The 57,671-nt window shown below is 69.0% G+C and carries 46 protein-coding genes and 2 pseudogenes (1 of these 48 running past the window's edge); 24 read left to right on the forward strand and 24 right to left on the reverse strand.

The window, feature by feature from the left end; all coding sequences use genetic code 11:
• Window positions 1–129 precede the first annotated feature (129 nt).
• Window positions 130–1,944, forward strand: a complete 1,815-nt coding sequence (locus H7I87_RS18830) for a serine/threonine-protein kinase PknH/PknJ (RefSeq protein ID WP_019731993.1) — start codon at window positions 130–132, stop codon at window positions 1,942–1,944.
• 45 nt (window positions 1,945–1,989) lie between these two features.
• On the opposite strand, the gene abmR is transcribed toward H7I87_RS18830, so the two are convergent.
• Together abmR and H7I87_RS18840 are read right to left on the reverse strand one after the other, a co-directional pair.
• A complete protein-coding gene (abmR, locus tag H7I87_RS18835; protein ID WP_019731994.1) occupies window positions 1,990–2,565 on the reverse strand; it encodes an ATP-binding transcription factor AbmR in 576 nt (191 codons plus the stop codon).
• Between the two features lie 289 nt (window positions 2,566–2,854).
• Window positions 2,855–4,012, reverse strand: coding sequence for an adenylate/guanylate cyclase domain-containing protein (locus H7I87_RS18840; RefSeq protein WP_083071641.1), 1,158 nt, complete (start codon window positions 4,010–4,012; stop codon window positions 2,855–2,857).
• Here H7I87_RS18840 and H7I87_RS18845 point away from each other — a divergent pair.
• Window positions 4,011–4,508, forward strand: a complete 498-nt coding sequence (locus H7I87_RS18845; RefSeq protein WP_023861285.1) for a DNA-deoxyinosine glycosylase — start codon at window positions 4,011–4,013, stop codon at window positions 4,506–4,508. The genes H7I87_RS18840 and H7I87_RS18845 overlap by 2 nt on opposite strands.
• On the opposite strand, the gene H7I87_RS18850 is transcribed toward H7I87_RS18845, so the two are convergent.
• Window positions 4,505–5,890 (reverse strand): amidase, encoded by a 1,386-nt coding sequence (locus H7I87_RS18850; RefSeq protein WP_011724125.1) that lies wholly within the window; start codon window positions 5,888–5,890, stop codon window positions 4,505–4,507. The genes H7I87_RS18845 and H7I87_RS18850 overlap by 4 nt on opposite strands.
• An 82-nt stretch (window positions 5,891–5,972) precedes the next feature.
• Between H7I87_RS18850 and H7I87_RS18855 the strand changes: the two genes are divergently transcribed.
• A complete protein-coding gene (locus H7I87_RS18855; RefSeq protein WP_003875571.1) occupies window positions 5,973–6,407 on the forward strand; it encodes an HIT family protein in 435 nt (144 codons plus the stop codon).
• A gap of 131 nt (window positions 6,408–6,538) precedes the next feature.
• A pseudogene (locus H7I87_RS29025) lies at window positions 6,539–10,452 on the forward strand (diguanylate cyclase domain-containing protein).
• Window positions 10,453–10,465: 13 nt separating this feature from the next.
• On the opposite strand, the gene H7I87_RS18870 reads toward H7I87_RS29025, so the two are convergent.
• From H7I87_RS18870 to H7I87_RS18880, 3 genes are read right to left on the reverse strand one after another with little or no spacing between them, the layout of a single operon-like run.
• Window positions 10,466–11,497, reverse strand: a complete 1,032-nt coding sequence (locus tag H7I87_RS18870; RefSeq protein ID WP_011724121.1) for an LLM class flavin-dependent oxidoreductase — start codon at window positions 11,495–11,497, stop codon at window positions 10,466–10,468.
• Window positions 11,498–11,553: 56 nt separating this feature from the next.
• Window positions 11,554–12,681, reverse strand: a complete 1,128-nt coding sequence (locus H7I87_RS18875) for an FAD-binding protein (protein WP_011724120.1) — start codon at window positions 12,679–12,681, stop codon at window positions 11,554–11,556.
• A gap of 6 nt (window positions 12,682–12,687) precedes the next feature.
• Window positions 12,688–13,515 (reverse strand): uracil-DNA glycosylase, encoded by an 828-nt coding sequence (locus H7I87_RS18880; protein WP_011724119.1) that lies wholly within the window; start codon window positions 13,513–13,515, stop codon window positions 12,688–12,690.
• A gap of 72 nt (window positions 13,516–13,587) precedes the next feature.
• Here H7I87_RS18880 and tap point away from each other — a divergent pair, with 72 nt between their 5' ends.
• The 4 genes from tap to H7I87_RS18900 all read left to right on the forward strand — a co-directional run bounded on the left by tap (window position 13,588) and on the right by H7I87_RS18900 (window position 18,185).
• The gene (gene tap, locus H7I87_RS18885; protein ID WP_023861284.1) at window positions 13,588–14,835 is read left to right on the forward strand and encodes a multidrug efflux MFS transporter Tap; all 1,248 of its coding nucleotides are present in this window, start codon (window positions 13,588–13,590) and stop codon (window positions 14,833–14,835) included.
• A gap of 20 nt (window positions 14,836–14,855) precedes the next feature.
• Entirely contained in the window at window positions 14,856–16,223 is a 1,368-nt protein-coding gene (locus H7I87_RS18890; protein ID WP_023861283.1) for an FAD-binding oxidoreductase, read from the forward strand.
• A 127-nt stretch (window positions 16,224–16,350) separates the two neighbouring features.
• A complete protein-coding gene (locus H7I87_RS18895; RefSeq protein ID WP_031343959.1) occupies window positions 16,351–17,592 on the forward strand; it encodes a cytochrome P450 in 1,242 nt (413 codons plus the stop codon).
• Window positions 17,592–18,185, forward strand: a complete 594-nt coding sequence (locus H7I87_RS18900; RefSeq protein ID WP_023861281.1) for a TetR/AcrR family transcriptional regulator — start codon at window positions 17,592–17,594, stop codon at window positions 18,183–18,185. Before H7I87_RS18895 ends, H7I87_RS18900 begins: the two co-directional genes overlap by 1 nt.
• A gap of 188 nt (window positions 18,186–18,373) precedes the next feature.
• On the opposite strand, the gene H7I87_RS18905 is transcribed toward H7I87_RS18900, so the two are convergent.
• Together H7I87_RS18905 and H7I87_RS18910 are read right to left on the reverse strand one after the other, a co-directional pair.
• Window positions 18,374–19,513: an acyltransferase family protein gene (locus H7I87_RS18905; protein ID WP_023861280.1), complete on the reverse strand. Its 1,140-nt coding sequence runs from the start codon at window positions 19,511–19,513 to the stop codon at window positions 18,374–18,376.
• Window positions 19,510–21,210 (reverse strand): DEAD/DEAH box helicase, encoded by a 1,701-nt coding sequence (locus tag H7I87_RS18910; protein ID WP_023863521.1) that lies wholly within the window; start codon window positions 21,208–21,210, stop codon window positions 19,510–19,512. The genes H7I87_RS18905 and H7I87_RS18910 overlap by 4 nt, the downstream gene beginning before the upstream one ends.
• 99 nt (window positions 21,211–21,309) lie before the next feature.
• On the opposite strand from H7I87_RS18910, the gene H7I87_RS18915 reads away from it, so the two are divergent.
• Window positions 21,310–21,918, forward strand: coding sequence for an LppP/LprE family lipoprotein (locus H7I87_RS18915; RefSeq protein WP_023861279.1), 609 nt, complete (start codon window positions 21,310–21,312; stop codon window positions 21,916–21,918).
• 73 nt (window positions 21,919–21,991) lie between these two features.
• On the opposite strand, the gene H7I87_RS18920 is transcribed toward H7I87_RS18915, so the two are convergent.
• The 6 genes and pseudogenes from H7I87_RS18920 to H7I87_RS18945 form a co-directional block, all read right to left on the reverse strand.
• Window positions 21,992–23,035 carry an NAD(P)H-dependent amine dehydrogenase family protein gene (locus H7I87_RS18920; RefSeq protein ID WP_011724113.1) on the reverse strand — a complete coding sequence of 348 codons (1,044 nt, stop codon included), beginning with the start codon at window positions 23,033–23,035 and terminating at the stop codon, window positions 21,992–21,994.
• Between the two features lie 165 nt (window positions 23,036–23,200).
• Window positions 23,201–24,131 (reverse strand): annotated as a pseudogene (locus tag H7I87_RS18925) (TIGR03564 family F420-dependent LLM class oxidoreductase).
• Between the two features lie 57 nt (window positions 24,132–24,188).
• Window positions 24,189–25,553: a cytochrome P450 gene (locus H7I87_RS18930; RefSeq protein WP_011724112.1), complete on the reverse strand. Its 1,365-nt coding sequence runs from the start codon at window positions 25,551–25,553 to the stop codon at window positions 24,189–24,191.
• Window positions 25,550–25,771 carry a ferredoxin gene (locus H7I87_RS18935; RefSeq protein ID WP_009975626.1) on the reverse strand — a complete coding sequence of 74 codons (222 nt, stop codon included), beginning with the start codon at window positions 25,769–25,771 and terminating at the stop codon, window positions 25,550–25,552. The genes H7I87_RS18930 and H7I87_RS18935 overlap by 4 nt, the downstream gene beginning before the upstream one ends.
• Window positions 25,772–25,821: 50 nt before the next feature.
• The gene (locus H7I87_RS18940; RefSeq protein ID WP_033712058.1) at window positions 25,822–26,565 is read right to left on the reverse strand and encodes an SDR family NAD(P)-dependent oxidoreductase; all 744 of its coding nucleotides are present in this window, start codon (window positions 26,563–26,565) and stop codon (window positions 25,822–25,824) included.
• A 104-nt stretch (window positions 26,566–26,669) separates the two neighbouring features.
• A complete protein-coding gene (locus H7I87_RS18945) occupies window positions 26,670–27,311 on the reverse strand; it encodes a TetR/AcrR family transcriptional regulator (protein ID WP_019733607.1) in 642 nt (213 codons plus the stop codon).
• Between the two features lie 118 nt (window positions 27,312–27,429).
• On the opposite strand from H7I87_RS18945, the gene H7I87_RS18950 reads away from it, so the two are divergent.
• The 6 genes from H7I87_RS18950 to H7I87_RS18975 are packed head-to-tail and all read left to right on the forward strand — an operon-like array spanning window position 27,430 to window position 35,004.
• Complete coding sequence (locus H7I87_RS18950; protein WP_011724109.1) at window positions 27,430–28,266, forward strand: mycofactocin-coupled SDR family oxidoreductase; 837 nt, start codon at window positions 27,430–27,432, stop codon at window positions 28,264–28,266.
• Between the two features lie 37 nt (window positions 28,267–28,303).
• Window positions 28,304–28,915, forward strand: coding sequence for a carboxymuconolactone decarboxylase family protein (locus H7I87_RS18955; RefSeq protein ID WP_011724108.1), 612 nt, complete (start codon window positions 28,304–28,306; stop codon window positions 28,913–28,915).
• A 48-nt stretch (window positions 28,916–28,963) separates the two neighbouring features.
• Window positions 28,964–29,734, forward strand: coding sequence for an SDR family NAD(P)-dependent oxidoreductase (locus H7I87_RS18960; protein ID WP_011724107.1), 771 nt, complete (start codon window positions 28,964–28,966; stop codon window positions 29,732–29,734).
• Between the two features lie 33 nt (window positions 29,735–29,767).
• Window positions 29,768–30,322, forward strand: a complete 555-nt coding sequence (locus H7I87_RS18965; protein ID WP_009975613.1) for a nuclear transport factor 2 family protein — start codon at window positions 29,768–29,770, stop codon at window positions 30,320–30,322.
• A 32-nt stretch (window positions 30,323–30,354) separates the two neighbouring features.
• Window positions 30,355–31,539, forward strand: coding sequence for a cytochrome P450 (locus H7I87_RS18970; RefSeq protein ID WP_011724106.1), 1,185 nt, complete (start codon window positions 30,355–30,357; stop codon window positions 31,537–31,539).
• Between the two features lie 51 nt (window positions 31,540–31,590).
• Window positions 31,591–35,004, forward strand: a complete 3,414-nt coding sequence (locus H7I87_RS18975) for a TM0106 family RecB-like putative nuclease (RefSeq protein ID WP_033726717.1) — start codon at window positions 31,591–31,593, stop codon at window positions 35,002–35,004.
• Window positions 35,005–35,008: 4 nt separating this feature from the next.
• Here the strand turns inward: H7I87_RS18975 and H7I87_RS18980 are convergent, their stop codons facing one another.
• Window positions 35,009–37,033, reverse strand: a complete 2,025-nt coding sequence (locus H7I87_RS18980; protein ID WP_033726715.1) for an MFS transporter — start codon at window positions 37,031–37,033, stop codon at window positions 35,009–35,011.
• Window positions 37,034–37,274: 241 nt separating this feature from the next.
• Between H7I87_RS18980 and H7I87_RS18985 the strand changes: the two genes are divergently transcribed.
• The 4 genes from H7I87_RS18985 (at window position 37,275) to H7I87_RS19000 (ending at window position 43,847) form a co-directional block, all read left to right on the forward strand.
• Window positions 37,275–38,048 carry a hypothetical protein gene (locus tag H7I87_RS18985; RefSeq protein WP_023868588.1) on the forward strand — a complete coding sequence of 258 codons (774 nt, stop codon included), beginning with the start codon at window positions 37,275–37,277 and terminating at the stop codon, window positions 38,046–38,048.
• 174 nt (window positions 38,049–38,222) lie between these two features.
• Window positions 38,223–41,930 (forward strand): multifunctional oxoglutarate decarboxylase/oxoglutarate dehydrogenase thiamine pyrophosphate-binding subunit/dihydrolipoyllysine-residue succinyltransferase subunit, encoded by a 3,708-nt coding sequence (locus tag H7I87_RS18990; RefSeq protein WP_264002829.1) that lies wholly within the window; start codon window positions 38,223–38,225, stop codon window positions 41,928–41,930.
• A gap of 164 nt (window positions 41,931–42,094) precedes the next feature.
• A complete protein-coding gene (locus H7I87_RS18995) occupies window positions 42,095–42,919 on the forward strand; it encodes an SDR family NAD(P)-dependent oxidoreductase (RefSeq protein ID WP_003875543.1) in 825 nt (274 codons plus the stop codon).
• Window positions 42,920–42,995: 76 nt separating this feature from the next.
• Complete coding sequence (locus tag H7I87_RS19000) at window positions 42,996–43,847, forward strand: SDR family NAD(P)-dependent oxidoreductase (RefSeq protein ID WP_003878447.1); 852 nt, start codon at window positions 42,996–42,998, stop codon at window positions 43,845–43,847.
• On the opposite strand, the gene H7I87_RS19005 is transcribed toward H7I87_RS19000, so the two are convergent.
• From H7I87_RS19005 to H7I87_RS19015, 3 genes are read right to left on the reverse strand one after another with little or no spacing between them, the layout of a single operon-like run.
• Window positions 43,844–44,713, reverse strand: a complete 870-nt coding sequence (locus tag H7I87_RS19005) for a glycine betaine ABC transporter substrate-binding protein (RefSeq protein WP_063967047.1) — start codon at window positions 44,711–44,713, stop codon at window positions 43,844–43,846. The genes H7I87_RS19000 and H7I87_RS19005 overlap by 4 nt on opposite strands.
• Window positions 44,710–45,912 carry an NAD(P)-dependent malic enzyme gene (locus tag H7I87_RS19010; protein WP_009975595.1) on the reverse strand — a complete coding sequence of 401 codons (1,203 nt, stop codon included), beginning with the start codon at window positions 45,910–45,912 and terminating at the stop codon, window positions 44,710–44,712. The genes H7I87_RS19005 and H7I87_RS19010 overlap by 4 nt, the downstream gene beginning before the upstream one ends.
• Window positions 45,913–45,964: 52 nt before the next feature.
• Window positions 45,965–46,954 carry a malate dehydrogenase gene (locus tag H7I87_RS19015; RefSeq protein WP_009975594.1) on the reverse strand — a complete coding sequence of 330 codons (990 nt, stop codon included), beginning with the start codon at window positions 46,952–46,954 and terminating at the stop codon, window positions 45,965–45,967.
• A gap of 189 nt (window positions 46,955–47,143) precedes the next feature.
• Here H7I87_RS19015 and corA point away from each other — a divergent pair, with 189 nt between their 5' ends.
• The gene (gene corA, locus H7I87_RS19020) at window positions 47,144–48,244 is read left to right on the forward strand and encodes a magnesium/cobalt transporter CorA (RefSeq protein ID WP_033726712.1); all 1,101 of its coding nucleotides are present in this window, start codon (window positions 47,144–47,146) and stop codon (window positions 48,242–48,244) included.
• A gap of 42 nt (window positions 48,245–48,286) precedes the next feature.
• Here corA and H7I87_RS19025 read toward each other — a convergent pair whose 3' ends face one another.
• The 6 genes from H7I87_RS19025 to H7I87_RS19050 are packed head-to-tail and all read right to left on the reverse strand — an operon-like array spanning window position 48,287 to window position 53,782.
• Entirely contained in the window at window positions 48,287–48,880 is a 594-nt protein-coding gene (locus H7I87_RS19025; RefSeq protein ID WP_023861274.1) for a suppressor of fused domain protein, read from the reverse strand.
• Window positions 48,877–50,055, reverse strand: a complete 1,179-nt coding sequence (locus H7I87_RS19030) for an ABC transporter ATP-binding protein (RefSeq protein ID WP_023861273.1) — start codon at window positions 50,053–50,055, stop codon at window positions 48,877–48,879. Before H7I87_RS19030 ends, H7I87_RS19025 begins: the two co-directional genes overlap by 4 nt.
• 4 nt (window positions 50,056–50,059) lie before the next feature.
• Entirely contained in the window at window positions 50,060–50,899 is an 840-nt protein-coding gene (locus tag H7I87_RS19035; protein WP_031343953.1) for a carbohydrate ABC transporter permease, read from the reverse strand.
• A complete protein-coding gene (locus H7I87_RS19040; protein ID WP_009975585.1) occupies window positions 50,889–51,767 on the reverse strand; it encodes a carbohydrate ABC transporter permease in 879 nt (292 codons plus the stop codon). Before H7I87_RS19040 ends, H7I87_RS19035 begins: the two co-directional genes overlap by 11 nt.
• 53 nt (window positions 51,768–51,820) lie before the next feature.
• Complete coding sequence (locus H7I87_RS19045; protein WP_023861270.1) at window positions 51,821–53,233, reverse strand: extracellular solute-binding protein; 1,413 nt, start codon at window positions 53,231–53,233, stop codon at window positions 51,821–51,823.
• A gap of 24 nt (window positions 53,234–53,257) precedes the next feature.
• Complete coding sequence (locus tag H7I87_RS19050; RefSeq protein WP_003875531.1) at window positions 53,258–53,782, reverse strand: YflT domain-containing protein; 525 nt, start codon at window positions 53,780–53,782, stop codon at window positions 53,258–53,260.
• A 165-nt stretch (window positions 53,783–53,947) separates the two neighbouring features.
• Between H7I87_RS19050 and H7I87_RS19055 the strand changes: the two genes are divergently transcribed.
• The 4 genes from H7I87_RS19055 to H7I87_RS19070 all read left to right on the forward strand — a co-directional run.
• A complete protein-coding gene (locus tag H7I87_RS19055) occupies window positions 53,948–54,532 on the forward strand; it encodes a DUF4190 domain-containing protein (RefSeq protein WP_031347745.1) in 585 nt (194 codons plus the stop codon).
• Between the two features lie 44 nt (window positions 54,533–54,576).
• A complete protein-coding gene (locus H7I87_RS19060) occupies window positions 54,577–55,884 on the forward strand; it encodes a magnesium transporter MgtE N-terminal domain-containing protein (RefSeq protein WP_009975580.1) in 1,308 nt (435 codons plus the stop codon).
• Entirely contained in the window at window positions 55,881–56,423 is a 543-nt protein-coding gene (locus H7I87_RS19065; protein ID WP_011724094.1) for a DUF1003 domain-containing protein, read from the forward strand. The genes H7I87_RS19060 and H7I87_RS19065 overlap by 4 nt, the downstream gene beginning before the upstream one ends.
• Window positions 56,424–56,529: 106 nt before the next feature.
• On the forward strand, window positions 56,530–57,671 hold the 5' portion of the coding sequence (locus H7I87_RS19070) for a lytic transglycosylase domain-containing protein (RefSeq protein WP_033724876.1). It continues 193 nt past the right edge of the window; the window shows 1,142 of its 1,335 coding nt (coding positions 1–1,142); its start codon is at window positions 56,530–56,532; the stop codon falls past the right edge of the window.

Here is a 57,671-nt window from a genome sequence, read left to right on the forward strand (position 1 = left end):
CGGGCGGCCAGTCCTTTCAAGCCGCACCATCAGGCCGGCAAGAGCGATGCAGCCTCACCCGCCCCACCCGGGGTCACAGCACAACGTAACAACACGAAGTAACTGCACCTACGAACTTAAGGATGCGCGATGAGCGACGAGCGGTCCTCGAAGGTGGGCTCGATGTTCGGCCCCTACCACCTGAAACGGCTGCTCGGGCGCGGCGGGATGGGTGAGGTTTACGAAGCCGAGCACACCGTCAAGGAGTGGACGGTGGCGGTCAAACTCCTCAACGAAAGCTTCAGCAGCGACCCGGTGTTTCGCGAGCGGATGAAGCGGGAGGCGCGCACCGCCGGTCGTTTGCAGGAACCGCACGTGGTGCCCGTGCACGACTACGGCGAAATCGACGGCCAGATGTTTCTGGAGATGCGCCTGGTCGAGGGCACCGACCTGGACAGCGTGCTCAAACGCTTCGGCCCACTGCCCCCGCCGCGCGCCGTCGCCATCATCACCCAGATCGCCTCCGCGCTGGATGCCGCCCACGCCGCCGGGGTGATGCACCGCGACGTCAAACCGCAAAACATCCTGGTCACCCGCGACGACTTCGCCTACCTGGTCGACTTCGGCATCGCCAGCGCCACCACCGATGAAAAGCTCACCCAGCTCGGCACGGCGGTCGGGACGTGGAAATACATGGCGCCCGAACGGTTTTCGGACGCCGAGGTCACCTATCGGGCCGACATCTACGCGCTGGCATGCGTGCTGTTCGAGTGCCTGACCGGGTCCGCGCCGTATCGGGCCGACAGCGCCGGGGTGCTGGTCTCGGCGCACGTGATGGACCCCATTCCCGCGCCGAGTGCGCGACGGCCCGGGGTGCCCAAGGCCTTCGACGCGGTGATCGCCCGCGGCATGGCCAAAAAGCCCCAGGATCGCTACGCCAGCGCGGGCGATCTGGCGCTGGCCGCCAAGGAGGCGCTGTCCACCCCCGACCAGGACCGCGCCGCCACCATCCTGCGGCGCAGTCAAGAGGCCGCCCTGCCGGCCGCGGGGCAGCGCGACGCCGGGGCCAGCACGGTGCTGGCGCCACCGCCTGCCGTCAACACCCGGCAGCCCGGTTCCGCTGCGTCACAAGCTGGCCGGGGCTGGACACCGGAGAGCGGCCCGATCCCGGCCGCCGCGCAGCCCGGGCCGCCGTACTACCAGGGCGGCAACGCCAATTGGGCCGCTGCGCCAGCACAATTCGCCGGGCCGCCGCCGTGGGGCCGGCCGCCGCCCAAACGGCGGGTGTGGCCGATCGTCGCCGCGGTCGTCGCCGTGCTCGTCGTCATCGCGGGCGGGGTGGGCGTCTGGCTGGTGATCCGGCCCAAACCGGAGCCCCCGCAGGCCGCACCGCTGACCTCCGACCGGCTCGGTGCCCTGCTGCTCAGCGCGTCCGAGGTCAACGCGGTGATGGGCTCCTCGACGATGGAGCCGGGCAAACCGATCACCGCCACCGACAGCTCGTCGGTGACGGTGTCCGTGCCGGACTGCCAGGGCGCGCTGTACACCACCCAGGATCCGGTGTATGCGGGCAGCGGTTACTCGGCGGTGAACGGACTGGTGTCGTCGGAGCCCGGCGACAACTACGACCACTGGGTCAACCAGGCCGTGGTGCTGTTTCCGTCCGCCGACAAGGCCAAGAGCTTCCTGCAGACCTCGCTGCAGAAGTGGAAAGGATGCGCGGGCCAGACGGTGACCGTGACCAACAAGAGCAAGACCTACCGGTGGACGTTCGCGCAGGTTCAGGGCGCCCCGCCGAAGATCACCCTGATGGACACCCAGGAGGGCGCCGACGGCTGGGAGTGCCAGCGCGCGCTCAGCGTTGCCAACAACGTGATCGTCGACATCAACGCCTGCGGATACCGCATCACCGATCAGGGCGATCAGATCGCCGACAAGATCGTCGCCAAGATCGACAACGAGTAAGCGGTCGCCTGCAGCGAATCCCCTTGGGGTGCAGCGCTTTTCGCGCTACAGGCCGGGGCCCTGCGCGCGCAGGTCGTCGACCGCGGACATGGCGTCGCGCAGTTGAGCCAGCCACTCCTCGGCGTGTTCACCGACCAGCTTCACCGACCACGCCAGCGCGTCGGCGCGGGACCGGGCGACACCGGCGTCGACCAGCGTGTCGAGCACCTGGCGTTCCGGTTGCTTGAGCCGGGTCATCACGGGTACGGCGATGTGGGTGAACAGAATTCGCTCGGTGCCCGTCTTGGAGCCGACCTCGACTCCCCAGGAAACCTTGCGCCCGTAGCGATCCTGGGCTTCGTCGGCGATGCGCATTCGCTCGGAGCGAGTCTCTTCGCGGAATCGCGACGCCCGGCCGGCTGCGCGCGCCTCGCTCGCCTCCTTCTCGGCGTCGGCCGGCGCGGGGAGCTTTCCGATGACGGTGATCTCCTCGCGGTCGACGATCACCGTCGGGTCGCCGTCGAACCACTGTTCCGGGAGACGCCCGGCGAACCATTCCGCGGCGTCGCTGGCGTCGGGCTGCTGGGCCTGCTGCCAGCCGCCGGGGCGGCCGTACCGCCGGTGTGCGTGATGTGCTTTCATGATTACATGATTACACCGTTACAGGTGCAAAGGGAACGGCCGTTCACCGGCAGCGAAAGACGGCCGGTCACGGCCCGGTCACCGCTGCATACCGGGGCCGGTGAACCCGTTGATCTGGGCTGTTCGACGGCGTATTTTGAGTTGCGAAGCAGGCCCGGAAAGCGACCAATTCGAAGCGCCGGAACACGGGGTAGGAATCCGGCCGCGTAGGACACGCGTAAGACGGAGTCAGACGCCCCCTAGAGTCGCGCCGGGCCTGCCCATGTGCGCAGGTTGCCGCGCCGGGCGGTCAGCCGCCGCGGCGGACGCGAAACAGTTTGACCTCGTTCTTGATTCCCTTGAGCCGGCGCGCTCCGGCGAACGAGCCGGAGAACTCGCCGTTGTCGCCGATGACGTCCCAGACCGAATCGGCGACCAGCACCGTGCCCGGCCGGGCCACGGCGGTGACCCGGCTGGCCACGTTGACCGGGCTGCCGAACCAGTCGCCGGCCCGGCTGACCGCGGTCCCGGAGGCCACTCCCGCGCGCAACCGGGGGAACTCGTTGTCGGTGTCGACGGCCTCCACCAGCTTCAGCACCACATCGAGCAACGGCCGCGGCTCGGGGCAGACGAACATCACCGCGTCGCCGATGGTCTTGACGAAGCGGACCGGGGGAACCGTGACGTCCCGGGCGAGGATGGCCAGCCGGTTGGCCAGCTGCCCCAGCTCTTCGGGTGAGACCGCCTCACCGATGCGGGTGAAGCCGACCAGGTCGGCGAACGCGACGGTGATCTGGCGGGCGCCCGGCAGCGGTTTGCCCGCCGCCCGTTCCGCGGCGTTGACCGCCTCGGTCTCCATCATGTGGCGCAGCTGCATGACCAGCATCTGCTGGATCATCGGGCCGAGCAGGGGCGCGATCTGGGTGACCAAAGCCTTTGAGGCCTTGGCGATTTCGAGCTCGGTGGCGCCGGGGCGCATGATCGCCGACAGCGCCGAGTACCGCATCACCTCCGCCGCGCGGGACAAACCCTCGGCGAGCACCTGCGCGACCAGCACCACCTGGTCGGGGTCCAGGCCCACGTCGACGAACCGCTGGGTGAAGGCGGCGGCCTCGCCGTCGGCGCGCATGTGCACGGCGGCGTCGGGATCGTCCACCCGGACCAGGCCGATGGCGCGCTGCACCCGTTGCAGCAACGCCATATCGATGCCGTAGGTCTCGCTGATCTCCCGGGTCGACACGTAGGTGCCGTCGTCGCCGATCAGGTGCCGGGTGGCCAGCAGCAGCGGCGGGTTGGTGGTTCGGATCTCCTCGGCGGTGATGCCCTGTGCGAGCAGCCACCTCACCAGTTCGGCGCGTTCGGTGCGCGCGGTTCCCTGCAGACCGTCGAGCAGATCCTCGATGTCCCGGTCGTCCCCGTCGTGCACGTCGTCAACGTACAACGCGGGCAGGCCATCATGTGAGGTCATGAGCACACCGCTGTTGCGGGGCTTTCCGCCGGTCGTCGACGAGCGGGCCAGGACGCTGATCCTGGGCTCGTTCCCCAGCGCGCGATCGCTGCTGACGGGCCAGTATTACGCCAACCCGCGCAACGCGTTCTGGTCGATCACCGGTGAGCTGTTCGGCTTCGACGCCGCCGCGCCCTACCCACGGCGGCTGGCGCAACTGCGCCGCCACCGAATCGCGCTCTGGGATGTGCTGCACGCGTGCCGCCGGGCCGGCAGCGCCGACTCCGCGATCGAGCCAAACAGCTTGGTGGTCAACGATTTCGGCGAGTTCTTCGCCGAACACCCCGGGATCACCCGGGTGTACTTCAACGGGGCCAAGGCCGCCGAGCTGTACCGTCGGCTGGCCACGGCACCCGATCACGTTTGCTTTCAGCGGCTGCCGTCGACCAGTCCGGCGCACGTGATGGTGCCGGGCGCCAAACTAGCGGCCTGGGCGGTGCTGCGGAATTCCGCTTAGCAGACCGGTGGGCGGCGCAGGGCCCACGGTCGCGCGGCCTCGATCTGCGCCGACAGCGATAACAGGGTCGCCTCGTCGTAGGGCCGCCCGACCAGCTGGACCGACATCGGCAGGCCGTCGGCGTCGAAGTCCCACGGCACCACCGCGGCCGGTTGGCCGGTCAGATTCCAGATCTGTTGGTAGGGAACGCACTGCCCGACCCGCAGCAGTGTGGACACCGCGCCGCGGCGTTGATAGGCGCCCACCCGGGACGGGCCGGCCGCGGTGCCGGGGGTGACCACGACGTCGACGTCGTCGAAGATCGCCTGAATCCGCGCGATCAGCGGGCCCTCGCCGGCCCGGATGGCCGCCATCCGGCGGTCCGAGAAGAACGAGCCCATGCGGGCCATGTTGCGGGTGCGTGCCTCCAGCCGCTCCGGATGGGCCAGCGAGTCGGCGTCGTCGCAGATCCCGCGCAGATAGCGGGGCAGATAGTTGCCCAGGATCGCCGCGGCCGGGTACTCGGGGTCGGCCGTGACGACGTCGTGGCCGAGATCGCGCAGCAACGCACCCGCCTGCTGTACCGCCGCCAGCTCCGGCTTGCCGACCCGCACCGGCAGTGGGGTGGGAACCTTGGTGCTCAACGCGATTCGCAGCCGGCCGGGCTCGCGGGTCGCCGCCGCGACGAACTCCCCCTCCGGACCGGGCACCGTGGAGGTCGCGTCGAGGAACACGGCCGCGTCGATCACCGTCCGCGCGATCGGGCCGTTGACGCTCAGGCCGTACCAGGCATCGTCGTGGGGTTCCAGCGACACCCGATCTCGTTGCGGTTTCAGCCCGAACAGGCCGCACCAGGTCGACGGGATGCGGATCGAGCCGCCGCCGTCGGATCCCAACGCCAGCGGCGCCAGCCCAGCCGCCACCGCCGCGGCGCTGCCGCCGCTGCTGCCACCCGGTGTGCGTCGCGGATCCCAAGGGTTACGCGTCGCGCCGAACGTCAGCGACTCGGTGTAGGGCATCATCATCAGCTCGGGCACATTGGTTTTGCCGATGATGACGGCGCCGGCCGCGCGCAGCCGGCGCACCACCTCGGCGTCGGAGCTGACCGCGGGTCCGTGCCCGCCGCTGCCGAAGGTGGTCACCTCCCCGGCGACGTCGACGTCGTCCTTGATCGCGACCGGCACGCCGAGCAGCGGCAGCCGCTCGCCCGCGTCCAGGCGGGACTGCGCCGCCGCGGCCTCGCGCCGGGCCCGGTCGGCGAGCACCACGCGGTAGCAGCGCAGCTGGCTGTCCAGCCGCGCGATCCGCTCCAGGTACACCTCGAGCAGCTCCGGCGCACTCAGGTCACCGTTGGCCAGCATGCGCGCTTGTGCGGCCGCGCCGGCGAAGGCGAGATCGTTCACCGCCGCAGCGTATCCCGCGGATCGGCCGGGCCGGCGCCGGCGGGGACGAGGCGGTCGCGGGCCAACCAGTACCGTGGGCGACATGTCCTGCGTGTTCTGTGCGATCGTCGCCGGGGAGGCTCCGGCCATCCGGATCTACGAAGACGACGACTACCTGGCGATCCTCGACATCCGCCCGTTCACCCGCGGCCACACGCTGGTGCTGCCGAAGCGGCACAGCGTCGACCTCACCGACACCCCGCCGGAGACGCTGGCCGGGATGGTGACCCTGGGCCAGCGCATCGCCCGGGCCGCCCGCAGCACAGAGCTGGCCGACGCCACCAACATCGCGATCAACGACGGCAGCGCCGCCTTCCAGACGGTCTTCCACATCCACCTGCACGTCCTGCCGCGCCGCAACGGCGACAAGCTGTCGGTGGCCAAGGGAATGCTGCTGCGCCGCGATCCCGACCGCGACGCCACCGGCCAGATCCTGCGCCTGGCGCTGGCCCGCATCGACGCCAATCAGCCGGACTGAGCCCGCCTCGGCCGCCCGCACGCCGCGCCCAACCCTGTCAAAGCCGCACTCCGCGCACGTCGGCAGCGGTTTAATTCCCTGTAACTCGTGGTGAGGTCGATTACCACAGCTAGGGGATGGCTGGAGCGGCGATGAAGCGCTGGGCGGTGAATCCGTGGCGGCGGTCGGGGGTGCCCGCGCGCGTGGGCTGGCTGCTGGCCGGCGGGTACGGCACGGCCGCCCTGCTGGTGCTGCTCTCGTCGGTCCGCGGGTGGCGCGGCCCGTACGGCACCCGGCCGGTCGACGACCTCGTCATGTTCGTGTGCCTGGCCGTCGCGGCGATCTGCGCCGCGCGGGCGGCCCGGGCCGCGTCCGGACGGCGCCGGTACGGCTGGTTGGCGCTGACGACCGCGCTGCTCGGCTGGGCGGTGGGCGAGATCATCTGGGCGGTCTATGACGTCCGCCCCGAATTCGAACACGCCGCCCACCCGGCGGCGGCCGAGATGGTCTTGCTGCTGTTCCCGGTCGGCGCAATGACGTCGTTGGTGCTGCTGTCCCAGCTGTCCCGGCACAGCCCCCGCCGGCTGCTGCTCGACGGCCTCATCGTCGCGACGTCGCTGTTCGTCATCTCCTGGGTGTTCGTCGTCGAGGCGCAGCTGCGCGAACACACCGGCACCCAGGTGGCGACGCTGGCCGAGGTCTTCAACGACATCGTGCTGATGACCACGGCCATCCTGATGCTGTCCCGGGCGCGACCCGGCGACCGGCCCAGCCGCAGCCTGCTGGCCTGTGGCATCGCCACGATCAGCGTCACCGACATCGCGATGGTCTTCTACACCGGCATCGGCAGCTACCACACCGACGACATCGGCGACCTGGCCCGGGTGGCCGGCGTGGGCACCTTGGCGCTGGCCGGGCTGGCCAGCGTGTACGAGCAGCCGGCGCCGGGGTCGCCGGACGAGATCGAGTTCCGGACCCGGCTGTGGCTGCCCTACCTGCCGCTGATCCTGGCCGCCGCGGTGGGGTGGGGGCACGCGGCGGGCAAAGCCATCCACGAACCCATGCTGGCCGCGTTGGGAATCCTGGTGGCCGCCGTGCTGGCGCGGCAGTTCGTGGTCCTGGTCGACAACCAGAATCTGCTGTCGGAGGTCGCGCGGGAGGCCTTCCGCGACAACCTGACCGGCCTGGCCAACCGGGCGCTGTTCGTGCATCGGCTGGAACAGGCCGTCGCGCGCCGGCATCCCGACGGCACGCCCATCGCCGTGCTGTGCCTGGACCTCGACAACTTCAAGGCGGTCAACGACGCCCTGGGCCATCCCGCCGGCGACGAGCTGCTGGTCCGGGTGGCCGAGCGGCTCACCGCGGCGCTGGGCGACAGCGGCACCATCGCCCGGCTCGGCGGCGACGAGTTCGCGGCCGTCATCGAGGCCTCCGTCGACGAATCCCAAGCGGCCGCGCACCGCATCCTCGAGGCGTTCACCGGGGCCATCCTGATCGACGGCATTCCGATCACCGTGCGGCCCAGCATCGGATTCACGGTGTGCACCGGCGCGTCCACCTGCACCGTCGACCAGCTGTTGCGGCACGCCGACCTGGCCATGTATGCGGCCAAACGCGAAGGGGGCCAATGCATTCGCAGCTTCATGCCGGACCTGCCGCTGCCGTACGCGTTCCCGCCGCCGCCCGGCTCGGCCGCACCGACCGCCGTTGCCGCCGTCGCCGCCGGGGGCAACGGCGCCTCCCCGGCGGCGCCGCCCCAGGTGGCAACGGCGGCCACCTCGTCACACTCCCCGCATGACGCCGCCCGTCGGCCCCCCGGGGTATTCGGGCCGCCCTCGGGATGCTGGCCATCGGGGTGGTCGCCTTCAGCGTGTCCAGCGTCGCGCATCCGGACGCCGGGCACGGAATCTTCTCGGCGACGGCGCTGTATTCGGCGCTGAACGCCGTCGCCGCCGGGCTGATCGCGCTGCGCGCCTGCCGGATTCCGGCCGACCGGTGGGCGTGGGCGCTGATCGCCGCCGGCATGGCGTGCTCGGCGGTGGGCGACGTCGTGTACGCGGTGTGGGTGCCCGACGGGCGCTCACCGTCGGTGGCCGACCCGGAGTATCTGGCCTACTACCCGTTCGTCTACGCCGGATTGCTGCTGCTGATGCGGGCCCGGCTCAAGCGGCTGCCGATCGCGGTCCAGCTCGACTCGGTGGTGTGCGCGTTGACGTTGGCCGCGGTGGCCGCGGCGCTGACCGCGGGCCCGCTGCACCAGGCGGCGGTGCACGCACCGAAGACGGTGTGGGTGGGGCTGGCCTACCCGTGGTGCGATCTGATGCTGCTGGCCCTGGCCGCCGGCATGCTGCCGATCTTGGGCTGGCGCAACGAGATTCGCTGGGCGCTGCTGGTGGCGGGGCTGGTTTTGTTCGCGGTCGCCGACGGGGCCTACCTGTTCCAGACGGCGGCCGGATCGTATCGGGTCGGTTCCCTGCTGGACGTGTGCTGGCCCGCGTCGTCGGTGCTCATCGCGATGGCGAGCTGGGCGCCGCCGCCCGCCACGGCGACGCAGGCCCGACGCCGCTTCAGCCCCTATGTCACTCCGGTGGCGTCCACCATTGTGGCGCTGGGAGTGATTGTGCTGGCCTATCATTCGCGTTCGGCCGCCACCCTGGCGGCGTTGAGCCTGGTGGTCGGAGCCGGGCGGTTTTCGCTGACCTTCCGCGACGTGAGCCTGCTGCACAGCCACGACCGGCACGCCATGACCGACGAGCTGACCGCGCTGCCCAACCGGCGCCAGCTGGTGACGGCCCTGCAGGGTTTGCCCGCCTCGGCATCGCCCGGCGCCGGTTCGATGCCGAGCCGGGCAAACCCCCGTCGCGCACTGTTGTTGTTGAGCCTGAGCGACTTTCACGAGATCACCGAATCGATCGGCCGGCAATTCGGCGATGAGCTGCTGTGCCACATCGCGAATCGATTGGCCGGCAGCGTCCGTCGCGACGACCTGCTCGCCCGGGTGGGCGACGACCAGTTCGCCGTGCTGCTGGCCGACGGGGCCAACCTCACCGCCGCGAGCGCTCAGGCGGGCCGGCTGCTCGAGGCGTTGAGCGAACCGATCGCCCTGGATCCGATCACCGTCCAGGTGGACGGCCGCATCGCCATCGCGCTGTGTCCGGATCACTGCGACCATCCCCGGGAGCTGTTGAGCCGCGCCGAAACCGCGCTGGCGCACGCCAAATCGGCGCGAAGCAAGATCGCGGTCTACGACTCCGCGTTCGAGGCCCACCGCGACAACGACACCAACCTCATCGAGGAACTGCGCACCGCGTTGTTCGACACCGACGAGCTGAAACTGCACTACCAGCCCAAGATCGACGGGCGGGACGGCAGCATCCACAGCGTCGAGGCCGTGCTGCGCTGGCAGCATCCCACCCGCGGGACGTTGCTGCCGGAGGAGTTCCTGCCCGTCGCCGAACGCGCCGGGTTGATGCGCAAGATCTCCAACCGCACGCTGAGCATGGCGTTGCAACAGGTCCGCTCCTGGCGCGAAGAGGGTCTGCGCCTCACCGTCGCGGTCAACCTGTCGACCACCAACCTGCTCGACATCGAGCTCGTCGGCACCGTGGAAAGACTGCTCGCCAACTACGACCTGCCCGCGGACGCGCTCATCCTCGAGATCACCGAGAGCGCGCTGGTGGATTCGGTGCGATCCCGCAACACCGTGACCGCGTTGCAGCGCTTGGGAATTCGCATCTCGATCGACGACTACGGCACCGGCTGGTCGTCACTGGCCCGCCTGCAGGAGGTTTCGGTCGACGAGTTGAAGCTGGACCGCATTTTCGTGGCGCGCCTGGCTCACGACGCACGCTCGGTCGCCATCGTGCGGTCCACGGTGGCGCTGGCGGACAACCTGGGCGCCGACCTGGTCGCCGAGGGCGTCGAGAACGAGGACACCCTGGACGCGCTGCGACGCTACGGCTGCAACATCACCCAGGGCTTCGTGCACACCCCGCCGCTGCCGCCCGACGAGCTGCGGGCCTGGATCGCCAGCCATGCGCCGGATCCCAGCCAGTCCCGGGGGTGAGTTCGCCCGGGAGTCAGAACAGCTCCTTGGCTAGCAGCTCCAGTGTCGCGACCCGGGCCGGCGCGGTGGCGGGGTCGGTCCCGCGGCGGGCCGACGCCACCGGATTCACCATCACCTCGTCGACACCGAACCGCTCGGCGAGCGCCCGAACCTGCTCGGCGGCCTCGGCCGGGCCGCCCAACACCGCGCGCCGCAGCCCGCTGTCCACGATGCGCCGCTGCTCGGCGGTGAGCTCGGCGTGTTCGGCATCCTCGACCAGCGGCACCGGCCCGAGCGGCTGCCCGGTGCGAAGCTTCGCCATCATCTGCAGGTTGGGCAGCATCAAAGCCGTTGCCTCGTCCCGGGTTTCGGCCACTACGGCGTTGACCGTCAAAAAGGTGAGCGGCTCGGGCGTCAGCGCGCTGGGCCGGAACCGCGACCGGTAGACCTCCAGCGCCTCCTCGGTTCCCTTGCCGGAGAAGTGATGGGCGAACACGTAGGGCAACCCCTTGGCGGCGGCCAGGTGCGCGGAGTACATCGACGAGCCCAGCAGCCACAGCCGCGGCTCGCCGGCGGCGGCAGGGGTGGCCCTGAGCCGGTAGTCCCCCGAGCGCAGCGGCACCACCACGCCGCGCGCGCTCATCAACGCCGCCACGTCGTCGAGGTAGTCGGGGAAGCGCTGGATGTCCTCGTCGCCGCGGCCGCCGCGCAGCGCGTAGGAGGTGACCGGATCGGAGCCGGGCGCCCGGCCGATGCCGAGGTCGATCCGGCCCGGCGCGGCGGCCTCCAGCAGCGCGAACTGCTCGGCCACCGCCAGCGGCGCATGGTTGGGCAGCATCACCCCGCCCGAGCCGAGCCGCAGCCGGGTGGTCTGCGGGGCCAGGTACGCGAGCAGCACCGGCGGGCTGGTGGCGCCCACCGACGGCATGTTGTGGTGCTCGGCTACCCAGTAGCGGGTGAAACCGAGCCGATCGGCGGCCTGCGCCAGCGCCACGGTGGCGGCCAGCGCGTCGCCGGTGGTCTGGTCGGTGCGCACCGGGACGAGATCGAGGACGGAAAGACGCACGCTGGCGTCAACGCGCCGGCGCCGGCAAACCTTCCCGGCGCGCGGGCACCCGAGGATCAGTAGTCCTTGAGCGTGATCGAGGCGACGATGCGCTCGAACACCTCCTGCGGTATCGGCGCGCCGCCCGGGATGTTGTCCACCACCAGCCATTGGTTGCGCTGGACGTAGTCGGCGAACTCGCGGTGATAGTTGGCGAAACCGGCTTCATGGTCCTCACCGGCCGCCTTCAGCTCGCCGGCCAGGATGTAGGCGCCCAGCAGCGCGACGCTGGTGCCCTGCCCGGACAGCGGCGAGCAGCAGTACCCGGCGTCGCCGACCAGCGCCACCCGGCCGCGCGACCAGCGGTCCATCTTGATCTGCGACATTTCGTCGAAGTAGAAGTCCGGCGCAGTCCGCATGTACTCCAGCAGCTGCGGGCGCACCCATCCCTCGCCGGCCATCCGCCGCTCCAGCTCGGCGAATTGCGCCTCGGTGTCGCGGTAGTCGAGGCGCAGCTCGGCGTCCATGAAGCCCAGCATGGCCCGGGCCTCGGCGTTGTCGCGGGCGCTGTACACCCCGGCCATGGTGGAGTCCCCGTAGTGCCACATCTGCCAGTAGTCCAGGCCCAGGAAATTGGGCACGGTAAAGATCGCCGCGTGCGTGCCTAACCGCTCGATGAACTCGTCTTCCGGCCCGAACACCAGGCGCCGCACGTTGGAGTGCAGGCCGTCCGCGCCGATCACCAGGTCGAAATCGCGCGGGGCGGCGCGCTCGAAGCTGACGCGGACCGCCGCGCCCCGGTCGTCGAGCGCGGTGATGGTGTCGTCGAACAGGTACTCGGCGGTCCATTGGCTTGCGCCGTAAAGCAATTCGACCAAGTCGTCGCGCAACAACTCGATGTCGGGGCCCTCGATCGGCCCGCCGGTGGGGCCAGAAATCGCGGCTTCGGTGTCCCGGGACAGCTCGTTGCCGTCCCGGTCGACGACCGAGGAGCCCCGGATCTGGGTCCTGCGCTTCGCCGCGGCGGCCAGCAGCCCCATGCGCTCCAGCACGCCCAGCGCCGGCCCGCGCACGTCGATGGCCTGACCACCCGGCCGCGGCCCGCGATGGCGCTCTACCACGGTCACCGAATGGCCATGGCGCCCAAGCCAAAAGGCCGCCGCCGTACCGGCCACGCTGGCACCGGACACCAGCACGTCAGACATGACAACTCACTTGATCCCCGCCAGTCCTTTTGCGTCGCGGAAGACGTCGTCGAGCATTGCTGGTGTCAACCTACCGGTGAACATGTTCTGCTGGCTGGGGTGGTAGCAGCCGAGCAGCCGCACACCGGGCGCCAGCTCGGCGACGACGCCGTGCCCGAACCGGGGCTTGCGCGCGGCCGGCACGCCCGGTAGCCGCAGCGCGATCTGCCAGCCGAAGCCGCCCAGGGCCACCACCACCCGGACATGCTCGGAGATCAGCCGCCATTCGGCCTGCAGCCAGGGCCAGCAGGTGTCCCGCTCGACGGGCGTCGGGGCATTGGCCGGCGGGGCACAGTGCACCGGCGCGACGATGCGAATGTGCTTGGTGCGCAACCCATCCGCCGCGTCGACACTGGTCGGCTGGTTCACCAGACCGGCCCGGTACAGCGCCGCGTACAACTGGTCGCCCGAGCGGTCGCCGGTGAACATCCGGCCGGTCCGGTTGGCGCCGTGCGCGGCGGGCGCCAACCCGACGATCAGCAGCCGGGGCCGCGCCGATCCCCAGCTGGGCACCGGCCGGCCCCAATACGGTTGGTCGGCGAAGGCGCGGCGTTTGACCACCGCGACCTCCTCGCGCCACTCGACCAGCCGCGGGCAGGCCCGGCACACGCTGACCAGCGCGTCGAGTTCGGGAATCGCGCCGGCGTGGCGGGCCAACGCGATCACCTGATCGGCATCGGCGGCGACCGGGGTCTGCGGGGTGGCCGGATCCCCCGGCCATCCGCTACCGGCCGGCACCGGCGAGTCGAACGCCTGGCCGGTACGCGGATGCTCGAGCACACCAACATCCTGCATTCGCGGCCGGCCACCAACGAAATTCAGTGGCCGCCGCCCAGGGTATGCGGTTACATTCTCCCCGCGATCCCCATGCCTGACACGAGCCGCGGCCCGGCCCTTTTGATCTTGTTCGCAACGCTGCTTGCGACGGCGGGCACCGGCATATCGATCGTCGCTTTCCCGTGGCTGGCGTTGCAGCACCGGCACAGCGCCACCGACGCGTCGATCGTGGCCGCGGCCATGACCCTGCCCTTGGTGCTCGCCACATTGATCGCGGGCACCGCGGTCGACTTCTTCGGGCGCCGCCGGGTGTCGCTGGTCTGCGATTGGCTGTCCGGTGCGGCGGTTACGGCGGTGCCGCTGACCGCCTGGATCTTCGGCGCCGCGGCCATCGACGTCGCCGAGCTGGCCGTATTGGCCTTCTGCGCGGCCGCTTTCGACCCGGCCGCGATGACGGCGCGCCAGTCCATGCTGCCCGAGGCCGCCGCGCGGGCCGGCTGGTCGCTGGACCGCACCAACAGCAGCTACGAGGCGATGCTGAACCTGGCTTTCATCGTGGGCCCGGGGCTGGGCGGCTTGCTGATCGCCACGCTGGGCGGCATCAACACGATGTGGGTGACGGCGGGTTGTTTCGCCTTGTCCTTCTTGGCAATTGGGGCGCTACGACTCGAAGGTGCGGGCAAACCGCCGCGGGCGACCCGCCCGGTCGGGCTGGTGACCGGCATCGCCGAGGGCGTGCGGTTCGTCTGGAACCTGCGGGTGATGCGCACGCTGGGGCTGATCGACCTGGCCGTGACCGCGCTGTATCTGCCGATGGAAAGCGTGTTGTTCCCCAAGTATTTCGCCGACCAGCACCAGCCGGCCCAGTTGGGTTGGGCGCTGATGGCGCTGGCGCTGGGCGGGGTGGCGGGCGCGCTGGGCTATGCCGTGCTGTCAGCACGGCTGCGGCGGCGGACGGCGGTGCTGACGGCGACGCTCACCTTCGGGGCGACGACGGCCGGTATCGCGGTGCTGCCGCCGTTGCCCGTGATCCTGGGGCTGTGCGCCGTCACCGGCGTGGTGTACGGCCCGATCCAGCCGATCTATAACTTCGTCATGCAGACCCGGGCGCCGCATCACCTGCGGGGCCGGGTGGTCGGGGTGATGGCCGGATTGACCTACGCGGCGGGGCCGCTGGGCCTGCTGGTCGCCGGCCCACTGGCCGACGCCGCCGGCCTGAAGGCCACCTTTTTGACCTTGGCGGTGCCGATCCTGGCGATCGGTGTCGTGGCCTGCGGCCTGCCGTCGCTGCGCGAACTGGACCGGGCACCGCAGTTCGCCGACGACCCGGGTGCGTGAGGCGGGCTTAGGATCGGGCGGTGAGCTCCGAAGCCTTGGCCAGCCTGATCGCCGACCTGCCCGACGGGACTGTGGTCACCGACCCGACGGTGACCGAGGGCTACCGCCAGGACCGCGCGTTCGACCCGTCGGCCGGAAAACCGCTGGCCGTGGTGCGGCCGCGGCGCACCGAGGAGGTGCAGACCGTGCTGCGCTGGGCGAGCGCGCACGGTGTCCCGGTGGTCACCCGCGGCGCGGGCAGCGGCCTGTCCGGCGGTGCGACCGCCCTGGACAACGGCATCGTGCTCTCGACGGAGAAGATGCGCGACATCACCGTCGACCCGGTGACCCGCACGGCGGTCTGCCAGCCGGGGCTGTTCAACGCCGAGGTGAAGAAGGCGGCCGCCGAGCACGGCCTGTGGTATCCGCCGGACCCGTCGTCGTTCGAGATCTGCAGCATCGGCGGCAACATCGCCACCAACGCCGGTGGCCTGTGCTGCGTGAAGTACGGCGTGACCACCGACTACGTGCTGGGCATGCAGGTGGTGCTGGCCGACGGCACCGCCGTTCGGCTCGGCGGGCCGCGGCTCAAGGACGTCGCGGGGCTGTCGTTGACGAAGCTGTTCGTCGGCAGCGAGGGCACCCTGGGCGTCATCACCGAGGTGACGCTGCGGCTGGTGCCCAAGCAGAACACCTCCAGCGTCGTGGTGGCCAGCTTCGCCACGGTCGAGGATGCGGTCGGCGCGGTGCTCGGCGTCACCGGGCGGCTGCGCCCGTCGATGCTGGAGTTCATGGACTCCGTCGCGATCAACGCCGTCGAGGACACCCTGCGGATGGACCTGGACCGCGGCGCGGCCGCGATGCTGGTGGCCGGGTCCGACGAGCGTGGCCGCGCCGGCAGCGAGGACGCCGAGATCATGGCCAAGGTGTTCGCGGAAAACGCTGCGACGGAAGTGTTTTCGACCGACGACCCGGACGAGGGCGAGGCGTTCGTCGTCGCCCGCCGGTTCTGCATTCCGGCCGTGGAGGCCAAGGGGTCGTTGCTGCTCGAAGACGTCGGGGTGCCGCTTCCGGCGCTGGGCCGGCTGGTCACCGGGATCGCGGCCATCGCCGCCGAACGTGACCTGATGATCTCGGTGATCGCCCACGCCGGCGACGGCAACACCCACCCGTTGATCGTCTACGACCCCGCCGATGCCGACATGACCGAGCGTGCACACCTGGCGTTCGGCGAGATCATGGACCTGGCCGTCGGCCTGGGCGGCACCATTACCGGCGAGCACGGCGTCGGCCGGCTGAAGCGGCCCTGGCTGGCCGGCTACCTGGGGCCCGAGGTGATGGACCTCAACCGGCGGATCAAGCAGGCGCTGGACCCGCAGGGCATCTTGAACCCCGGCTCGGCGATCTGAGCTGTTTGTTGCCAAGTTGGCGCCGAGCGTCACGCCAGCGTGGGTTCGCCCGCCGAGCGTCACGCCAGCGTGACGGGAGGCCACGGCGGGGTTGACACAGCGCCCGTAACTGTCGTACGAATGAGACATGACATCGACTGTGTCTCACAACGTGCCGGTGGCGTTCGAGTTGCCCAACGCCGACACCTGGGCCGACCCGTGGCCGATGTACCGCGCGCTGCGTGACCATGACCCGGTGCACCACGTCGTCCCGCCCAAGCGCCCGGAGCACGACTACTACGTGCTGTCCCGGCACGCCGACGTGTGGGCCGCGGCCCGCGACCACGAAACCTTCTCCTCGGCGAAGGGTTTGACGGTCAACTATGACGACCTGGAACTCATTGGGCTGCAAGACAATCCGCCGTTCGTGATGCAGGACCCGCCGGTGCACACCGAGTTTCGCAAGCTGGTGTCGCGCGGCTTCACGCCGCGGCAGGTCGAGGCGGTGGAGCCCAAGGTGCGCGATTTCGTGGTCGAGCGCATCGAGCGGCTGCGCGCGGCCGGCGGCGGGGACATCGTCGCCGAGCTGTTCAAACCGCTGCCGTCGATGGTCGTCGCCCACTATCTCGGTGTGCCCGAGGAAGATCGGGCACAATTCGACGGCTGGACCGAGGCCATCGTGGCGGCCAACACGGCCGACGGCGGTGTCGCCGGCGCGCTGGGCAGTGCGGGCGATGCGGTCACGTCGATGATGGCCTACTTCACCGGGCTGATCGAGCGGCGCCGGACCGACCCCGAGGACGACACCATCTCGCATCTGGTGTCCGCCGGGGTGGGCGCCGACGGCGACATCGCCGGCACCCTGTCGGTGCTGGCCTTCACGTTCACCATGGTCACCGGCGGCAACGACACCACCACCGGAATGCTGGGCGGGTCAATGCCTGTGCTGCACCAGCGGCCCGACCAAAGGCAGCGGCTGGTCGACGAGCCGGAGCTGATCCCCGACGCCGTCGAGGAGCTGCTGCGGCTGACCTCGCCGGTGCAGGGGCTGGCCCGCACCACCACCCGGGACGTGACGATCGGCCGGACCACCATCCCGGCCGGGCGCCGGGTGCTGCTGCTGTACGGGTCGGCCAACCGCGACGAACGCCAGTACGGGCCCGACGCCGGCGAACTCGACGTCGCCCGCTGCCCGCGCAACATCCTCACGTTCAGCCACGGCGCGCACCACTGCCTGGGCGCGGCCGCCGCGCGGATGCAGTCGCGGGTCGCGCTGACCGAGCTGCTGGCCCGCTGCCCCGACTTCGAGGTGGACGAGTCGGGCATCGTGTGGGCCGGCGGCAACTACGTCCGGCGACCGCTGTCGGTGCCGATCCGGGTGAAGTCCTGATGCCCGGCGCGCGCAGGAGCACCGACTGGCTTTCCGGACACCGCAACGAGGCCGCCATCGACCGGATCCTCGACGCGGCCCAGGAGCTCTACACCCAGCGCGATTCGGAATCCATCGGCATGAACGAAATCGCCAGGGCCGCAGGGTGTTCCCGCGCCACACTGTACCGGTACTTCGAGAACCGGGAGGCGCTGCGCACCGCGTATGTGCACCGCGAGGCCAACCGGCTGGGCCGGGCGATCATGGAACAGATCGACGGCATCGACGAGCCCCGCCAGCGGCTGACCGCGAGCATCACCACCACCTTGCGGATGGTCCGCGGCAACCCCGCGCTGGCGTCGTGGTTCGCCGTCACCCGCCCGCCCATCGCCGGCGAGCTGGCCGAACACTCCGAGGTGATCACCGCCCTGGCCGCCGCGTTCGTCGGCTCGCTGGGCCCGGAAGAGCCCGCCGTCGTCGAGCGCCGGGCACGCTGGGTGGTCCGGGTGATCACGTCGCTGCTGCTGTTTCCCGGACACGACGAGGCCGACGAGCGGGCGATGATCGAAGAGTTCGTCGTCCCGATCGTGACGCCGGTGTCCGCCCGCGGCTAAGCCCGCAGGTCGCGTCGGGCCGGCCCGCAGCCGGTGTTCGAAGTGCCCGCCTCTGAGCGACAACCTGTTGGTGCGCCCGCACCCGTAACCGAGTTGTCGCTGTGAGGCGGGCACATCGCCTGTCCGCTCTCGGAGAGGCCGCTGCGGCCCATGTGACGAAGGGTGCGCGACGGCGGGCGCCTGCCGGCTCAGTCGCGCACCCGGGTGAACCGGTGCAGCAGCCACGCCAACGGGATCGTCAGGACCAGCGTCGCGACGAACAGGTTCAGCATCGAGCCGGTGTAGACGCGGGCGCCGACGATATAGTCCATCGCGAATTCCATGGTGATCAAATGGATCAGGAAGATCTCGTAGGAGATCTCCCCCAGCCACACCATCGGGCGGCTGGCCAGCAGCCGCGAATACCACCCGTGATCGCCCAGCGCCAGCGGCGCCACGGCGAGGGCGGCGATCACGGCGTAGAAGCAGGTCTTGGACAACGCCTCGCTCAGCGTGGCCGGTGACGTCGTGGGCGCGCCGGCGATCGGGGTGGAGACGATGAAATAACTGACCACCGCCAGCGGGATGGCCACGAAACCGTAGGCGCGCGCGCCCATTTCCTGCAGCACCGTCAGCATCATGCCGGCCAGGAACCAGGCCAAGTAGGTGGGCAGCCACAGCCGGGCGCCGTCGGGAAACCAGTGATCGGTGTGCACCAGCACCAGCCACGCGGGGCTGATCAACGCCAGCCCTGCCAGCGCGCCCAGCACCAGCTTCGGCTGCCACTGCCGCCGGCAGACCAGCACCAGCAGCAGGTAGGCCAGCAGCGGCAGGATGACGTAGAAGGACGCCTCCACGGCCAGGCTCCACATCTGGGTCAGCCCCTGATGCAGATACTTGCCCAGGTAGCCGTTGCAGTAGATCTGGGTGAGCGTCAGGTTGCGCGCCAGACCCAGCCAGCTGTGCCCGGGGTTGGGACCAGCCTCGCGGAAGTGGTACAGCACGTAGGCGAACAGCACCGTGATGACGTAGGGGGGCATGATGCGCCGAACCCGGTGCCACGCATAGCGACTCAGCGACGGCGGTGGGCCGCCGGTGGCCGCGGACTTCACCCACGGCCGGAACAGCAGGTAGCCGGAGAGCACGAAGAAGATGGGCACCCCGATCTCCATCCGGGAACCGACCAGCCCCCAATACCCGTGCGTGTACTTGCCGGTGGTGTAGGCCGCGTGGGTGCCGACGACGAGCAGCGCGGCGACCGCACGGACCCCGGTCAGCGAGGCGACGCGGTCGACGCGAGAGGTCTGCTCGAGCCCGCCCTGGGCGTCTTGTTCTTCCGACAGCGTCATCCGCCGTATTTCCTGCGTGGTTTCCCGCCGTCCCGACCGCGCGCCTTGGCCGCCGCCCGGTCCGGCTGGAGGTTGATCAGCACTCCGGAGATTCGGGTCTGCTCAAGCCTTTTCAGCGTCGACTTGGGCAGCTTGGCCGGCAACTCCACCAGCGAGAAGTCGGGTCCGATGGCGATGTGGCCGAAATCGCTGCGATGCAGCCCGCCCTCGTTGGCGATGGCGCCCACGATCGCGCCCGGACCGATCTTGTGCCGTTTGCCCACCGCGATGCGGTAGGTGGCCAACGGCCTTGTGCTCCTGGGTTTCTCGGTGCGCTCGCGCCGTTCGGTGTGCCGTTCGCGTCGCTCCCGCGGCGGTTCGGGCGCCATCAGGAACTCCTCGCCGTCGCGTGACTGCACGGCCAGCGCGGCGGCGATATCGGCCATCGGGACGTCGTGCTCGCGTTCGTAGTCCTGAACCAACTTGCGGAACAGATCGATGCCGGGAGCGCCGAGCGCGGCGGTGATGGAGTCGGCGAACTTGGCCACCCGCTGGGCGTTGACGTCCTCGACGGTGGGCAGCTCGGCTTCGGTGAGCGGCTGGCGGGTCGCCTTCTCAATGGCCTTGAGCAGGTGGCGTTCTCGCGGGGAGACGAACAGCAGCGCGGTTCCCGAGCGTCCCGCCCGGCCGGTGCGCCCGATCCGGTGCACGTAGGACTCGGTGTCGTGCGGGATGTCGTAGTTGAGCACGTGTGAGATCCGTTCGACGTCCAGGCCTCGGGCGGCCACGTCGGTGGCGACCAGGATGTCGATGCCGCCGTCCTTGAGGGCGGCGACGGTCCGCTCACGCTGGCCCTGCGGGATGTCCCCGTTGATCGCGGCCGCCGAGAAGCCGCGCGCCCTGAGCCGTTCGGCGACCTCCTCGGTGGCCTGTTTGGTCCGGACGAAAACGATCATCGCCTCGAACGGCTCGACCTCCAGCACCCGGGTCAGCGCGTCCATTTTGCGCGGGCCGGCGACCTGGATGTAGCGCTGCGAAATGTTCTCGGCGGTCGTGGTTTTCGCTTTGGTGCTGACCTCGAGGGGGTCGTGCAGATACTTGGCGGTGAGCTTGCGGATGGCGGGCGGCATGGTCGCCGAGAACAGCGCGACCTGCTTGTATTCCGGGGTCTCGGACAGGATGCGGTCGACCTCTTCGGCAAATCCCATGGTGAGCATCTCGTCGGCCTCGTCGAGCACCAGGTAGTCGACGTGCGACAGGTCCAGCGTGCCGCGCTCGAGGTGGTCGATCACCCGGCCCGGCGTGCCGACCACCACGTGGGCGCCGCGTTTCAATCCGGCCAGCTGCACGGCGTAGGAGGAGCCGCCGTAGATCGGCAGCACGTTGATCTTCGGCAGATGCGCGCCGTAGCGGCTGAACGCCTCGGCCACCTGCAACGCCAGCTCCCGGGTGGGCGCCAGCACCAGCGCCTGGGTGGCGGTGCTGGCGACGTCGATCTTGGACAGGATCGGGATCGCGAACGCGGCCGTCTTGCCGGTGCCGGTCTGGGCCAGCCCGACGACGTCCGAACCCGCCATCAACGCCGGGATGGTCGCGGCCTGGATGCCGGTGGGTGTCTCGTAGCCGACGTCGGCGATCGCCCGCAAAACCGAGGGATGGATCTGCAGGTCGGCAAACGTCGAGGAGGCAGCCTCAGTCGAGCTGTCCGAGAGGGTCATCGCCCATGGAGTCTAGTGGTCGCGCCGCGCCCGGCGCGGCCCATGATCGTGGGCACAGCCGAGCGACGCCCGGCCACGCCTGCCACACCCGCGGCCGCGATGACGGTACGGTGCGTCGATGTGTGGTCGCCACCGTGTCGTACCGAGCCGCTGACCGGCTCGGCCGCTGTCGCTTTGATCGCCGTCACGCTGACCGGATGCGGTGCCGGGGACTCCACCGTCGCCAAGACGCCGCAGGCCCGCACAACGTCGGAGACCCCGTCGATCACCGCGCCGGCCACGCCGTCGGCGGCCGCCGCGCAGCCCGGCGGCGGGCAGCCGGCCGACCCGTGCGCGGTCAACCTCGCCGCACCGACCATCGCGAAAGTGGTCTCCGAGCTGCCGCGCGACCCGCGCAGCCAGCAGCCGTGGAACCCCGAGCCGCTGGCCGGCAACTACAACCAGTGCGCGCAGCTGTCGGCGGTGATCGTCAAGGCCAACACCAACGCGATCAGCCCGAGCACCCGGGCGGTGCTGTTCCACCTCGGCCAATTCATCCCGCAGGGGGTGCCCGACACCTACGGGTTCAACGGCATCGACCCGGCCCAGACCACCGGTGACACGGTGGCGCTGACCTACCCGGGCGGGCTTTCCGGCCTGAGCACCGACGTGAAGTTCCACTGGAACGGCAACGCCGTCGAGCTGATCGGCAACACCCCCGCGCACTGACCCCGGGGCACGCCCGCCCGGCACCGCGGCGGTGTCGGCGCCCCGGCGCTGAAGTGCCGTGCATGGAGATGCTTCAGCCCTCGAGCCATAAACCGGCGGGCGCGCACGGCAGCCCGACGTCCTTGAGGGTCAAGATACCGGCCGGCGCGGCGGCGACGTCGACGGCAGCGCTAACCGCGGGCATCGCTGTCATGGTGTCCCATTCGTGGTTGCCCCAGCTGTCGGGCGGCAGGAAGCGAATCCGGGTGTCGACGCCGGGCTCGCCTTTGATGACGACGTGATAGTGGTCGTCGTCGAACTGCCATCCCTCGTTCAGCAGTGTGGTCATGTACCAGGCGACGTTCGATTGCACCACCGTCTTGCCGTTGACTTTGCCGTTCCAGCCGGCCCGCATCGCGGCGATGGTGTCTTTCTCGATGACCCACCAGCCGAGATGGACTCGCTCCGACGCGGTGGCGTGCTCGATGAAGAATTCCATGTCGTCGAGCTCGAAGCCCAGCGCTACCGCCATCCGCTGGACCGAATCGCGAAACGTGCTCAGCCACATCTTGGCCGTCTCGATCACGGCGGGCGGCGCCTCGGACAGTGAAAAGCCTTGCGACTGCCAGGTTTCGGGCGACTCGTAGACCGACACGTCGGCAGACTCGGAAACCGACACCATCTCGACGTGACGGCAGACCGCGGTCATCGCCGTGACCATGGTGTTGATCCACCCCGGGTTGACCCCGGTGATGTAGAGCGAGCTGCCCCCACGTTGGCACGCCGCCGCCAGCCGCTGCTTTGTCTCGCCCTGGATGCCGCCGACATTGAGAAATAGGTTGGTGCTGATCACGTCGAGCCCACTTTCGAGCAGACGCACTACCTGGTCGATGTCGGCCATGAACGGGGTGTAGATAACGGTGTCCGCTTTCAACGCGAGCAGCGCGTCGATGTCGGTGGTGGCCAACACCCCGGTATCGGGACGGCCACACAGCGCACCCGCATCCGAGCCTGCCTTCTCCTCCGAAAATGCGTAGACACCAACGAGTTCCAGCCGCGGATCGTCCAGCACGCCCCGCAGGCTCAGCTTGCCGACCTTGCCGGTGGTCCACTGGATGACGCGCAATTTCTTTGTCACATACTTACCTTTCGATTAGATCGCCCACGCTCGGCATACGAACCGGGTGTGGCATCTCGGCGTCTACTTCGCCGAAGGGACGGGTCGCGTCTTGGAGGCGATCAGGCCGGCGACGCCCTCGGCTATCGCAGCTCATCACGCATAGTCGCGTAGTGGTCAGAAGTCCTAACCCAGGCGGGCGAGTTCGCTGAGCAGTTCCCGAGTGCGTTGGGCCGATGCCGTTCGTTGTGCTCCGCTCATCACCGACGCCGATGGGCTGTGCCCAGATGTCGGTGGCTCCGGCATCGAGGAGGTCCTGCAGTTGTTTTCGCACCGACTCCTCGTTGCCGATGATCGCGACATCGGCAGGGGTGGCGCCGCCGCCCGCCTCGATGACCCGCTGATAGTTGGTCATCCCCGCGTACATCGTCGACATCGCCGCGGTGGCCGCCCGAGCCTCGACCGGGTCGTCGTGCACGGCGACGGGTAGTCCGGCGACGATCCTTGGCGGTGGCCGACCCCATTCCGTGGTCGCGTGGCGGAGCGCGGGTGCGATGCGGGATTCGATGACCGATGCCGACGCCATCCAGAGCACGACTCCATCGGCGAAATGACCTGCAATGCGCAACATCCGGGGTGACAGCGCCGACAGCAGCAGCGGCACCTCATAGTCGAGTCTGACCACCCCGGCGGGACTGCGGGTCGTCCAGTCCTGACCGGAGTAGTCGACTTCCTCGCCCCGCAACAGGGCACTGATGATGCGCAGATATTCTTCGGTGTTCCTGCCGGGATGGTCGTAGGACAAGCCGAGCACGCCGCTGACGAGCGGCTCGTGCGAGGGGCCCAGCCCGAGCGTGAATCCCGGGCGGCCCATGGCATTTGCCGCAGCGGCTACCCGGTGAGCCTGCAGCAGCGGGTGACAGGGATACGTCTGGAGGACGGCGGTGCCCAGTTCGATCGAGGTGGTGGCCCGTCCCGCCAGCGCCATCGCCACCAGCGGGTCGCCGGCCACCGTGCTGGCGTACCACAGGGACATAAAGCCATCGGCTTCAGCCGCTTGGGCCTGCTCCACGATCTTGTCGGTCGATGACGCGCCGCCGGTCAGCCCGATCCGCATCGCCACTCTCCAAACTTTCTGCACGTCAACGGATAAGCGCGCCAGTGATCGTGTTCGTCATTCATGGATACGCGCTTGCTCCTTGTACTCGGTGATAGGTCGGGCAAGGCCCTGGCTGTCACACACGGACTGCAACCGATCGAGCGTCTCATCCAAGCCCGGCCCTCGCCGCTTGCCGGGAGTGAAGTCAGCGGGAAGGTTGCGCATGCCCTGAATGATCCCGATGGTGTCGTAGTGCACGGTATTCACCCGATCGCACCGATAGTCGGGCATCCGTTCGAGCACTGCAGTGAGCATCGACTTGAACACGGTGCGCGCTACATTCGAGCCGATACAGCGGTGCACTCCGATGCCAAAGCTGAAGTGGCGGTTAGCTTTCCGAGCAAGCATCAGTTCATTGGGATTGTCGAACAAGCTGGGATCGCGGTTGGCCATCGCCCACGACAGCCACAGCCGCTCGCCCTCGGCGAAGCGGATGCCGTCCAGTTCCATATCGGCGGAGATGGTGCGCGCATCACCGGGCGCTGGGGTGAAATACCGCAGGAATTCTTCGGTGGCCGGGTTCAGCAGGACATCGAGTTCGCCGTGCAGCCGTGCGCGCTGATCGGGATGCTCGGACAGCCACTCGAGAGCGTGCGCCGTCAGCGCCGTGGTGGTGTCAAATCCCCCACCGATCAGCAGCGTGAGCATGCCGATGATCTCCATGTCCGGCGCCGGCTCACCGTCGATGCGCAGCTGTGCCAGCGCATTGATGATGCCGGGTCGCGGGTGCTCGCGGATCTCGGTGAGGTTGGCGAACAAGTCAACCACCACTGAGACCCACATGTCATGCACCTTGGCAGCCTCGGGCGAATCCGGCGGCGTGTACACCATCGCGTGCACCGGCTCGTTGTACATGGTCCATTTCCTCAGCGGCACACCGAGCATCGCCAGGGTGAGCACCGCGGGCACGACGTTCGCTAGATCGTCGACGAAGTCGATGCGACCGCTCTCGATGCGTTCGTCGAGGCAGGCCCGCACGACGTCGTCGATGAACGGCTGCCACCGACTCACCGCAGCCGGCGAAAGGTAGGGGTTCAGCAACGAGCGGTAGATTCGGTGCTCCGGGTCGTCCATCTCGAGCATTCCGCCGCGGATCTGGTCCGACTCCGTCGTGAGTGGAATGGTGACACCCCTGTAGCCACGTCGTTCGTTGTTGACGTCGTGGTCGTTGGACACGTGCGGACACCGGGCGAGTTCGAAGACGGCGTCGCCGCCGGCGGCTACCCAGTGCCCGCCGTAGGTGTCGGTCCAGGCGATCGGGCACCGCTGATGCATCTCCTGGGTGACGTCGAGGAAACGCTCGCGATATTCCGGCGCGTGGCGATCGAAGTGGAACTGCAGGGCCTTTCGGGAGTCAGAACCAGCGACCTCGACGCTCATTCGCCGGCCCCTTGACCGACGGTGCCGTTCATTAGCACGATGGCTTGCTCGGGGCACGAGCGCGCTGCCTCGAGCAGTTGCGCTTCGTCCTCTGCGGCTACCTCACCCATGACGGCGGAGGCGTGGCCATCGACATCGTCGAGTTCGAAGGCTTTCGGTGCGATCATCGCGCACAGGGTGTGCCCCTGGCATCGGGCAGCGTCAACGCGCGCCTTCACTGAACACCTCCGTGATCGTTGCTTCTTTCCAATCCGCATGTGCCGATGGTTCAGATCACTGCGCCGCCGTTGACGCCGATAATCTGACCCGTGATGTAGCCCGCCTCGTCGGAGCACAGGAAAGCGCACGCAGCGGCGATGTCCTCGCCAGTGCCGAGCCTGCCGACCGGGGAGGCCTTGGCAAGGTACTTGACGGGAGGAAGGTTTCCCGCCTCCTGCGCGGCGCGAAGCATCGGGGTGTCAACGGAAAACGGCGGCACCGTGTTGGCGGTTATCCCGTGGGCCGCGTATTCGAGCGCGATCGTTCTCGTCAGCGCGATCACACCGCCCTTGGACGCGGAGTAGTGGCCTTGTCGAGGCGATCCCGTCTGCGCCGCCGTCGAAGAAATCGTGACCACACGCCCCCAACCAGCCTCGACCATGTCCGGCAGGGCAGCCTGCAGGCACAGAAACGTGCCGGTGAGGTTCACCGCGAGATGGCGGTTCCAGTCCTCGATCGTGATCTCGGCGAACGGCTTGAATCCAGTGATCGCCGCGCTGGTAACCAAGACCTGGACGGAACCGAGCGCGCGCCGCACCGACTCGAAAGCCGCTGCAACACTGGCGCTTTCGGCGACGTCGGTCGGTACCGCGATGGCGTGGGCGCCGTCGGCCGCCACCCGGGCCGCCACTTTCTCGGCGGCTTCTTCGTTTACATCCAACACAGCGACGCGATGGCCGTCGTGGGCCAGTCGTTCGACGATGGCCCGCCCGATTCCCGACCCACCGCCGGTTACTACCGCCACGCGACTCACAATGCTCGCCTTCCACCCGCCGTGCACCTGCTATACGATCGTCCAGTCTATACGGACGTACAGCGCGGTCACAAGGCCTCCCGTGAAGCGCCCGCCGCGACGAGTCAGCGTCGGCGAGTCGGAGCCTTCTTACTGCGACGGCGAGGCTTGGCTCGAGGTTCGACGGCGTCCAGAAAGCGCTCGCACGCGGCGATCAATTCGGCGTGGGCGGTATCGACGCCCACGCTTTCCTCCAACCCAAGGAGCTTCGGAACGCCGTTGATCAACAGCACCACGGCATCGAACGAAAGATCAGCGAGGAGCCGGGCGTCGTTCCCGAATTTCGCCACCAGCGCCTCGACCTGGACTCTGCGCATGCTATCCGTCACGGCGGCGATCTCGGAACGAATCGATTTGCGGTGATTGCCAAGTGCCATGAACTCCGTCATCAGCGCACTCGTCGACTCGTGCCAGCTGCTCTCCCACAGCGCATGAAGTGGGTCGTCGGCTCGCCGCTGAAGTTCCTCGGTCAACCATTCCATGTTCCGCTCGGAGTAGCGGCGAATGGCGGCGACGAAGATGTCATCCAGCGAGGGGAAGTAGTACTGCACGAGGCTTGGCGTCACGCCGGCCTTCGCGGCCAATGCTCGATACGTGACGCTCGCATATCCCTCCTCCAGCATCATCTGCGCAACGGCCTCGAGCAAGGCGTCGCGCGTCTGTGAAGTCTCTGCTCCTACGCGGCGGGGCGATGCTGCCATGTCCACCTCCCTGATGGTTTAAGCATTTTCACATGCCGACGACCGCTGTACGGGTGTATTGTACCGTTCTCGTAACCTGTACGTTCGTATAGCGGATGCAAACACGAAGGGAATGGACGTCCCAATGGCAGGAAAAGTCGAGGGCAAGGTGGCCTTCATCACCGGTGCGGCGCGCGGACAGGGGCGCAGCCACGCCATAACGCTCGCGCGTGAGGGCGCCGACATCATCGCCATCGATGTGTGCAAGCAGCTCGACGGAGTCAAACTCCCGATGTCCACACCCGACGACTTGGCGGAGACCGTGCGCCAGGTCGAGGCGCTCGGACGGCGAATCATCGCGTCGCAGGTCGATGTTCGAGACTTCGACGCCATGCAGGCCGCGGTCGACGACGGTGTCACACAGCTGGGGCGCCTGGACATCGTGCTCGCCAATGCCGCCCTGGCCAGTGAGGGCACGCGGCTGAACCGGATGGACCCGAAGACGTGGCGCGACATGATCGACGTCAACCTCAACGGCGCGTGGATCACCGCGCGGGTGGCGATACCTCACATCATGGCCGGTAAGCGCGGCGGGTCGATCGTGTTCACCAGCTCCATCGGCGGCCTCCGCGGCGCCGAGAACATCGGCAACTACATCGCGTCCAAACACGGGCTGCACGGGTTGATGCGCACCATGGCCCTGGAACTCGGTCCGAGAAACATCCGCGTCAACATCGTCTGCCCGAGCAGCGTCGCCACACCCATGCTGCTCAACGAGCCGACCTACCGGATGTTTCGGCCCGACTTGGAAAATCCCACCGTGGAGGACTTCAAGGTCGCGTCCCGGCAGATGCACGTGCTTCCGATTCCGTACGTCGAACCTGCCGACATCAGCAACGCCATCCTCTTTCTGGTCTCGGACGACGCGCGCTACATCACCGGGGTCTCACTACCGGTCGACGGTGGCGCGCTCCTCAAATAAGTAGTCGTACAACACAACTCGAAAGGATCTAACTTCCATGTCACGCGTGACACCACTTCGTTTCCGGGACTGGCCGCCGGAGATGCGCGACGCGATGGCCGCCCTGATGCCACCCAATCCGCGCCATCCCGCACCGGTCACCAAGGACCGCCCCAAAGCGGAGAACGCACTGGGGACGTTGGCGCACCACCCATCCCTGGCGCGGGCGTTCTGCACGCTGCAGGGACACCTGCTGATGGGAACCACGCTGAGCATGCGGCACCGCGAAATGCTCATCCTGCGCACCGCCGCCGTGCGTGGATCCGCCTACGAATGGACACATCACAACTTCATTGCGCCCGACGGCGGCATCAGCACCGAAGATGTCGCGCGGATCGCCTTCGGTCCGACCGCGCCCTATTGGAGCGAATTCGAGGTCGCCCTGCTGCGATGCGTGGACGAGCTCATCCGCGACGGCCAGATGAGCGACGCCACATGGGCCACGCTGGCAACCGAATTCGACACCCAGCAACTCCTGGACACAATGTTCACGGTCACTAGCTACGACGCCCTGATGCGCATGCTGAAAACCTGCCAGGTCCACTTGGAGGACGACGTCCGAGAACTTCGCGCCAAGGCAGGACTTTCCGTCGACGGCGACGGCGCATGACCGTGCGTCCCGTGCGGCGTTGCCGCGGCAGACAAGAGGAGTTGATCGATGAGTGATCGGTTCGCGCTGACCGACAGAGTTGCGGTCATCACGGGCGCCGGCACGGGCATCGGCCGGGCCAGCGCCCTCGTCCTGGCCGAGCACGGCGCGGATATCGTGCTGGCCGGACGGCGGCCCGATCCCTTGCAGGCGACGGCCAAGGAGGTCGAGGCGCTCGGACGCCGGTCGTTGATCGTGCCGACCGACGTCACCGAAACCCAGCAGTGCCAACACCTCGTCGATGCCACCATGGCCGAATTCGGGAGACTCGACATCCTGGTCAACAACGCGGGCGGGGGTGAAACCAAAGGCATCACCAGATGGACCGAGGAAGAGTGGCACGACGTCGTGGACCTCAACCTCGGCAGTGTGTGGTTCCTGTCCAGGTGCGCAGTGAAGCCGATGATGACACAAGGCAGCGGTGCAATCGTCAACATCTCCTCCGGCGCGAGCCTGATCGCCATGCCGCAGGCAGCCATCTATGCCGCCGCCAAAGCCGGCGTGAACAACCTCACCGGGTCAATGGCCGCGGCCTGGGGACGAAAGGGCATCCGGGTCAATTGCATTGCCTGCGGAGCCATCCGAACAGACGGACTGCTGGCAGACGCAGCGAAAGGCGGATTTGACGTCGACCAGCTGGGCGCCATGAACGCCATGGGGCGAATAGCCGAACCCGATGAAATCGGCTACGGCGTCCTCTTCTTCGCCTCCGATGCAAGCAGCTACTGCTCGGGCCAGACCCTGTACATCCACGGCGGCCCCGGTCCCGCCGGCATCTGAATCAAACCCAATCCCCAACCAAGGAGCATCTCAATGACAAGCACCGACATCGACCTCGAAGCGCTGCGCCGCGACCTGCAGTATGTCAAGGACAAGATCGAGATCCGCGACCTCATCCATACCCAGGCCCGTGGACACGACCGCCACGATGTCTCACTGATGACCAGTGTCTACACCGAAGACGGCGTTGACGAACACGGACCTACGGTGAAAGCGGCTGCAGACTACGGTGATTGGGCCAACGCGGCGCACTCTGCCGCCTTTGACCAGCACTCGCACAACATCACGACACACACCTGCGAGATCGAAGGCGACGTCGCGCACAGCGAAAGCTACGTCATCGTGCAGGCGCGCAGGGGCAACGCGCTCATCATGATGGGCGGCCGCTACATCGACCGCCTCGAACGCCGCGACGGCACGTGGAAGATCGCGCTGCGCCGCTGCACCGTGGAATGGACCCTGCAGGGCGACGGGTCGGCACTGAAGTCGGGTAACTTCGCCGGCTTCATCAAGGGCAGCTGGGACACCAACGACGTCTCCTATGCGCGACCCCTCACACAGGACGACACCAACATTGAACGCTGGTAACGATTTCCACGTTTCTGAGAACGGGCTTCCCGATGACCGGTTTGTATTACGACCCGTGGAACCGCGAGATCGACGCTGATCCGTACCCGATTTACAAGATGCTTCGGAACGAGGCGCCGTTGTACTACAACGAACGCCACGACTTTTGGGGTCTCAGTAGATACGATGACGTCGACGCCGCCCTGCGGGACCCGCTGCGGCTCAGTTCAGCCAAGGGCGACATCCTCGATGTGGTCAAGGCCGATCCGGTCATGCCGCCGGGGGTTTTCATCAACGAGGATCCTCCCCTGCACACCATCCACCGGGCTCTCGTCGCAAGGGCCTTCACGCCCAAGAAGATGCGCACCCTCGAGGACAAGATCCGGGCGTTCTGTGTGGCCAGCCTGGACATGGTCGCCGACAGTGACCGGTTCGACTTCGTCGAAGACCTCGGCGCCGAGCTGCCGATGCGCACCATCGGCATGCTGCTCGGCATTCCCGACGCCGACCAGCCGTCGGTTCGCGAGCACGCCCGGGCCACGCTGCACAACGACACCGGTGGGCCGATGCCGATCAGGAAGGACCACTACTTCGACGGCGACATGTTCAGCGATTACGTCGAGTGGCGCAAACAGAACCCGTCCGACGACCTGATCACCGAACTGCTCAGCGTCGACTTCGAAGACCAATCCGGAACCGTACGCAGGCTCACAACCCCCGAGCTGCTCATCTTTCTGGCCGTCATCGCGGGTGCAGGCGTGGAGACAACGGGAAGGCTATTCGGTTGGATGGGCAAGGTCTTGGCCGACCATCCCGACCAACGCAAGGAACTCGCTGAGGACCGGTCACTGATCCCCGCGGCGGTCGAAGAGCTGTTGCGCTACGAGCCACCCGGCCCCAGCGTGGCCCGCTACGTCACCGAAGATGTCGAGTTCCACGGCCAAACGGTGCCCTCGGGAAGCGCGATGCTCTTGATGCTGTCCTCGGCCAACCGCGACGAACGGCGATTCGATCACCCGGATCGTTTCGACATCCACCGAAAGCCCGGCCGCCACTTGACGTTCGGGCGTGGTGTCCACTTCTGTCTAGGTGCCCCTCTCGCGCGGCTCGAAGGACGCATCGGGCTGGAAGAGGTGTTGAACCGGTGGCCCGAGTGGGAGATTGACATGGACAACGCGCGACGATCGCGTACCTCGACGGTGCGGGGATGGGATTCGATGCCGGCGATCGTGACCTGACATCAGGTATTCAATGACGTACCTGCCCTCCCCTGACCTACAGTGGCTGAAGTGTTCGTCACCGGCGACAGCATCGTTTACAGCGCGTCGGATCTCGCCGCCGCCGCACGCTGCGAGTTCGCGCTGCTGCGCGATTTCGACGCCAAACTCGGCCGCGGGCCGGCCGTCACCGTCGAGGACGACCTGCTGATCCGGACGGCCACCCTGGGCGCCGAGCACGAGCGGCGCGAACTGGCGCGGCTGCGCGAGCGGTTCGGCGATGCCGTCGCGGTCATCGGCCGCCCGGCCTACACGCCGGCCGCGCTGACGGCGGCCAGCGAGGCCACCCGCCGCGCGGTCGCCGACCAGGCTCCCGTCATCTACCAGGCCGCCATGTTCGACGGCCGCTTCCTGGGGTTCGCCGACTTCCTGGTGCGCGACGGCGAGCGCTACAAGGTGGTGGACACCAAGCTGGCCCGCTCGGAGAAGGTGACCGCGCTGCTGCAGCTGGCCGCCTACGCCGACGCGCTGGCCGCCGCCGGTGTCCCCGTCGCGCCGGAGGCCGAACTGCGGCTGGGTGACGGAACCGCGGTGCGGCACCGGGTGTGCGACCTGGTCCCGGTGTACCGCTCCGCCCGGGCCCAGCTGCAGCGGCTGCTCGACGAACACCGCGCCGGCGGCGCCGCGGTGCGCTGGGACGACGAGAACGTGACCGCGTGCTTCCGCTGCGCGGTGTGCGTCGAGCAGCTGCGCGCCACCGACGATGTGCTGCTGGTCGCCGGCATGCGAGTCAGCCAGCGGGACAAGCTTTTTGACGCCGGCATCAGCACCGTTGCTGAACTGGCCGCGCACCGCGGGCCGGTGCCGGAGCTGGCCGCCGGGGTGGTCGCGAAACTGTCTGCCCAGGCCAAACTGCAAGTCCGCGAACGTGCAACCGGGGTGCCGCAGGTCGAGATCGTCGATCCGCAGCCGTTGGCGCTGCTGCCCGAGCCCGACCCAGGTGATCTGTTCTTCGACTTCGAAGGCGACCCGCTGTGGACCGCCGACGGCCGCGAATGGGGTCTGGAATACCTGTTCGGGGTCCTGGAAGCCGGGCCGTCGGGCAGGTTCCGGCCGCTGTGGGCGCACAACCGTTCGGAGGAACGCAAGGCGCTCACCGACTTTCTGGCGCTGGTGGCCAACCGGCGCAGACGCCGCCCCAACATGCACATCTACCATTACGCGCCGTACGAGAAGACCGCGTTGCTGCGGCTGGCCGGCCGCTACGGGGTGGGCGAGGACCAGGTCGACGAACTGCTGCGCAGCGGGACACTGGTCGACCTGTATCCCTTGGTGCGCAGGAGCATTCGGGTGGGCGCGGACTCGTTCAGCCTCAAGGCGCTCGAGCCGCTGTACATGGGCAGCCAGCTGCGCGCCGGGGAGGTGACCACGGCCGCCGGGTCGATCACCTCCTACGCGCGCTACTGCGAACTGCAGGCCGACGGCCGTGCCGACGAGGCGGTCGCGGTGCTCAAGGAGATCGAGGACTACAACCACTACGACTGCCGGTCCACGCAGGAGCTGCGTAACTGGCTTATGCTGCGCGCCTACGAATCCGGCGTGCTGCCCGTCGGTGCGCAACCGGTGGGCGACGGCAACACCGTCGACGACCGCGACGAGTTGGCGGCGACGTTGTCGGCGTTCACCGGGGCCGCCGGCCTCGACGAGCGCACCCCGCAGCAGACCGCGGTGGCGCTGCTGGCGGCGGCCCGCGGCTACCACCGGCGCGAGGACAAACCGTTCTGGTGGGCGCATTTCGACCGGCTGAACTTCCCCATCGACGAATGGGCGGACAACACCGACGTTTTCGTCGCCGAACAGGCATCGGTGTGTGTCGACTGGCAGACCCCCGCCCGCGCGCGCAAGCCGCAGCGCCGGGTGCGGCTGCGCGGCGAGCTGGCCCGCGGCGAGCTGCGCACCGAGGTCTTCGCACTGTACGACCCGCCGGCGCCGCCCGGCATGACCGACAACCCGGACCGGCGGGCGGCCGGGCGGGCGACGGTGGTCGAGGCCGACGACCCGGCACTGCCCACCGAGGTGGTGGTCCTCGAACGAGTCACCAGCGACGGCAAGCCCTTTCACCAGTTGCCCTTCGCGCTGACCCCGGGCCCGCCCATCCCCACCACCGCGCTGCGGGACTCGATCGAGGCGACCGTCGCGGCGGTGGCCGCCGGCCTGCCGCGGCTGTCCGACAGCGCCGTCGTCGACGTGCTGCTGCGTCGCGCGCCCCGCACCCGCAGCGGCGCCGCGCTGCCCCGCAGCGCCGACACCGTCGCCGACATCGCCTCCGCGCTAACGGATTTGGACTCGTCGTACCTGGCGGTGCACGGGCCGCCCGGCACCGGCAAGACGCACACCGCGGCCCGGGTGATCGTGCGCCTGGTCGCCGAGCACCGCTGGCGCGTCGGTGTGGTCGCGCAATCACACGCCACGGTGGAAAACCTGCTGGACTGCGTGATCGATGCCGGACTGGATCCGCGGCGGATCGCCAAGAAGCGCTACGACCGCCAGGCCCCGCGCTGGCAGGAGATCGACGGCAACGCCTACGCTGCCTTCCTGGCCGACACGCCGGGCTGCGTGATCGGCGGCACCGCATGGGATTTCGCCAACGCCAACCGGATCCCACCCGGCAGCCTGGACCTGCTGGTGATCGACGAGGCCGGCCAATTCTGTTTGGCCAACACCATCGCGGTGGCCCCGGCCGCCGCGAACCTGCTGCTGCTCGGGGACCCGCAGCAGCTGCCGCAAGTCAGCCAGGGCACCCACCCGGAGCCGGTCGACACGTCGGCGCTGGACTGGCTGGTCGACGGGCAGCGCACGCTGCCCGACGAACGCGGCTACTTCCTGGACCGCTCCTACCGCATGCACCCGGCCGTCTGCGCCGCGGTGTCCGCGTTGTCCTACGAGGGCAGGCTGCATTCCGACGCGTGCACGGCCGCCCGACGCCTCGACGGGTGCCCGCCCGGGGTGCGGCTGCTTTCGGTTGACCACCAAGGCAATTCGACCGAGAGCCCCGAGGAGGCCGACGCGATCGCGGCCGCCGTCACGGGACTGCTCGGGGCGTCGTGGACCGACGAGCACGGCACCCGCGCGTTGACCGCCTCCGACGTGCTGGTGCTGGCGCCCTACAACGCCCAGGTGGCGCTGCTGCGCCGCCGGTTGGGCTCGGCCGGGCTGGACGGGGTGCGGGTGGGCACCGTCGACAAGTTCCAGGGCGGGCAGGCGCCGGTGGTCTTCATCTCGATGACGGCCTCGTCGGTGGACGTGGTGTCGCGCGGAATCTCCTTCCTGCTCAACAGGAATCGGCTCAACGTGGCGGTGAGCCGGGCCCAGTACGCGGCGGTGATCGTGCGGTCGCCGGCGCTGACGGAGTACCTGCCCGGCACGCCGGCGGGGCTGATCGAGCTGGGTGCGTTCCTGGCGCTCACCCAGCCCGATCTGCGCTGAGCGGCTAGTTGCCCGACGAGTGCCGGCCGTAACCGGTGGGGTCGTCGTCCGGGTCGGGACGGTGGTGCTGGCCGCGCAGCGACTCGCCTTCGCCGAAGTGGTGACCCGCCGGGCCGGGGTGATGGCGGCGCGGCGGCCGGGTGAACCGGTCGGCGGGCGGGCTGGGTTTGGGCGCGCGCCGCACCGCCACCTGGCGCAGCCGCTTGCCGCCGTCCACGTGAGACCCGTTGTGCGCGAAGCCGATCGGCTGAACCTGAGCGGGCCGTTCGTCGAGCACGCTGCGCCGGGACTCGACGGGGTCACGGCGGCGCACGTCGGCGGGCGGTGCGGGGGCGGGCTGCGGCCGTCGCGGCTGCCCGGCGCGTTGCTGCGCCTCGGGTTCGGGTTCACGCACCAGGATGAGTTCGACGTACGCGTCATCGTCGTCGTAGTTGTCGTCGTCGTCGTCATAGTCGCCGCCGTAGTCGTCCGGCCCGAACGCGTCGGTCCCGCCGTCGCGGTGCGCCCACGGGCGAAAACCCACCAGGAACAGCGCGGCGACGATCCCGAACAACGCGATGAACGCCGGCAACAGCACCGACTGCGACATGGCCGCCGCGAACGGCCCGCGCAGGAACTCGGGCAGCACCGGCCCGGCGGTCTCCTCACTCCCGCCGCCGGGCTGCCCCGGCATCTCGGCGCCGATCCGCCACGTCATGAACGCGGCCATGCCGGCGCTGCCCAGCACGGCGCCCAGCTGACGCACCGAGTTGTACACCGCGGACCCGGCGCCGGCCAGCTGCGCCGACAGGTTGCGCGTCGCGGTCGCCGTCAGCGGCGACCACACGAAGGCCATCCCCACACCCATCGCGAAGAACGGCAGCACCAGCCGCCAGATCGGCGTCGCCGGCGACATCTCGAAGGTGAGCCAGGTCAGCGCGATCGCCAGCAGCGAAAACCCGAAACCGAGCACCGGGCGCGGGTGGTAGCGGTCGACGATCTTGCCGACGAACGGCGCGAACACCCCGTTGGCGATCGCCATCGGCGCGATCAGCAGGGCCGAGCGGGTCGGCGACAGGGCGCACACCGCCTGGGCGTAAAACGTCAGCGGCAGCATCATGGCCGTCGCGGCGAACGAGATGATCGCCACGCCGATGTTGCACAGGCTGAAGTCGCGGTCGGCGAAGATCACCAGCGGGATCAGCGGCTCCCGGACATTGACCGACTGCCAGAACACGAACACCGTCACGAACCCGACACCCGCGACGATCAGCGCCCAGATCCAGGGTTGCCAGTGCGCGGCCTGGCCCTGCTGCAGCCCGAACACGATCAGGAACATGCCCACCCCGGACAACCCGACCCCGACCAGGTCGAAGCGGTGCGACTGGGTGGGCAGCACCGGAACCAGCCAGTACGCCAGGGCCAGCCCGAGCACCCCGATCGGGACATTGACGAAGAAGATCCACTGCCACCCGAGCCCGTCGACCAGCACCCCACCGGCCAGCGGCCCCACCAGGCTGGCCGCCCCGGCGGTGGCGCTCCACACGCTGACCGCCACGCCGCGCCGCTCCGGCGGGAAGATCCGGGTGATCGTCGACAACGTCTGCGGAGTCAGCACGCCGGCTCCGACACCCTGGACGACGCGGGCCGCGATCAGCATGGCGGCGCTGCCGGCCAGCCCGCACCACACCGACGCGACGGTGAACACCGCCAGGCCGATCAGGTACAGGTTCTTGGTACCGAACCGGTCGCCGAGACGCCCGGCCACCAACAGCACGACCGCGTACCCCAGCAGATAGGCGCTGGTCACCCAGACCACGGTGTCGTAGCCGATGTGCAGGTCGGCCATGATGGTCGGGTTGGCGATGGCGACGATGGTCGAGTCGACCATGATCATGAAGAAGCCGATCATCATCGCCCACAGCGGGTTCCACGGGTTCTGCGAGTGCGCCGAGCTTCGGGTGATGAGGTCCCAGCGGTGGGCGCCCGGGGCGGGCCCCGACGGCGCGCGCCGCCCAACCCCCGGCGTGCGGGGCGTAGCCGTGGTCATCCACCCCACCTCGTTTCGCTCCCGACGAACCTGTCCGGCGCCGTTTCCGCCGGATCGGCCCGCGCTGGCCGACCGGCCGCAACCAGGGCACCCGGCGGCCCGGCCGCCGCAGACGTCCAGCCTGCATTATCCCCGGCGCGGCAATGGGCCGGCAGGCAAGGATCCGCCGGGGACGGATAACGCGTCGGGAGGCGGCGCCGGCACGTTAGCCTGAAGGAACGCCATTTGCAGGAGAGAAAATATGCGGGCCCGACGGAACAGGTTTCCGAACCGGTTTTTCAGCACGTCCAGCGCGGCGGCGCGGACCGACAACGGTCGGCCCAAGGTGTCCGCGCGGGCGTTGGCGCAGGTGATCGAGCGCAGTTCGCGGATCCAGGGCCCGGCCGCCGAGGCGTACGTGACCCGGCTGCGCAACGCGCACCCCGACGCCGGCCCCGCCGAGATCCTGGCCAAGCTGCAGAAACGCTATCTGGCCATCGTGACCGCCGGCGGCGTCGCGGTGGGCGCCGCGGCCACCATCCCCGGGATCGGCACCCTGAGCGCGCTGTCCGCGGCGGCCGCCGAGACGGTGACCTTCCTGGAGGCCACCGCCTTCTTCGTGCTGGCGGCGGCGGTGGTCTACGACATCCCGGCCGATCACCGGGAACGCCGCCGCGCGCTGGTGCTGGCCGTGCTCGTCGGCGACAACAGCGAGCGGGCCGTCGCCCAGCTGATCGGCCCCGGGCGGACCCAGGGCGGCTGGGTCTCCGAGAGCCTGGCCGCGCTGCCGCTGTCGTCGATGTCGCGACTGAACTCCCGGCTGCTCAAGTCGTGGGTGCGCAGGTACACGCTGCGCCGGGGCGCGCTGCTGTTCGGCAAACTGCTGCCGGTCGGGATCGGCGTCGTCGTCGGCGCCGTCGGCAACTATCTGGCCGGCAAGAAGATCATCCGCAACGCCAACCGGGCCTTCGGCGCGCCGCCCGCGCGCTGGCCGCGGGCGCTGCATCTGGTGCCGCCCATCCACGAAGCCGGCTGAACCCCGGCTCCGTGGGCGGATCGGCGGCAAAAGGTTAGCCTTTATAGGGCGGAATCAATGAGGACCGCCACCAGTGTGGGGTGCTCGGGCACCCGGGACCGACAAGAGGGCAGGCGCCGCGGAACAGCGCTGCGGTGACCCTGCGGGACAACGGGATTGAGGCGAACTGCGGTCGTGAGCAACATAAGTTCACCATTCGGGCAGAACGAATGGCTGGTCGAGGAGATGTACCGCAAGTTCCGCGACGACCCGTCGTCGGTCGATCCGAGCTGGCACGAATTTCTCGTCGACTACAACCCCGAGCCCACCGGCGACTCGGTGCTGGCCGCCCCGGCCAGCACCGACGGCCCGTCCGCCCCGGCGCAGGCTGCCCCGCGAACCGCCCAGCCCGCCCAGCCCGCCCGGCCCGCGCCCCAGCCCGCCGCGGCTCCGGGCAACGGGGCGAGCACCCGCCCGGCCAAGCCCGCCACTCCCCCGCCGGCCGAGGGTGACGAGCTGCAGACGTTGCGCGGCGCCGCCGCGGCTGTCGTCAAGAACATGTCCGCGTCGCTGGAGGTGCCGACGGCCACCAGCGTGCGCGCCATCCCGGCCAAACTGCTGATCGACAACCGGATCGTCATCAACAACCAGCTCAAGCGCACCCGCGGCGGCAAGATCTCGTTCACTCACCTGTTGGGCTACGCGCTGGTGCAGGCGATCAAGAAGTTCCCGAACATGAATCGGCACTACGCCGAGATCGACGGCAAACCCACCGCGATCACCCCGGCGCACACCAACCTGGGCCTGGCCATCGATCTGCAGGGCAAGGACGGCAAGCGGTCGTTGGTGGTGGCCGGCATCAAGAACTGCGAGACCATGCGGTTCGCCCAGTTCGTCACCGCCTACGAGGACATCGTGCGGCGGGCCCGCGACGGCAAGCTGACCGCCGAAGACTTTGCCGGCGTGACGATTTCGCTCACCAACCCCGGCACCATCGGCACCGTGCACTCGGTACCGCGGCTGATGAACGGCCAGGGCGCCATCATCGGCGTGGGCGCGATGGAGTACCCCGCCGAATTCCAGGGGGCCAGCGAGGAACGCATCGCCGAACTGGGCATCGGCAAGCTGATCACACTGACCTCGACCTACGACCACCGCATCATCCAGGGCGCGGAATCCGGTGACTTCCTGCGCACCATCCACGAGATGCTGCTGTCGGACGCGTTCTGGGACGACATCTTCCGCGAGCTGAGCATCCCGTACCTGCCGATCCGGTGGAGCACCGACAACCCGGACTCGATCGTCGACAAGAACGCCCGGGTGATGGAGTTGATCGCGGCCTACCGCAACCGCGGGCACCTGATGGCCGACATCGACCCGCTGCGGTTGGACGGCAGCCGGTTCCGCAGCCACCCCGATCTGGAGATCCTCAACCACGGCCTGACGCTGTGGGACCTGGACCGGGTGTTCAAGGTCAACGGCTTCGCCGGGGCGGAGTACAAGAAGCTGCGCGACATCCTGGGCCTGCTGCGGGATGCGTACTGCCGCCACATCGGCGTGGAGTACACCCACATCCTCGACCCCGAGCAGCAGGAATGGCTGCAGCAGCGGGTCGAGACCAAACACGTCAAGCCGACGGTGGCCGAGCAGAAGTTCATCCTGAGCAAGCTGAACGCGGCCGAGGCCTTCGAGACCTTCCTGCAGACCAAATACGTTGGGCAGAAACGCTTTTCGCTGGAAGGCGCGGAAAGTGTGATCCCGATGATGGACGCGGCGATCGATCAGTGCGCCGAGCACGGGCTCGACGAAGTGGTGATCGGGATGCCGCACCGCGGCCGGCTCAACGTGCTGGCCAACATCGTCGGCAAGCCGTACTCGCAGATCTTCTCCGAGTTCGAGGGCAACCTCAACCCGGCGCAGGCGCACGGCTCCGGCGACGTCAAGTACCACCTGGGCGCCACCGGCGTGTACCTACAGATGTTCGGCGACAACGACATTCAGGTGTCGTTGACCGCCAACCCGTCGCACCTGGAGGCCGTCGACCCGGTGCTGGAGGGTCTGGTCCGGGCCAAGCAGGACCTGCTGGATCACGGCGCCGACGACCAGGGAGACGAGAAGGCCTTCTCGGTGGTGCCGATGATGCTGCACGGCGATGCCGCGTTCGCCGGCCAGGGTGTGGTGGCCGAGACACTGAACCTGACCCACCTGCCCGGCTACCGGGTCGGCGGCACCATCCACATCATCGTCAACAACCAGATCGGCTTCACCACAGCGCCGGAGCACTCGCGCTCCAGCGAGTACTGCACCGACGTCGCCAAGATGATCGGGGCCCCCATCTTCCACGTCAACGGCGACGACCCGGAGGCCTGCGCGTGGGTGGCCAAGCTGGCCGTCGACTTCCGGCAGAAATTCAAGAAGGACGTCGTCATCGACATGCTGTGCTACCGCAAGCGCGGGCACAACGAGGGCGACGACCCGTCGATGACCAACCCGGCCATGTACGACGTCGTCGACATCAAGCGCGGGGTGCGCAAGAGCTACACCGAGGCGCTGATCGGCCGCGGCGACATCTCGATGAAAGAGGCCGAGGACGCGCTGCGCGACTACCAGGGCCAGCTGGAGCGGGTGTTCAACGAGGTCCGCGAGCTGGAGAAGCACGGCGTGGGGCCCAGCGAGTCGGTGGAGGCCGACCAGATGCTGCCGGCGGGCCTGGCCACCGCGGTGGACAAGGCGCTGCTGGCCCGCATCGGCGACGCGTTCCTGGCGCTGCCGGAGGGTTTCACCGCCCACCCGCGGGTGCAGCCGGTACTGGAGAAGCGCCGGGAGATGGCCTACGAGGGCAAGATCGACTGGGCCTTCGCCGAACTGCTGGCGCTGGGCTCGCTGGTGGCCGAGGGCAAGCTGGTGCGGCTGTCCGGGCAGGACACCCGGCGCGGCACCTTCTCGCAACGGCACTCGGTGATCATCGACCGCAACACCGGCGAGGAGTTCACCCCGCTGCAGTTGCTGGCGACCAACCCCGACGGCACCCCGACCGGCGGCAAATTCCTGGTGTACGACTCCCCGCTGTCGGAGTACGCGGCCGTCGGCTTCGAGTACGGCTACACCGTCGGCAACCCCGACGCCCTGGTGCTGTGGGAGGCGCAGTTCGGCGACTTCGTCAACGGCGCGCAGTCGATCATCGACGAGTTCATCAGCTCCGGCGAGGCCAAGTGGGGTCAGCTGTCCAACGTGGTGCTGTTGCTGCCGCACGGGCACGAGGGCCAGGGCCCCGACCACACCTCGGCGCGCATCGAGCGCTTCCTGCAGCTGTGGGCGGAGGGGTCGATGACGATCGCGATGCCGTCCACCCCGTCCAACTACTTCCACCTATTGCGCCGGCACGCCCTGGACGGGATCAAGCGGCCGCTGATCGTGTTCACCCCGAAGTCGATGCTGCGCAACAAGGCCGCGGTCAGCGACATCAAGGACTTCACCGAGATCAAGTTCCGCTCGGTGCTCGAGGAGCCGACCTACGAGGACGGCATCGGCGATCGCGGCAAGGTCAGCCGGGTGCTGTTGACCAGCGGCAAGCTCTACTACGAGCTGGTCGCGCGCAAGAACAAGGACGACCGCGACGACGTGGCGATCGTGCGGATCGAACAGCTGGCCCCGCTGCCCAAGCGCCGGCTGGGCGAGACGCTGGACCGCTACCCGAACGTGCGCGAGTACTTCTGGGTGCAGGAGGAGCCGGCCAACCAGGGGGCCTGGCCGCGATTCGGCCTGGAGCTGCCCGAGCTGCTGCCCGACAAGCTGACCGGGCTCAAGCGGATTTCCCGCCGGGCGATGTCGGCGCCGTCGTCGGGCTCGTCGAAGGTGCACGCCGTCGAGCAGCAGGAGATCATCGACACCGCCTTCGCCTGAGGCGTCGACGGGTCCTCAGTGTCACGCCAGCGTGGCGCTCGGGGCCCGGCGCCACGCTGGCGTGACGCTCGGCGAGGCGGGCGGAGGCGACGTTCGCACCCGAGGACAGCGGTACCCCGGGTACCGGCTAGCCTCGACGTGAACCAACACGAGGGAGGCCGCTCATGCAGGGGTTCGCCGGCAAGGTCGCCGTGGTCACCGGCGCGGGATCGGGAATCGGGCAGGCGCTGGCCGTCGAGCTGGCCCGCTCGGGCGCCAAGGTGGCGATCAGCGACGTCGACCTCGAAGGCCTGGCCCACACCGAGGAACAGCTGAAGGCGATCGGCGCGCAGTACAAGGCCGATCGGCTCGACGTGACCGAGCGCGAGGCGTTCCTGGCCTACGCCGACGCGGTCAAGGAGCACTTCGGCAAGGTCAACCAGATCTACAACAACGCCGGCATCGCCTTCACCGGCGACGTCGAGGTCAGCCAGTTCAAGGACATCGAACGGGTGATGGACGTCGACTTCTGGGGCGTGGTCAACGGCACCAAGGCGTTCCTGCCGCACCTGATCGCCTCCGGCGACGGACATGTCGTCAACGTCTCCAGCGTGTTCGGCCTGTTCTCGGTGCCGGGCCAGGCGGCCTACAACTCGGCCAAGTTCGCCGTCCGCGGCTTCACCGAGGCGCTGCGCCAGGAGATGGCCGCGGCCGGTCACCCGGTGGCGGTGACGACCGTGCACCCCGGCGGCATTAAGACCGCGATCGCCCGCAACGCCACCGCGGCCGAGGGCCTCGACCAGGCCGAGCTGGCCAAGCTGTTCGACAAGCGGCTGGCCAAGACCACACCGCAGCGCGCCGCCCAGATCATCCTGGACGCGGTGCGCAAGAAGAAGGCGCGGGTGCTGGTCGGCTCGGACGCCAAGGCGCTCGACATCCTGGTGCGGCTGACCGGTTCGGGCTACCAGCGGCTGTTCGGGCCGGTCATGAGCCGGCTGCTGCCCAACTGATCACGAGACCCCCTATAGCCAGCATCGCTGGCAGCGATTACCGTCAAGCGGTCAAACCTGCTCGAGGGAGTGTGGCATGCAAGGGTTCGCCGGCAAGGTCGCCGTGGTCACCGGCGCCGGATCGGGCATCGGGCAGGCGCTGGCGGTGGAGCTGGGCCGGGCCGGGGCCAAGCTGGCGATCAGCGACGTGGACACCGCGGGGCTGGCGCAGACGGCGGAGCAGCTTGCCGCGATCGGCGCGCCGGTCAAGGCGGATCGGCTCGACGTGACCGAGCGCGAGGCGTTCCTGGCCTACGCCGACGCGGTCAACGAGCATTACGGCCGGGTCAACCAGATCTACAACAACGCCGGCATCACGTTCATCGGCTCCATCGAGGACAGCCGGTTCAAGGACATCGAACGGGTGGTCGACGTCGACTTCTGGGGCGTCGTCAACGGCACCAAGGCGTTCCTGCCCCACCTGATCGCCTCCGGCGACGGGCACGTCATCAACATCTCCAGCGCGCTCGGCCTGTTCTCGGCGCCCGGGCAGGCGGCCTACGTGTCGGCCAAGTTCGCCGTCCGCGGCTTCACCGAGGCGCTGCATCAAGAGATGCTGCGCGCCGGTCACCCGGTCCGGGTCACCACGGTGCACCCCGGCGGCATCAAAACCGCGTTCGCCCGCAACGCCACCGGTGTCGAGGGCCTCGACCACGCCGAGCTGGCCAGCCTGTTCGAGGAACAGCAGGCCAAGACGACGCCGCAGCGCGCCGCCCAGCTCATCCTGGACGGGGTGCGCCGCAACAAGGCCCGGGTGCTGGTCGGCCCCGACGTCAAGGCCATGGACCTGCTGGTGCGGGCGGCCGGCCCCAACTACGAGCGGCTGCTGGCCGGCCCGGTGATGGGCCGGGTCAAGGAGTTCGTGACCCGGTTGCTGCCCAAGCGTTAACGCCCGAGCGGGTGTTCGGCCAGCCAGCCGCCGGCCACCGCCTGCGGGTCGGCGCCGGTGTCCACCTGCCGGCGCATGTCGACCAGCGCCGCGGTGTCCAGCACGCCGGCCACTTCGTTGATCGCCAACAACTGCCGCTCGCTGAGCGCGTTGCGCCGGTACAGCGGCACCACGTTCTCGGCCCGGATCAGCGCGGGCTTGGCGTCGGCCAGCGCCACCAGGTCGGCGGGCGTCCTCGGATCGGCCGTCGTCGTCCACCCCGCGGTCAGCCGCCCCGCCCGCACCGCGGCGAACATCGTTGCGCCATCCGGGAATTCGCGCGGGGCAGCCAACCGGCAGCTGCCGACCGCCGGCGGCGCGGGGCGCCCGGCCACGGCCCCGACGACCAGGCTGTCGCAGTGCCGCGGCAACGTGCTCAGGTCCGCGCTGACGTCGCTGCCGCCCCACGCCTGGGCGGTGGCGCGGCTCACCAGCAACACGGGCTTGTCCTCGGCGGCCGTCGTGTAGTCGCCGGCCACGATGCCCTCGGGCAGGGCGGCGATCATCGCGCGGTACACGTCCTTGTCCGACATGGCCGTCGCGCCGGGCTGCAACGCCTGCAACACCCGTCCGGTGAAGGCGGGGACGACGGTGAACGCGCCCGAATCCAGTTGGGCTGTCGGGTCACCGGCCGTCGCGGGCCGCGCGGCGAAACCGTAGGACCGCAGCGCGGCGACGTAGATGCCGGCCAGCAGCGTCGAGGAGGCGTCGGGCCGCGAGCCCACCACCACCTCGGCGCGGGCGCGACGGTCGCCGGTGTCGGTCGTGCAGCCGGTGACGGCGAGTAGGGCGGTCAGCAGCGGCGCGACCAGCCTGCCGATTCTCACCCGGCGGGAGCGTCGGAAACTTCTGTGGCCAGCGCCACCGCGGTGGCGACCGCGTCCCCGACCCGGGCGTCCAGCGGGCTGGGCACGATCCGATCGGGCGCGAGGTCGTCGCTGACGACGGAGAAGATCGCCTCGGCCGCGGCGACCATCATCTTCTCGGTGATCCGGCGGGCACCGGCCTCCAGCGCGCCGCGGAACACCCCGGGGAACGCCAGCACGTTGTTGATCTGGTTGGGGAAATCGCTGCGCCCGGTGGCCACCACGGTGGCGTACTTCGCCGCGATCTGCGGATGGATCTCCGGGTCGGGGTTGGACAGCGCGAACACGATCCCGTTGGGCGCCATAGCCGCGATCATCTCCTCAGGCACCACACCCCCCGACAGCCCCAGGAACACGTCGGCGCCGCGGATCGCCTCGGCCAGGCTGCCGGTCAGGCCGGCCGGGTTGGTGCGCCGCGCCAACGCCGCCTTGACGTCGTTCATGTCGTCGCGGCCGGCGTGCAGGATCCCCCGCGAGTCGAGCACGGTGATGTCCGAAACACCCATCGCCATAAGGAGATTGGTGCACGCGACGCCGGCCGCCCCGGCTCCCGACACCACCACCTTCAGCGAGCTCATGTCCCGGCCCAGCAGCTTGCTTGCCCCCATCAGGGCGGCCAGCACGACGATCGCGGTGCCGTGCTGGTCGTCGTGCATCACCGGGCAGTCCAGCGCCTCGATGAGTCGGCGTTCGATCTCGAAGCAGCGCGGCGCGGAGATGTCCTCGAGGTTGACGGCGCCGAAGGTGGGGCGCAGCCGCACCAGGGTCTCCACGATCTCGTCGGGATCCTTGGTGTCCAGCACGATCGGGATGGCGTTCAGCCCGCCGTACGCCTGGAACAGGGCGCACTTGCCCTCCATCACCGGCAGCGACGCCGCGGGACCGATGTCGCCCAGGCCGAGCACCGCGCTGCCGTCGCTGACCACGGCCACCAGCCGGTTGGCCCAGGTGTAGTGCGCCGCTTGACGGTGGTCGGCGGCGATCGCCCGGCTGACCTGTGCCACGCCCGGGGTGTAGGCGATCGACAGCGCGCGCTGGGTGTCCAGCGGGGAGGTCAGGCTGACCGACAGCTTGCCGCCGACGTGTGCCGCGAAGATCTCGGCGTCCGTGATCGCGCCCTGCTCGGCGCGACTCTGTATCGATTCAAGCAATTCGGACACGCGCTTCAGGGTAAGGGCTACCCATAAGTAGTCCTAATTGCCCACGTCGGTCTCAGATCAGGCCGAGCTGGGTCACCGCGTTGCGCTCGTCGGCGAGCTCGGCGGTGGTCTTGTCGATCCGGCTGCGGGAGAACTCGTCGATCTCCAGGCCCTGCACGATGGTCCAGTCGCCGTCCTTGGTGGTCACCGGGAACGACGAGATCAGCCCCTCCGGCACGCCGTAGGAGCCGTCGGAAATGACGGCCATGGAGACCCAGTCGCCCGCCGGGGTGCCCAGCAGCCAGTCGCGGGCGGCGTCGGTGGTCGCCGAGGCGGCCGACGCGGCCGAGGAGGCGCCCCGCGCGTCGATGATGGCCGCGCCGCGCTTGGCCACGGTCGGGATGAAGTCGTTCTCGATCCAGTTCTGGTCACCCACCACCTCGGCCGCGTTCTTACCCTTGACCTCGGCGTGGAAGATGTCAGGGTACTGGGTGGCGGAGTGGTTGCCCCAGATCGTCATCTTTGTGATGTCGGTGACCTTGGCGCCGGTCTTTTTGGCCAGCTGCGAGATGGCCCGGTTGTGGTCCAGGCGGGTCAGCGCCGAGAACCGCTCGCGCGGGATGTCCGGGGCGTTGCTCATCGCGATCAACGCGTTGGTGTTGGCCGGGTTGCCGGTCACGCCGACGCGGATGTCGTCGGCGGCCACCTCGTTGAGCGCCTTGCCCTGCGCGGTGAAGATCGCGCCGTTGGCCTCCAGCAGGTCGCTGCGCTCCATGCCCGGGCCGCGCGGCCGCGCGCCGACCAGCAGCGCGAGGTTGGCGCCGTCGAAGATCTTGTTCGGGTCGGCGCCGATCTCGACGCCGGACAGCAGCGGGAAGGCGCAGTCGTCGAGTTCCATCACGACGCCCTCGAGCGCCTTGAGCGCGGGCTCGATCTCGAGCAGACGCAGTTCGATCGGGCGGTCGGGGCCCAGCAACGAGCCGCTGGCCAGGCGGAACAACAGGCTGTAGCCGATCTGGCCGGCGGCGCCGGTGACGGCAACCTTGAGAGGACTTGCGCTCACGTCGATGTACCCCTTGTGTGGAGAAGTTCGTGCAGATTCGGGTTCCGCTCGAAACTAGCGCACCCTTCTTTGCCGCCGATCTCCGGTCCGCTACCAGGGCTTTCCGCCGCGCGATCGTCACGCCGGCCGGCGCCGGGACGCGTAGCATGAGCACCGCCTGGTCTGACCTGCGCTGCGTGGGAGGTGGATGTGTTCCAGGGATTCGACGCATTGCCCGAAGTGCTTCGGCCCATCGCCCACCAACCGCACCCGCAGCCGGCGCCCGCGGCCCCGCCGGCCCGCGCGACGCTGGTCGACTGCGCGGTGTACGACGACGGGAACCGGCTGCCCGGTGTGTTCGGTTACGCCGACGCCCTGGACAAGGTCCGCGAGATCGAATCCCAGGGGCGCGAGGGATTCGTCTGGGTCGGCCTGCGCGAACCGAACCAGACCGAAATGCAGGAAGTGGCAGACGTTTTCGGGCTGCACGCGCTGGCCGTCGAGGACGCGGTGTGCGCCCATCAGCGGCCCAAGGTGGAGCGCTACGACGACACACTGTTTCTGGTGCTCAAGACCGTCAACTACGTGCCGCACGAATCGGTGGTGCTGGCCCGCGAGATCGTCGAGACCGGCGAGATCATGGTGTTCGTTGGCCGCGATTTCGTGGTGACCGTCCGGCACGGCGAACACGGCGGGCTGTCCGAGGTGCGCAAGCGGATGGACGGCGACCCCGAGCAGATGCGGCTGGGCCCGTTCGCGGTGATGCACGCGATCGCCGACCACGTGGTCGATCACTATCTCGAGGTGAGCAGCTTGATGCTCGCCGACATCGACAGCATCGAGGGGTTGGCGTTCGCCCCGGGCAGCAAGATCGACGTCGAACCGATCTATCTGCTCAAGCGCGAGGTCGTCGAACTGCGCCGCTGCGTCAACCCGCTGTCGTCGGCGTTTCACCGGATCCAGACCGAGAACAAGGACGTGATCTCCAAGGAGGTGCGCCGCTATCTGCGCGACGTCGCCGATCACCACTCCGAGGCCGCCGACCAGATCGCCAGCTACGACGACATGCTCAACTCGCTGATCCAGGCGGCCCTGGCCCGGGTGGGGATGCAGCAGAACAACGACATGCGCAAGATGGCGGCCTGGGCCGGCATTCTGGCGGTGCCGACCATGATCGCCGCCATTTACGGGATGAACTTCCATTTCATGCCCGAGCTCAACTGGACCTGGGGATACCCGGCGGTGATGGCGGGCATGGCCGTCGTCTGCCTGGTGCTGTACTTCCAGTTCCGCAACCGCAACTGGCTGTAGCGCTCGCTTTTTCCCGCGAGTTCCTCCGGGAAACGGCAGCGGTCAATTCGGCTGGGCGGCGGGGCGATTCGGGTCCAGCACGTCGACGCCGTCGTTGTCCCACGCCTGCCGCATCGCCTCCGCGCCCTTCAGCCGCACCCACGCCGCTTCCGTGGCGGTGATGGGGGTCGCCGACAGGAATTGCACCGGGTCGCGCGGCGGCGGCAGCGGCAGATCGGGAATGTCGCTGCGGCCCAACAGCACTGCCGTGAACGGCACCCGGGCCGACGGCGACGCCCACAGCGGCGAGCCCAGGTCGATCAGCGCGCCGGCGACCAGCACCGCGCCCTCGACGGCCGGGGATGCCGCCAGGATCGCCAGGCTCTTTGCGATGCCGGTGACCGGGCCGGGATCGCGTAGTCGCAGCACGATCTCGGCGCGCGGTCCGCGCACCGGGTCGGCGATCTCGGCCGTCGGTTCGGTCATCGGATGACGCGAGCAGCCCAGCGAGACGTAGTGCACCAGCCCGTCGGCCGTGCGGAACCGCAGCACCTCGATGGTTTCGGTACCCAGGAATGTCACGCTGGCCGAATCTGGCTCGTCGCCGCCGAAGTGCGCCCGCACGTGCGCGCGCACCGGCTCCAGGGCCTGGCTCACGGCGAGCCGGACGGCGCGACGGTCAGGTTCACCCCGGAGTCGGCGTCGAAGACCATCAGCTTCGTCGTGTCCAGCGCCAACTCGACCGTCTGGCCGATGGCCGCTTTGGATTCGGCGGGAACCCTTGCCACGAACTGGTTTTCGTGTGCATCCGCCTCGGCGGCCAGTTCGTCCAATTGGGTCGAGTGCGCGGCCCACGCCGCGGTGGAGAAGTACACGTACTTGTCGGCGCCCAGCGACTCGACCATGTCGACCTTGACCTCGAAGGTCAGCGCCCTGATCCGCTGGTAGCCGCCGATCAGCGCGGCGTCGGACAGGTGTTCGGGTCGCGCGCCGACGATGATGTTGTCCGGCTCGGGATGCTCGGCGATCACCTGTTGAACTTCCGGTGTCAGCATCACCTCGCCGAAGGGCAGCTTCAGCCCGATCGGCGTCAGCGTGGCGGGGAAGAAATTCATCGCCGGCGAGCCGATGAAGCCGGCGACGAACAGGTTGGCCGGGTTCTCGTACAGCTCGTCGGGGGTGCCGATCTGTTGTGCCACACCGGAATGCATCACCACCACGCGGTCACCCAGGGTCATGGCCTCGGTCTGGTCGTGGGTGACGTAGACCGTGGTGGTGCCCAGCCGCTTCTGCAGCCGGGCAATCTCGCCGCGCATCTGCACCCGCAGTTTGGCATCCAGGTTGGACAGCGGCTCGTCCATCAGGAACGCCTTCGGGTGCCGCACGATGGCCCGGCCCATCGCCACCCGCTGCCGCTGTCCGCCGGACAGCTGCGACGGCTTGCGGTCCAGAAAGTCGGTCAGGTCAAGGATTTTGGCCGTCTCGGCGACCTTCTGGGCGATCTCGGGCTTCTTCATCTTGGCCAGTGTCAACGGAAACGCGATGTTTTGGCGCACCGTCATGTGCGGGTATAGCGCATAGGACTGGAACACCATGGCGATATCGCGGTCCTTGGGCGCCTTCTCGTTCACCCGTTCGCCGCCGATGCGCAGCTCGCCGGATGAGATATCTTCAAGCCCGGCAATCATATTCAAGGTCGTGGTCTTGCCGCAGCCGGACGGGCCGACCAGGATCAGGAACTCGCCGTCGGCGATGGTGAGGTTGAGGTCGCGCACCGCCGTCGCGCCGTCCGGGTAGCTCTTGCTGACATGGTCCAGCACAATCTCGGCCATCGAGTCATCCCTTCACAGCGCCAGAGGTCAGCCCGGCGACGATCCGTCGTTGGAAGATTAGAACAAACAAGACGATGGGGACGGTGATCACCACGGCCCCGGCCGCGATCGATCCGGTCGGCTCCTCGAACTGTGAACTGCCGCTGAAGCTCACGATCGCCACCGGCGCGGTGATGGCCGCCTTGGTGGCGGTCAGGGTCAGCGCCAGCAGCAGATCGTTCCAGGCGAAGATGAACACCAGGATCGCCGCGGTCACCACGCCCGGCGCCGCCAGCGGCACGATCACCTTCCGGAACGCCTGCGCCGGCGTGGCGCCGTCGATTTTCGCTGCCTTCTCCAAATCCCATGGGATCTCCCGGAAGAACGCCGACAACGTGTAGATCGCCAGCGGCAGCGCAAAGGTGATGTACGGCAGGATCAAACCCGGCCAGGTGTCGAACAGGCCGAGGAAGCGTTCGATGTTGAACAGCGGCGTGACCAGCGAGATCGCCGGGAACATGGTGATCAGCAGGGTGGCCCCGATCAGCAGCCGCTTGCCGGGAAGGTCCAGCCGGGCCACGGCGTAGGCGGCCATGGCGCCGAGCAGCACCGCGACCGCGGTGGTGATCAGCCCGATCCCGACGGAGTTGATCAGCGCCGAGCTGAAGAAGTCGCCGCGGAAGATGCCGCGATAGTTTTCCAGCGATATCGCCGACGGAATCAGCTTGCCGTCCTTGACCGTTGACGTCGGCTTCAGCGACAGGCTGAAGATCCACAACACCGGAAGCAGCGCATACACCACCACCAGCGTGTCGATCACGGCCCAGAGCACCGTGCGACGCGCGGCGGTTCGGTTAACGGCCATCGACGTCACCACCGGGGGCTGCCGCACCGAAGACCTTGACGAAAACCAGCGCGATCAGGCCCACGCATCCGAAGATCAGCACGCTGATCGCCGAGCCCAGCCCCACGTTGAAACCCTTGAACAGGTTGTCGTAGCCCAGCATCGACACCGAACCGGTGTTGTTGGCGCCGTTGGTCAAAACGTAGATGTTGTCGAAAATTCGGAAGGCGTCCAGGGTTCGGAACAACAGCGCGACCACCACCGCCGGCTTGATGATCGGCAGGGTGACGCGGGTCAGCCGCCGCCAGGCGCCGGCGCCGTCCACCTGGGCCGCCTTGAGCAGGTCCTCGGGCACCAGCGCCAGACCGGCCAGCAGCAGCAGCGACATGAACGGGGTCGTCTTCCAGACCTCGGCGAGCACGACGATTGCCAGCGACGGGATCTGGGCGGTCAGCGGGGCGCTGCCGTGCGGCAGCAGGTTGGCCAGATAGCCGGTTCCGGGCGTCCAGGCGTAGTACCAGCTGTAGGACGCGACCGCGGTGACGATGCCGTACGGGATCAGCACCGCGGTGCGCACCAGGCCCTTGCCGACCAGGGTGCGGTGCATCACCAGCGCCAGCGCCAGGCCCAGCACGAATTCGGCGGACACCGAGACCACGGTGATGCCCAGCGTCACCGCCAGCGCGGTCCACCAATACCGGTCGCTGAGGATGGTCGCGTAATTGCTCAGGCCGACGAACGCGGTGTCGTGCGGAGCCGCAAGGTTGTTGCGCTGCAAGCTCAACCACACCGCATAGCCGATCGGGTAGGCCGTCACCGCCAGCATCAGAATCGCCGCCGGCGCAACCAGCACAAGCGCCAGCCGCTGTTCGGATGTCCGGCCCAGCACGCTCGGCGCGGCGGAAGATGTTGGGGTAGGGCGTGTTTCGCCGAGGGTGGCCGTCACGGCAGCAGCCCCTTCCCGTCGACGGCCTTTTGCACCTCGACGCTGAGCTGGTCGGCGGTGCGCTCCGGGTCGATCCCGGTGATCGGGCTCAGCGTCGCGGCGAGCCGGATGGACACCGTCTGATAGACGGGCGTGGCCGGTCGCACCGCGGCGTCGGTGAGCTGGCGGCGGATGATGGTGTACATCGGGTACTTGGTCTGGAACTGCGGGTCGGAGTACAGCGAGGTGCGCACCGGCGGCAGGCCGCCCTGGATCGCCACATACTTCTGATGCTGCAGGCTGCGCACGCAGCGGATGGCTTCGAACGCCTCGGCCCGGTGGCGGGTGGTGCTGGCCACCGCCAGGTTGGCCCCGCCGATGGTCACCTTGGCCGGAAGGCCCGGCGCCGCACCGGGATACGGCGCGAAGCCGAAGACCTTCTGGCTGGCCTGGTAGGCGATGCGGTATTGCTCGTCGGTGGGCACGAAGATGCCGACGTCGTTGATGCTGCCGGCCAACCTCGGGTCCCGGTTCAGCGGCAGGAAGGGCACGCCGCCCTTCACCGCGTTGTCCAGCATCGAGGCCAGCGCGTAGGGCCAGTTGACGGCCAGGGCGGCGCGGCCCTGTTCGACGGCCAGCCGCGCGGTGCCCTCGTCGGTGCGGGTGATCGAGGGATCGGCGCCGGGGGCGGTCGCCACCGACTTGAGGATGCGCAGCGCGTTGACGGTGGCCGCCCGGTGCGCCGGGGTGTCGGTCAGCGTGACGCGGCGGCCGTCCTCGGAGAGCACCCGCCCGCCGCCGCTGGCCAGCAACGTGTTGAACCAGACCACCAGGCCTTCGCCCTCGTTGGCCTGCACCGCGATCCAGCTGGGCTGACCCGCGGCGTGCAGCCGGGCCGCCTCGGTCACCACGGCGTCCCAGGTCCGCGGCGGCTGAGGCACCAAATCCGGCCGGTACCACAGCAATTGGGTGTTCGTCGTGACGGGCGCGGCGAACAGCCTGTCGTGCCAGCGCGCGGTGGACAGCGGGCCGGGCAAGGTGTCCACGGTCGCGTCGGCTTCGGCGCGGGCCGCGGGGTCGTCGGACAACGGCAGCGCCCAGCCCGCCTCGGCGAACTCCGCGGTCCACACCACGTCCAGCGACATGATGTCCAGCGTGCGGTCGCGACCGGTCAGCCGACGGGCCAGCTGCAACCGCTGCTCGCCCGGGGCCCGGGGCAGGCTGATCTGTTGAATGGCGAAGCGACCGCCGAACTGCCTGGTGCAATCCTGGGCGATCGCGGCGAACGTGGCGCCGTCGGTGGCCGTGGTGTAGAAGCTGATCACCAGCCCGCGCGGCCCGGCGGCGCACGCCGACGACGCCGCGGCGATGGTGAGTGTCGCCAGCGCGACCGCGCCTGCCCGGCGTACGCGCCCACGACCGATCACCACTTGTTCACACCTCTCGTGCGCGCCTCAAATCGCCAAGCGCGCCAACAGGTCCCGCGCCTTCTCCGCATTCTGCGGATCGCAGAGCACGTCGTAGCGGCCCGCCACCAGCTGCATGGTCGAGCTGAAATCCCTTGTGCCACGGGCCATCGAGTAAGGAACGGCGGAGGTGATCAACCCGAAGAACACACCGGCGACCAGACCGGTGGCCAGCGCCCCCCACGGGTTGGGGCTGAAGAATCCGAGCACCAGCCCGATGAACAAACCCAGCCATGCCCCGCTCAGCACGCCACCGCCGAGCACCTTGGGCCAGGTCAGCCGGCCGGTCACCCGTTCCACCTGCATCAGGTCGACCCCGACGATGGTGACCTGCTGGACCGGGAACTGCTGGTCGGACAGGTAGTCGACGGCACGCTGCGCCTCGGCGTAGGTGGGATAGGAGCCGACGGGCCAGCCCCGGGGCGGTGTCGGCAGACCGGGCACGCCGCGGCGACCGCCCGCGCCGGGGGGTGGCGCGCCGGGAACCTGCCCGGGCTGGAAAGGACTAGTCATCGCCGCTCATTCTCCTCCGCCTCGACCGTCGTTTCATCTCAGGTCCTCCCCAGCCTATCCAGCCGGTCCAGCCGGCCAACGGATGCCACCTGCGGAAACACCGCGCGCCGCGCGCCGGGCTTCGGCGCCGCAACCGCCGGTCGCGGATGGGTTAGGTTGAACACCATGACGGCTCCCGGCGGCGGCTTCGGCGAGAGCGCCCAACACGACCACCACGGCGACCAGGCCCACGGCGACAAGCCCAACGACGACGCAACCTCGGCGCCGCACGCCCAGCCGGCCCCGTGGGAACCGCCCGCCGGCTCCGTGCCCCCGCCCTACCCACCGCCGGGCTATCCGGCCGACTACCCACCCGGCTATCCGCCCCCGTACCCGCCGCCGGCTCCGTCCCCGGTTCCGCCGCCCCCGCCCGGGTACGGGCCGCCGCCCCCGCCGGGCTACGGGCCGCCCGGATACCCGGGTGGCTACTACCCCGGTCCGGATTACGGTGGCTACCCGCCCCAGCCGCCGCTGCTCGGCGGGCAGCCCGGGACCAACGGTTTGGCGATCGCCTCGCTCATCGCGTCGTTCACCGGCCTGCTGTGCGGCATCGGCTCGGTCGTGGCCATCGTGCTGGGCGCGATCGCCCTCGACCAGATCAAGCGGACCCGCCAGGACGGCTTCGGCCTGGCCGTCGCCGGCATCGTCATCGGAATCGCCACCCTGGTGGTGACTTTGGTGGTCGTGCTGTTCGCCTTGCACACCCACTAGGTGCGCTCGGCCATCGAACCGGCAGCTGCCTAGGCTCTACTGGCATGGGATCGGTCAACAGGGTGTACATCGCGCGGCTGGCGCGGATGCTGGTGCTGGGCCCGCTCGGCGAATCCGTCGGCCGGGTCCGCGACGTGGTGATCAGCATCAGCATCGTCCGCCAGCAACCGCGGGTGCTGGGGCTGGTCGTCGACCTGGCGACGCGGCGCAGCATCTTCATCCCGATCCTGCGGGTGGCCGCCATCGACCCCAACGCCGTGACGCTGAGCACCGGCAGCGTGTCGCTGCGTCATTTCGAGCAGCGGCCCGGGGAGGTGCTGGCGATAGGTCAGGTGCTCGACACCGTGGTCAAGGTCAACGACCCCGAACTGCCGGAGCTGGCCGGCGTCGACGTGGTGGTGACCGACCTGGGCATCGAGCAGACCCGGACGCGGGACTGGATGGTCACCCGGGTCGCGGTGCGCCCGCAGCGACGGCTGCGCCGGCGCGGCCCGGTGCACGTGGTGGACTGGCGCAACGTGCAGGGCCTGACCCCGTCCGCGCTGGCGCTGCCCGGCCAGGCCGTCGCGCAGCTGCTCGAACAGTTCGAGGGCCGCAAGCCCGTCGACGTCGCCGACGCCATCCGCGGACTCCCGCCCAAGCGCCGCTACGAGGTGCTCAAGGCGCTCAACGACGACCGGCTGGCCGACATCCTGCAGGAGCTGCCCGAACTCGACCAGGCCGAGGTGCTCTCGCAGCTGGGGACCGAACGGTCGGCCGACGTGCTCGAGGAGATGGATCCCGACGACGCCGCCGACCTGCTCGGGGTGCTCAATCCGACCGACGCCGAGATGCTGCTGAAACGGATGGACCCCGGCGATTCGGCCTCGGTGCGCCGCCTACTCACCCACTCCCCCGACACCGCGGGCGGCCTGATGACGTCCAACCCGGTGGTGCTCACCCCGGACACCGCGGTCGCCGAGGCGCTGGCCCGGGCCCGCGATCCCGATCTGACCGCCGCGCTGTCGTCCATGGTGTTCGTGGTGCGCCCGCCCACGGCCACCCCCACCGGCCGCTACCTGGGCTGTGTGCCGTTGCAGCGGCTGCTGCGCGAGGCGCCGGCCGAGCTGGTCGGCGGGATCGTCGACAGCGACCTGCTGACGCTGCGGCCGGAGACGCCGCTGGTCGCGGTGACCCGCTACCTGGCCGCATACAACCTGGTGTGCGGCCCCGTGGTCGACGACGAGAACCACCTGCTGGGCGCGGTGACCGTGGACGACCTGCTCGATCACCTGCTGCCGCCGGACTGGCGGGTGGACATGCAGGAACTCGACACCGCCGGCCGGCTCGAGGGACTGGGAGGATCCGGGTGAGCAAATCCACGGCTGTGCGCCGGCTGTACACGCCGCGGACATCGCGCCGGTACTCGCCGCGGCTGGATCCCGAGACCGTCGGGCAGATCACCGAGTCGATCGCGCGCTTCTTCGGCACCGGCCGGTACCTGCTGCTGCAGACCATCGTGGTGGCGGTGTGGATCGTGGTGAACGTGTTCGCGGTGCGACTGCGCTGGGATCCCTATCCGTTCATCCTGCTGAACCTGGCGTTCTCCACCCAGGCCGCCTACGCGGCGCCGCTGATCCTGTTGGCGCAGAACCGGCAGGAGAACCGCGACCGGGTGGCGCTCGAAGAGGACCGCCGTCGCGCCGCCCAGACCAAGGCCGACACCGAATACCTGGCCCGCGAGCTGGCCGCGGTGCGGCTGGCCGTCGGCGAGGTGGTGACGCGGGAGTACCTGCGCCACGAGCTCGACGACCTGCGTGAACTGCTCGCCGAGCTGCGGCCCCAAAGCGCCGACGGCGAGCCGGTTTCCGGCGCCGACAACCGGGAGCAGACGGCTAAGAAATCCAGGTGAGAACCGGTCAAACCATTGCGCCACTCGCGTCACAAGAGTTATGTATGGTGATCTGGTTCACCGAGCTAACAGAAAGTAACGCCCAGCTCACACCTAGGACGGTCGAGTGCGCATAGGGGGAAGCCGGGGTGCAGACCCGGCCGCCGCGACTGTGCGGCAGCGAGCACTTCGGAACACGCGCAAGCCGATATTCGGCATCGCCATGATCACTCCCTTGGTCTTCGCGGGTGCGGTCAGCGCGACGGGCCCGTCGCTTCCGGTGCGAACGCCCCCCGTGCACGCCGCCGTCACCCCGGTGGCCGCCGTCTCGCCGACCTTCCCCGACCTCACCGGGCCCGCCGTCGTCGCGATCGACCGCGGCCCCACCGCCTTTCACGTCGCCGAGCCGGCACTGTCCGCCCCGCCGCCGGCCGCGATCGTCAACGCGCCTGGGGCGCTTGGCATTCCGAGCATCGCGCTGGCCGCCTACCGCAATGCCGAGCAGAAGATGGCCGTCGCCGCCCCGGGCTGCGGCGTGAGCTGGAACCTGCTGGCCGGGATCGGGCGCATCGAATCGGGCCACGCGGGCGGCGGCGCGGTCGACGCGCGCGGCACCGCGATCACCCCGATCTACGGCCCGTCGCTGGACGGCACCCTGCCCGGCAACGAGGTCATCATCCAGAGCGCCGCCGGCAACCGGGTCACCTACGCGCGCGCCATGGGGCCGATGCAGTTCCTGCCGGGAACCTGGGCGCGCTACGCCTCCGACGGCAAGGGCGACGGCGTGGCCGACCCGCAGAACCTGTTCGACTCCACCCTGGCGGCCGCGCGCTACCTGTGCAGCGGCGGGCTCAACCTGCGTGACCAGTCGCAGGTGCTGACCGCGATCCTGCGCTACAACAACTCGATGCCCTACGCGCAGAACGTACTGGGCTGGGCGGCGGCCTATGCGACCGGCGTCGTCCCGGTCGACCTGCCGCCGATGACCGGGCCGCCGCCGCCGCTGGGCGATGCGCACCTCGAGCACCCCGAAGGGCTCGGGCCCAACCTGCCGATGAACATCAACGGCCTGCCGCTGGACGACCCGCTGGCCCGAGTGCCGCTGATCGACCTGAGCAGCCCCGCGCTCGGCAGCCCGCAGCCGATGTTCCCGTGGATGACGCCCACCCCGCAGCAGGCGCCGACCCAGGTTCCCGGGTGCACGGTGATCTGCATCAGCTCGCAGGGCCCCCCGCCGGCCGGCCCGCCCCCGTTCGGCGCCCCGCCGCC

Origin of the sequence: Mycobacterium timonense (assembly GCF_025821985.1) — a bacterium.
GTDB classification, from domain to species: Bacteria; Actinomycetota; Actinomycetes; order Mycobacteriales; family Mycobacteriaceae; genus Mycobacterium; species Mycobacterium avium.

What these genes read in the sequence shown, in the direction of transcription:
- H7I87_RS18840 (WP_083071641.1), bottom strand. Translation starts at nt 4,012, where the DNA reads ATGACCTCACATGATGGCCTGCCCGCGTTGTACGTTGACGACGTGCAC.
- H7I87_RS18950 (WP_011724109.1), top strand. Translation starts at nt 27,430, where the DNA reads ATGGCAGGAAAAGTCGAGGGCAAGGTGGCCTTCATCACCGGTGCGGCG.
- H7I87_RS19035 (WP_031343953.1), bottom strand. Translation starts at nt 50,899, where the DNA reads ATGGCCGTTAACCGAACCGCCGCGCGTCGCACGGTGCTCTGGGCCGTG.
- H7I87_RS18905 (WP_023861280.1), bottom strand. Translation starts at nt 19,513, where the DNA reads ATGACGCTGTCGGAAGAACAAGACGCCCAGGGCGGGCTCGAGCAGACC.
- H7I87_RS18845 (WP_023861285.1), top strand. Translation starts at nt 4,011, where the DNA reads ATGAGCACACCGCTGTTGCGGGGCTTTCCGCCGGTCGTCGACGAGCGG.
- H7I87_RS19030 (WP_023861273.1), bottom strand. Translation starts at nt 50,055, where the DNA reads ATGGCCGAGATTGTGCTGGACCATGTCAGCAAGAGCTACCCGGACGGC.
- H7I87_RS18910 (WP_023863521.1), bottom strand. Translation starts at nt 21,210, where the DNA reads ATGACCCTCTCGGACAGCTCGACTGAGGCTGCCTCCTCGACGTTTGCC.
- H7I87_RS18965 (WP_009975613.1), top strand. Translation starts at nt 29,768, where the DNA reads ATGACAAGCACCGACATCGACCTCGAAGCGCTGCGCCGCGACCTGCAG.
- H7I87_RS18830 (WP_019731993.1), top strand. Translation starts at nt 130, where the DNA reads ATGAGCGACGAGCGGTCCTCGAAGGTGGGCTCGATGTTCGGCCCCTAC.
- H7I87_RS19000 (WP_003878447.1), top strand. Translation starts at nt 42,996, where the DNA reads ATGCAAGGGTTCGCCGGCAAGGTCGCCGTGGTCACCGGCGCCGGATCG.
- H7I87_RS18980 (WP_033726715.1), bottom strand. Translation starts at nt 37,033, where the DNA reads ATGACCACGGCTACGCCCCGCACGCCGGGGGTTGGGCGGCGCGCGCCG.
- H7I87_RS18955 (WP_011724108.1), top strand. Translation starts at nt 28,304, where the DNA reads ATGTCACGCGTGACACCACTTCGTTTCCGGGACTGGCCGCCGGAGATG.
- H7I87_RS18930 (WP_011724112.1), bottom strand. Translation starts at nt 25,553, where the DNA reads ATGAGCGTCGAGGTCGCTGGTTCTGACTCCCGAAAGGCCCTGCAGTTC.
- H7I87_RS18855 (WP_003875571.1), top strand. Translation starts at nt 5,973, where the DNA reads ATGTCCTGCGTGTTCTGTGCGATCGTCGCCGGGGAGGCTCCGGCCATC.
- H7I87_RS18960 (WP_011724107.1), top strand. Translation starts at nt 28,964, where the DNA reads ATGAGTGATCGGTTCGCGCTGACCGACAGAGTTGCGGTCATCACGGGC.
- abmR (WP_019731994.1), bottom strand. Translation starts at nt 2,565, where the DNA reads ATGAAAGCACATCACGCACACCGGCGGTACGGCCGCCCCGGCGGCTGG.
- H7I87_RS18915 (WP_023861279.1), top strand. Translation starts at nt 21,310, where the DNA reads ATGACGGTACGGTGCGTCGATGTGTGGTCGCCACCGTGTCGTACCGAG.
- H7I87_RS19055 (WP_031347745.1), top strand. Translation starts at nt 53,948, where the DNA reads ATGACGGCTCCCGGCGGCGGCTTCGGCGAGAGCGCCCAACACGACCAC.
- tap (WP_023861284.1), top strand. Translation starts at nt 13,588, where the DNA reads ATGCCTGACACGAGCCGCGGCCCGGCCCTTTTGATCTTGTTCGCAACG.
- H7I87_RS18895 (WP_031343959.1), top strand. Translation starts at nt 16,351, where the DNA reads ATGACATCGACTGTGTCTCACAACGTGCCGGTGGCGTTCGAGTTGCCC.
- H7I87_RS18995 (WP_003875543.1), top strand. Translation starts at nt 42,095, where the DNA reads ATGCAGGGGTTCGCCGGCAAGGTCGCCGTGGTCACCGGCGCGGGATCG.
- H7I87_RS18970 (WP_011724106.1), top strand. Translation starts at nt 30,355, where the DNA reads ATGACCGGTTTGTATTACGACCCGTGGAACCGCGAGATCGACGCTGAT.
- H7I87_RS18875 (WP_011724120.1), bottom strand. Translation starts at nt 12,681, where the DNA reads ATGTCTGACGTGCTGGTGTCCGGTGCCAGCGTGGCCGGTACGGCGGCG.
- H7I87_RS18880 (WP_011724119.1), bottom strand. Translation starts at nt 13,515, where the DNA reads ATGCAGGATGTTGGTGTGCTCGAGCATCCGCGTACCGGCCAGGCGTTC.
- H7I87_RS19060 (WP_009975580.1), top strand. Translation starts at nt 54,577, where the DNA reads ATGGGATCGGTCAACAGGGTGTACATCGCGCGGCTGGCGCGGATGCTG.
- H7I87_RS19050 (WP_003875531.1), bottom strand. Translation starts at nt 53,782, where the DNA reads ATGACTAGTCCTTTCCAGCCCGGGCAGGTTCCCGGCGCGCCACCCCCC.
- H7I87_RS18985 (WP_023868588.1), top strand. Translation starts at nt 37,275, where the DNA reads ATGCGGGCCCGACGGAACAGGTTTCCGAACCGGTTTTTCAGCACGTCC.
- H7I87_RS18900 (WP_023861281.1), top strand. Translation starts at nt 17,592, where the DNA reads ATGCCCGGCGCGCGCAGGAGCACCGACTGGCTTTCCGGACACCGCAAC.